Here is a 57,671-nt window from a genome sequence, read left to right as displayed (position 1 = left end):
TGTAACTATTTATTTTATTAGCGTTTGGCCAACGTCGATTTGTAAAAGCTTTGGGCAAGTTCCTGCAATGCCTTTATACGATTAGATGGGTAATGTTGGTATGCTTTAGATAGCTTGACCAGTGCTTTACCAAATATTTTTTTATTAAAATGATGTACTCCCTGATTATAGTACTGTAAACCAATCAATTGAGATAGGGTAATTTCCTGATTAAACTTATGTTGATTACCCTCAGTGTAATGACGCTCTCTTTTACGAACTACGTATGGATTGTACAAAAAACCGTGGTGTGGGTCAGTAGAATCAAATAGAATTTTGGGGTAATTTTGGGTATGCACTATCAGGTATACATGAAAAGCTGTTTCTCTGATAGAATACTGATAACCTAACTCTTGTAAGATAAGGGCATATAAAGTAGTACCTGATACACAGTTGTATTTTTGCTCTTCGCTAAAAATTTCTGAAAAATCTTGATACATTTCATATTTTTTCAGAAACTTTTTGTGCGTACTAAAAAACAAATACTTTAAAAACTTACGCTCATTTTTATAACGCTTACGCTTGGTTGTCAGGTATTTTATGTAACTCTCCAGCTGCTGGTGTATGTGATGGGTTGATACAACAGGGTTTTGAATGAGTTGAGTAATCCGACGCTTGAGGTATTGGTTGCTTTGAGTAAATCCGGTCATTCCTCCCAACAATCCCCAGGTAACAATAGTAATTATTATCTTTTTCATAATTCCGGGTATTTAATTAAGCATATTAATTTATATTAACATAAATTTAATAATAAATTAATACTAATACTAAATTATCATACGCAAGTCCCTTTAATGAAGTTTAACACATTCTAATATTATGTAATTGTTAAGCAAACAAATTACCCTTTCAGCTTGTTATTTATAGCAGGTCCCTGAAACTTACGCAGGGTTTCGTGCACACATAAACAGCCCTATTATTTCTAATAACGGTAATTACGAAAAAGTATCTATTATATTTTATATATTTGTAAAATACAACTTTCTACTTAAAGCTCGAAAATCAAAATAAAATGAATACAACTATTGATACTCTTCAAGCTCCTTCCACATTTGAGCACATCGACCAGGTTTTTGAGGCGCAGCAAAGAAACGCTCAAGCATTAAAAGCCACCACTGTCAGCCAACGCATTACTAAACTTAAAGCGTTGAAAAAAGCCATTCAAGACAATGCCACCGAACTACGGCAAGCCATTTATAACGACTTTCGTAAGTCGGCCGAAGAAGTAGATGTTACCGAAATATTTGTGGTGTATAAAGCTATAGATCATGTTTGTAGCAAGCTCAAAAAGTGGATGCGCCCCAAAAAAGTAGCTACCCCAAAAGCGCTGTTAGGTACCAGTTCACGCATTATAAAAGAGCCCAAAGGTGTAGCATTGATCATTGCCCCCTGGAACTACCCCTTTCAGTTAACCATTGATCCATTGGTATATGCTATAGCAGCAGGTAATGCCGCTATACTTAAACCCTCGGAGATGACACCACATACATCGGCTTTTATAAAAAAGCTGATAAGGCAGGTTTTCAATGAAAACGAAGTCGCTGTTTTTGAGGGAGACGCAAATGTGGCTCAACACCTGCTCAAGAAAAGGTTTGATCATATATTTTTTACAGGAAGCCCAGCCTTGGGCAAAATCATTATGAAGGCAGCATCAGAACACTTGACTCCGGTCACGCTCGAATTGGGGGGAAAATCACCTACCATTATAGACGATACTACCAATGTAGATGATGCCGCAGAAAAAATTGTATACGGAAAATTTATGAACTGTGGGCAAACCTGTATTGCTCCCGATTATGTATTGGTGCACGAGTCAGTAAGGGAAGCGCTGATAAGTAAAATGAAAGACAAAATTCACCAGTTTTATGGCGAAAACGTGAAAGAAAGCCCTGACCTCACCCGCATTGTCAACGAACGACATTTTACCCGAGTAAAACAATTGATAGATGACGCTGTAGCCAAAGGAGCACAAATAAGTGAAGGGGGCGATATGGACGCCAGTCAACACTATATAGCTCCTACCCTGCTCGAAAACGTTGCCCCTGAAATGGAGGTAATGCAAGAAGAGATCTTTGGGCCAGTACTACCAATTATACCCTTTGAAAATCTACAAGAAGCTACTGACCTGATTAATAGCAAAGCAAAACCGCTTGCTTTATACATTTTTAGCAAAAATAAGCGCAACCAACAGTTTATAATAAACAATACTACTGCTGGGGGAACTACCGTTAATGATACAATGCTACATATTGTCAACCCTCACCTGCCTTTTGGTGGTGTAAATAATAGTGGTATTGGCAAAACACATGGCTACTATGGTTTTGAAGCTTTCTCGAACGAAAGAGCACTACTCAAACAAAGGGTGGGGTTTACTGGCATCAAGCTAATTTACCCTCCTTATACCGACCGGGTACGCAAATTTATCAAGCTATTTATTAAGTGGGCTTAAAACCATAAATCCCCTGACAATTGACTTGTCAGGGGATTTATTATTAGTTTTTTTAAGCTGTTACGCGAGTGATGGCCGCGATAGCCTGACGCAAATCTTCTACCAGGTCGTCAGCATCTTCTATACCCACACTCAGGCGAATCAGGGTTTGTTTCAAACCACGGGCTTCACGCTCTTTTTCTGGAATACTGGCGTGGGTCATAGTAGCAGGGTGTGTACAAAGCGACTCTACTCCTCCCAAAGACTCGCCCAAAGCAAACACCTTGAGGCTTTCCATCAACTGTTTGGCTTCGTTCATGTGGTTGCCTTTTAGGGTAAACGACACCATCCCACCAAAACCACGCATTTGTTTTTTTACTATATCGTATCCTTTATGACTAGGCAAGCCAATCCAATATACTTTATCTACTTTATCGTGATTGTTTAAAAACTCTGCTACGGCTTTGGCATTCAGTTCATGGCGATCCATACGAATATGCAAGGTTTTGATACCACGCAACATTAAAAAGCAATCATTAGGACTGGGTACAGCACCACAAGAGTTTTGGATAAATGCCAGTTGTTCATACAATTCGTCCGAACCGGTCACTAACGCTCCCATCACTACATCAGAGTGCCCTCCTAAGTACTTGGTAGCCGAGTGCATCACCAAGTCAGCCCCTAGGTCAAGCGGGTTTTGTAAGTAAGGGGTAGCGAAAGTATTGTCTACACAAAGTAATACATTGTGTTTTTTAGCAACCTTAGCCAACTCCGCAATATCTATAATGCTCAATAGAGGATTTGTAGGTGTTTCTGCCCAAATAAGCTTGGTATTACTGGTAATAGCCGCTTCTACATTGGACAGATCGCCCATGTCTACAAACTTAGGCTTGATACCCAAAGGCGCATATACTTTAGTTATCAAACGGTAAGTACCTCCATATATATCGTTGCAGGCAATGATTTCATCCCCAGGCTTTAAAATTTTCATTACGGCATCGGTAGCCGACATGCCTGAAGCAAAGCAAAGCCCATGCTTGCCATTTTCGAGCGCTGCCAGATTAGCTTCTAAAGGAGCACGGGTAGGATTTTTGGTACGCGAATATTCATAACCTTGGCGGGGCTTACCTAAACCTTCCTGTACATAAGTAGAAGTTTGAAAAATAGGGGTCATAATGGCACCAGTGGTGGGTTCTGGCTCAACTCCTGCGTGTATGGCTTTAGTTCCAAATTTCATAAGCGTGTATTTATTTGTGTGTTCCCAGGAATAGCTCCAAGCCATTGGCCATAAGTTCCAAGTATTTAAGGGCAAAACTTAACCTAAGTTGTGGCTTTTTACCTAAAACCTGTAAGCTAACTAAAGACAAGTTAAAAGTAAAAACCGAAAAGCTAAAAGATTCGTTTCAGATTGATTATATTAGTTATGTTAAACATGTGCTTTAAGCATAAAATCGGAGCCATACACTATGCCATAGTCATTTAGTCTACCTGCTAATGTAAGACAATAGGCATCACAATTTAATTATCGACTATAAATAACAAGGAAATGCACACGACTATTCAAAATGAACTCGCCAAACTGGAAGAGTCACAAAACATAGAAATCCTCTATGCTTGTGAGTCGGGCAGCCGTGCCTGGGGTTTTCCATCTCCTGACAGTGATTATGATGTCCGTTTTTTTTATCGCCATTCACGCGATAAGTACTTGTCTATTCATCCCCCTGATGATAACATTAACCTGTTTGTTACCAAAGATCTTGATTTCAATGGGTGGGAAATACGCAAAGCTTTGCACTTGTTTGGTAAGTCAAATGTATCTCCTTATGAGTGGATGCAATCGGACACTTTGTACCTACAAAAAACCGATTTTATTGAGCGCTTGAGAGCCATTGCTCCTCAGTACTTTTCACCCAGGGCAGCCATCCATCATTACCTGGGTATTGCCCACAATACTTTTGAAAGTGCTTTAAAAGAGCCTGAAGTAAAGCTTAAAAAGTATTTTTATGCTTTGCGTACTGTATTATCAGCTTACTGGATTGCCCAATACCAAAGTATTCCGCCGCTACAGTTTTACAAACTGTTGCCACTCATAGAAGACGAACAACTGATCAGCATTATTCAGGATTTGCTAGAGCAAAAAGCCAAGGCCAAAGAAGGAGAAACGATCGCTCCAGAACTTTATGTACACGAGTTTATCAAAGAGGGGCTTAAAAAGTGTGAAATTGCGGCTCAGAAGTTCGAGAAACTCACCCCTAACTGGGAACCTTTGAATGCGTTATTTAGAGAAAGCATTGGTGATGGAATGCAGGTGTAAAACAAAAAACCCCATAGTTTTGAGCTATGGGGTTCAATGCTTTGTTATTTATTCAAAAATCTCGACACTTACGTGAAACAAGGCATCTCCCTTATTGACAATTGCTGCCATATTTATATTGAAAATATGACAATCAAATGGGGCAAACACTTTCTTTTCAAACTCACCATAAGGATCTGTAATTCTACCCAAAAGCGTTTTTTTGGTCACTTTGCTTCCGTTAGCAACCAAAGGTTGAAACATTCCAGAAAAGGGGGCACGTATCCATTTAGACTTTTTGATAATCACGGGATGCGCACTACTTGTGGGGGCATCGTCCCGCATTCCCAGATAAGTCATAATATTCAAAGCACCATTTACTCCATGGCTAATGATAAATTGATCGAGGTGTTTTGATTTACCTCCCTCATACAATATCACTGTTTTGCCCATTTTGGTCAAGGTCTCCCGCAACGACTTGGCAATACACCTCGAGTGCAAAATAAAAGGAGCACCAAACACTTTGGCAAGTTCAAACATTTTTTCGTTTCCTAAATCTCCCCTTACATTAGGAAAGTTTTCCCGTGCCGATCCTCCCGCGTGAAAGTCTATCACATAGTCAACCAACGGAGCAATGTCTTTGGTAAAACGATGGGCAAACTGGCTGGCAAGTGATCCACTAGACGACCCAGGAAAAACTCTATTTAAATCACGACCATCGGGAAACTCTCTGGTTTGGTTTAAATAACCAAAAACATTGAGTACAGGAATACATATAACAGTGCCTTTCATAGGCTTGTTATACTTTTTCCGAATAATATCGCGCACGATTGCTACGCCATTTACTTCGTCGCCATGCACACCTCCCATCAATAACAGTGTGGGACCATCTTGCTTGGCGCGTTCTACAATGATAGAAATTTTAAGACTACTTCGGGTATGTAGCTTGGCTACATCCAGCTCTAAAAAAGCACGCTCACCTTTTTTTACTTCTTTCCCCAGAATAACAAATGGTTTGTCAGACATTTCTTTCGATATACCTTATGATTTCTTTAGCAACGTCTTTACCTGTGGCTTCCTCTATGCCTTCTAGCCCTGGCGAAGAGTTAACCTCTAACACCAAAGGGCCACTACTTGCTTGTAACATATCTACTCCGGCCACCCCCAAGCCCATTGCTTTGGCGGCTTTTAATGCTGTGTTTTCTTCTTCGTCCGACAACTGAATCAAAGTTGCCGATCCACCCCGATGCAGGTTTGACCGAAACTCGCCCTCTTTACCTTGTCGCCGCATGGCACCTACCACTACACCGTCTACTACAAAAGCGCGAATGTCAGCACCTCCGGCTTCTTTGATAAACTCTTGAGCTATCACTCTTGCCTTCAAACCATTGAAAGCTTCTATTACCGAGGTTGCAGCATTCTTAGTTTCGGCAAGCACTACGCCCAACCCTTGAGTGCCTTCCAGTAGTTTCAATACCAAAGGTGCTCCTCCAACTGACTCTATCACATGGTGAACATCTTTGGTGTAGTTTGTAAATACTGTTCTGGGTAGCCCTACGCCTGCCCTTGCAAGCACCTGTAGACTGCGCAGTTTATCTCTTGAGCGCACCAAAGCTTGCGACTCTACTGCGGTAAATACTTTCATCATTTCAAACTGGCGTACTACTGAGGTACCATAAAAGGTAACTGAGGCTCCTATACGTGGAATGACTGCATCTATATCGTTCAGATAAGCTCCTTTGTAAAAGATTTTAGGGTTCTTTTTTTCTATCTCGATAATACATTTCAAATGATCTACCACCAGTACTTCATGTCCCCGTTTTTCGCCAACCTCTACCAGTCTTTGGGTAGAATACAGCTTTGGATTTCGTGATAATATTACTAATTTCATAGGTCTCTTTTGGTTGCTGTCTATATTAAAAGGCTTAATATCCTTCAGGATATGTTTAAAACCATAATTTAGAGGCTAATCTCACTATTTTTACTCCCAAAGACAAACTTTAAACATACGTTTACTCATTCCTTTTTCTTGGCGGTTTGTTGCTTTTGTTGAAAGGATACATTTTTCACCGAGGTATCTACCACAAACTTTTTATTAAGGAATTTTCTCCCTAACAAAACCGGGTATTTCATATTACTACGCTCACTCAGGGAAAGTTCTATAGGATACTCTTGCCCAAACATGATGATGATTGTAGAAATAATATAGCGCTCCTCTGATTCTCCAAAAGAGCTCTTAATTACCTTTCTCTCATACTGTTTGGTCTTAAACTTTTTATGTACATACTTAGGATGAGATGGGTCTAATAAGTAGAATTCAATATAAGCCTCCCCTTCTGCTTCTATTTCCTGAATGTCATGACAATGAATACTGGAAGTATAGGCTCCTGTGTCTGTTTTTACACTCAAGTTTTTAAGCATTAACTCTGGAAAGTCAGCCTTATCATATCGCCCTATAACTGTTTTCATGTATGTAGTATATTTATTAAAACATTGCTTACTTCTACCCCAGGTAGGTATCTGATCCAATCTATTATTATTCACCACCAAATCAAAACATTGAGAATGTTTGTTTACTGTCAAAGGCAAAGTTATGCAGGCAAACCTGGGCTCCTTCCCTCTTCTTAGCCATAAGGTCACTTGATGTTTTTTCAAAAAACGCTATAATTTCAACCACCTTTATAAATAACTGATAACAAAACACTTACAGTCAAAAAAACCAACCTTTTATCACCCTAATCATCAATTGATTAGTTTTGTTTTCTCCATTTTTTTCTCACATTTCCAGTATTACCCAATCAGAAACCAGCCACTTATACGTTGCCTGCTTTCACAAAGTTATAAGCAATTACACTTAGAAGTTTATCACCGTAGCGCTGCTATGCTTCAAAAAAAACGCTTTGTTAGCAAACAAAAGCAATCATTTTCATCAACACCCTAAAAGTCGAGATGGCTTCTTATTACTATTTTACAAACACTAGAGCAATGAAAAAAATAACCGTTTTTGTCTTCACCGTTTTACTCATCGCAGTTACCCAACTGGGCTCCGCACAAAGTTTGCAAGGGCAATCGTCTAACAGTCGCCCAGTATCTACTACCTTATCGTTTTTAAGTATTACCCCTGATGCCCGTGCAGCTGGCATGGGAGATGTAGGCGTGGCTACTTCGCCCACTTCTAATGATATATATTGGAACCCCGCCAAATTAGCATTTAATGATTCAAAAATTGGAGCTTCTCTTTCATTTACTCCATGGCTTAGCAAACTGGTCAATGATATGTCTATATCATATTTGGCAGGGCACTACAAACTAGACGACAAGCAAGCCATTGGTTTAGGTGTTCGTTATTTTAACCTGGGGGATATTACTTTTACCAATACTGAAGGAAATATTACAGGTAACTTTGTGCCACGCGAATTTTCTACTGCTTTGACCTATTCGCGTAAGTTATCAGAAAATTTAGGCGTAGCGGTTTCAGGGCGCTATATCCACTCTAATGTCACAGGGGGGATTACTCTAAGCAACCAAGAAGTAAGTAAACCAGTAAATACCGTAGCTGCCGACATTGCGGTGTTTTACACCAAGCCCATCTACATTGCAGGCAAAGAAGTTAAATGGAATTTAGGGGCAAACATCTCTAACATAGGCCCTAAGGTAAGTTATACCGATCAAAATAACCGCGATTTTATTCCTACCAATTTACGTTTTGGAACAGCTTTTACAGTAGACATTGACGAACACCAAAAAATTACCTGGGCTGTTGATTTCAACAAGCTAATGGTACCCACTCCTCCCCAAACTGATGCTCAAGGCAATATTATCAAAGGTACCAGCCCTCGCGACAAGACTTTATTAAGTGGAATGTTTGGTTCGTTTGGCGATGCCCCCGATGGGCTTTCAGAGGAGTTAAAAGAAGTAATTTGGTCTACTGGGGTAGAATATTGGTACCGCAATGCTTTTGTCGCTCGTGCTGGCTATTTTAGCGAAAGTGTAGATAAGGGGAACCGTAAGTATTTTTCGGTAGGAGCTGGAATTAAGTATACCCAATTTGGTTTAGACGTGGCTTATTTGCTTGCCACTGACCAAGCGAACCCCCTGGCTGAAACTTTACGTTTTTCGCTTACATTTGATTTGAGCGGAAAAAAGAAGAAATAAAAGATGTTGAGTAACAACAATCTAAATAAACAGGTGTAAAAGATTTTGTAATGTAAAATGTGTAATAAATTTTAAGGTTAAGCATTTGTGAAATAATACGCTGACTAAACTCCTGAGGCTATGCTTCAGGAGTTTTTTTAATTGAGTATTAGCAGTCGCCCCCACAAACTCCGGCACATACAATACGAATAATTTTAAAGGTACCATCTACTTTACTAAAAACCAATGTAACAGTTCCCTCTCCTTGTCGCTTACCATACACACGGTATTTCATATGAGCCTTGAACCTATAATACCCTTTTTTGTCTTGGGTGACCTTGGTAGGAAATCGGTTTTTGATAAACTGCTTACGCAAACAGCGTGAAAAAATTTTGTAATAACAACTTTTAAACTTCTCTTTTGAGCATTTGGGCAACTCATCGTCAGTTTTGGCTTCTATGTCATGGCATATCAGATTTTCTACCGGAAAATGAGTCATTTTCATTACTTCATGCCTGTTTTGCCCAACCACTGCTGTACGCAAGGCCTTCCAAAACTTACCAAAACCTTGATCTACTGCTGGGGCTTGTTGAGCAGAAGTTTTTGCCACTCCCACCAACATTACCATACAAACTAATAGTATCCATTTTCTCATCATAAATAATTTTGTTTCAGAAACTCAAACATAAGCTTTCCTTGTTTCAATATCAAAAAGCCCCTTAACATTGACTATGTCAAGGGGCTTTTATGCAGTCCAAAACTGTTACTTAGTATACAGGAGCTGCCCTTACCTTCCCACTTTTGTCTATTTCTATCACCCGAAAAGCATCAGTTACCGCATAAGCTTTTCCATTCTTGGCCACCGTTAATTCAGAGAAGTATTCTGGAAAACCAGGCAAGTTATCAAGTTCAAAAAACACACTTTTCATTGAACTTAGTTGAGTCACTGTCCCTTTTCTTAGCCCTCCCACTGCCAACATTTTTCCATCATCACTAAAACCTTTGCCGTAACAATAGCTATTAGGCAACATAAAAAACTCTGCCGAACCATCCTTGCTCACTTTCAAGTGTCCATTGGCATAACTTGTAATATACACTTCGTCTTTATCGCCTATGAATAACTCACCCGAAGAACCAAAGGGTCTGTACCACAATGTATGGCTTCTTTCCTGTTGATCACTCTTTATATTGTATACTATCAATTGGGTTTTACGCCCATCATGTTTTTGAGTAAACAAATAACGCTCTTTGCCTTTGAGGTCTCTTGGAGTACGTTCTTTTGGTTCAGATTCATCCTTGCTTGAGGCAGTCAACAGTGCCAGTTTAGAACCCTCTGCATTTAAACCCAAGCTTGAAATTCGTATTTTTTCTTTGAGCTCTATAGTTTTCAATACCTTACCATCGTCCAACGATACCAGATTAAATGAGGGCAAACTAAAGTTTCGCACCTGATATACTGCTACATTGGCAAGAGGTGCTGCTACTGTCAATCGGTACACGTTTTTCTCTATTTTATGTACAGGCTGCCAGGTTTTGGTGTCATACCACACCAATGCCCTTTCATCGGTCAACACCATCAGTCGATTGCCTTTTGTGTTAAACACAAGGCGCTTGATTCTGGCATTTGTCCATACGCGTTTAGTTACCTTTAAGCTACTTGTATTTATTATATACAAGGTTCGGTTTTCACCTCCGGTTACCAAATATTTTCCTTTGGGATGTACCGCTATTGCTTCCAGGTTTTTGGCAAACAAAGACGACTGGAATAATAATGTGACAAGAAAGGGAAGAAATAAATGTTGTTTCATAATTAATTCAACTTAGGTTCAATATACATCTGGTTCATACATAAAATGCACAAAAAGTTAACCTAATCTTAGGTAAATCCCAAATATTAAGCGTTGAACTAATTATTAAAAAATGGGTGGGGTTACTCTATAGTAATAATTTCAAATTCTACCCTGCGGTTTATCTTTTTATCTTCATCGGTTTTTTCACTTTTGATAATAGGTACCGTGTCACCATAACCAATGGCAGTGACTCGTTTGGGGTCAAACTTACCTTTATCCACTATGTATTTTTTTATCGCATCTGCCCGGTCTTGCGATAGTTTCAGGTTAGAATCAGAGTCACCAGACGAATCGGTATGCCCCGATATTTTAAGGCCTAATTTGGGGTGATCAGCAAGTAATATCACTAATTTGTCCAGGTCTGCCTCCATGTCAGGAATTACATCTGCTTTTCCTTCTTTAAACTCAATAGAGGTAAACTTCCACTTTCGGAACTTAATCGATGGCGTAGATATTTTGATGGCAGTATCGCCACGGAGCAAAAACTCTTTTTCTATTCGATAAAAATCCTCTCCAGTAATAACTACTAGGTAATTGTTGTTTTTAATCAATTCAAAATCATAAGAACCATCAGGACGTAAGCGTTTGGGCGCAATCTCTATCCCGTTGTCCAGGTCAATGATAGATACAATTCCTGAAAAAGCCTTGCCCGAAATAGAGTCTTTTACACTGCCCGAAAGCCTAATAGTAGCATTGGGGTGTGCCTCCATAGGCAAAGGGTAAGAGTGTATATTGAGGTCTTCTACCTTGACCGAATCCCGCTTAAGGTGGTCCCAACGTAAAATAGTATCGGCTTTGGCAAAAAACATAAAAGCAGACTTAGGGTCAATCGCAAAATAATATTCATTTTGATCATGATTGACCAAGGGCCCTACATTGCGTGGTTCTGTCCATCGCCCATACATTTTATAAGTTTTATATATGTCAAAGTTGCCAAAGTTCACCATTTGCCCATTAGAACTAAAATAGAGTATATCGAAACTAGGGTGAAAAAATGGGCTTACTTCACTTTGGCGAGTATTAATATTAGGTCCCATATTTTGGGCGGGTGCCCAGGTACCATCGCCCCGTTTACAGGTAAAGTAAAGGTCAGACATGCCAAAGCCCCCTATACGATCGGAAGCAAAAAACAAGGTATCGCCAGAGTGTGACAATGCCGGGTGAGAGTCCCAGCTAATGCTATTAATCTGAGGCCCCAGGTTTTGAATATTGCCATAGGAACCATCTTCCAGTTTTTCTGCCATAAAAATATCGCAATTGCCATAGCCATCCGGGCTTTCACAACGTACAAAAAACACCGTTTTTCCATCTGGACTCATCACTGCTGAACCTTCATTAAACTCATCTGTATTGATGCCTTTCAGAGGCTTTGCCAACGTCCAGGGAATCGTATCAATTCCCCCACTCTCTTTGTCAATATAAAAGGAGTCAGCCCTCACCGAAAAGTATAAATCTTCGTCAAAGGTGACCTTCCCAGAAGAAAATTCCTTACGTTTACGCTTAGAAGTAAAAACCATCATCGATTTTTTACCCTTTTTGGTAATACTTGGTCCGTAGTCGCTGTAAGGCGAGTTAATACTATCATTCATTTTGGTAGTATTCGCGTTTGCCACATCCATAGTATCCACAAATTTATTAGGAACTCCTACAAGGTTTTTGTAATATTCTATAGGTAAGTAATAATCTTTGTCAAGGGTATTTAAAGAGTCGTAATACAGTCGTATTTCTCTTTTTCGGGCACTGTGGTGGTGCTTTAATACCAAACGATATAAGCTTTTGGCTTCTTCTATATGCCCCAGTTGCTCTGACAACTTGCCCAAACGCCAAAGCAAATAGGTATCTTTATAAAAATTTTTGACCCCAAACTGCAACACATAGGCTTTTAGGGCAGTATACATTTTGCGCCAGTTTTTCCGCTTGTATAGCTTTTTGATTTTTAGAAGTTTATCTTTATCATAATAATAAGGAACTCGGTTGACATTTTTAAATTTGAAGTGATTGATACTAAAATATGACAATGTGTCCTTATTTCCGACTTTTACTAAACGTTGTCCGGGGGGTTGAGCTAGTATTTTAGGTGGGAAAATAAAAAGAAAAGCCAGAAGGCAAAATATATAAGAATAAGCTTTCATCAAACAAATAAGTCCTGTTAACTTTGTAATTATAACGATTACACCTGATTAAATGTGAACGTTAATGTATAATGTTATGGTATATTAATCAAAAATAAGTTTCTATACGAAAGTATATGCTTATCTGTCAAATGGTCGTAAATCAATAACTTGGTATAAGGCTTGTGTATGATGCAAGTATACATATAAAGAGACCACGCTATATGCTAGTAAATATTACTAAATTTGTGCCAACTTCATTAAACCTTTGATCAAAATTACTCTATGAGTCATAATAATGATTATTCATATATAGACATGATTCTTTCAGAATCTTCAGAAGAAAATAGTGTGGAAATGATCCCTTTACTTTCGATGGAGGAAGAAGCGGAAGATTTAAATAGTGAAGATATAATTATCGACGATCTCCCTATTTTACCAGTAAAAAACACCGTTTTGTTTCCAGGTGTAGTTATTCCGGTAACTGTAGGTAGACAAAAGTCTATTAAACTGGTAAAAAAAGCTTACAATAGTGATAAAACTATTGGGGTGATTGCACAGGATAACTCAGACATAGAAGACCCTACCACTGATGACTTATACCAAGTAGGTACAATAGCACACATTCTTAAAATGTTGGTATTGCCTGATGGCAACACTACTATTATTTTACAAGGGAAGAAACGGTTTAATGTTCTGAACTTTACCGAGGATGAACCTTTTATCAAAGCCCGTATAGAGACGATTAGTGAGAGCTTTCCAACAAAGGATGACCGAGAAACTACTGCTTTGATTTCATCTTTGAAAGAGGCTGCCTCCAAAATACTCAAACTCAACCCTGAAATACCTCAAGAAGCTCAAATTGCACTGGATAATATAGAAAGTGCCAGTTTTTTGACTCACTTCTTGTCTTCTAACATCAATGCCGACACTTTAGAAAAGCAACGTTTGCTTGAAACCAACGATGGTTTGAAAAGGGCAACCATGCTGCTGGAATTCATGCATAAAGATATTCAATTGCTTGAACTTAAACGGGAGATTCAAAGCAAAGTGCACTCTGACATTGACCAACAGCAACGAGACTACTTTTTGCGTCAGCAAATGAAGGTTTTACAAGATGAGTTGGGCAGTGAGACTGGTGACCAGGAACTGGATGGGCTAAAAATGCGCGCCAAGAAGAAAAAATGGCCAGCAGAGGTTGCCAAACAATTTGAAAAAGAAATTGTAAAAATATCGCGAATGAATCCAGCTTCGGCCGAATACCCCATTGCAGTAAATTACGCTGAATTATTGGTTGATTTGCCCTGGAATGATATTACCCGCGATTCGCTGGACTTAAGCAAAGCCCAAAAAATACTGGATAGCGACCACCACGGACTTGAAAAAGTAAAGGAGCGTATCATAGAATACCTTGCGGTGTTAAAGCTCAAAAACAATATGCGAGGACCTATTTTATGTTTTTATGGCCCTCCGGGAGTTGGTAAAACCTCCTTGGGTAAGTCTATTGCCAAGTCACTTAACCGTAAGTACATTCGTATGGCGTTGGGTGGTTTGCACGATGAGGCTGAAATAAGGGGTCATCGTAAAACTTATATTGGGGCAATGCCTGGTAAAATTATCCAGAATATAAAAAAAGCGGGGTCATCTAACCCTGTCATTATTTTGGACGAAATAGACAAGGTTTCTTCTGATTTCAGGGGTGATCCAGCTTCAGCTTTGTTGGAAGTGCTTGACCCAGAACAAAATAACACTTTTTCTGACAACTACCTGGAGTTGGCTTATGACTTGTCTAAAGTGTTGTTTATAGCAACCGCCAATTCATTAGATACTATCCACCCTGCTTTGCGTGATAGAATGGAGATTATTGAAATTACTGGTTATACCGAAGAAGAAAAGGTACAAATAGCCAAAAAACATTTGATCCCTAAACAACGCAAAGAACACGGTTTGTCTGCCAAAGAGGTGAAGTTTCAACCACTTGCCATCAACAAAATAATAGAAAACTATACCCGTGAGTCAGGGGTAAGAAACCTGGAGCGTCAAGTTGGGAAAGTAATACGCAAGGTTGCCAAATCGGTGGCAATGGAAGAAAAGTATAGTAAAACTATCCAACCCAAAGACATTACTCGTTTGCTAGGCATCGAGTTGTTTGATAAGGAAGAGTACCAAACCGAGGATGTGTCGGGGGTGGTCACCGGGCTTGCCTGGACTCAGGTAGGTGGAGAAATTTTATATATAGAATCGATATTAAGCCGAGGCAAAGGTAAGCTTACCCTTTCGGGACAATTGGGTGATGTAATGAAAGAATCGGCTTCAGCAGCATTATCTTATTTAAAAGCCACAGCGAGCCACTTAGACATAGATCACCGGGTTTTTGAACACTTTGACTTGCATGTGCACATTCCGGCTGGAGCTGTGCCCAAAGATGGACCTTCGGCAGGTATAGCTATGTTTACTTCGCTTGCATCGGTATATACACAACGTAAAGTAAAAGAAAAACTGGCAATGACTGGTGAAATTACACTTCGTGGACGTGTATTACCAGTGGGTGGCATCAAAGAAAAAATCTTAGCGGCTAAACGTGCGGGCATCAAAGAAGTGATTTTGTGCGAGAAGAACCGAAAAGATATAGATGAGATTCAAAGCAATTATATAGAAGATTTAACTTTTCACTTTGTAAATCATGTAGACCAGGTGCTGGATATAGCCCTGTTGCCCGAAAAGGTAAAGCGTCAATTTGATTTATCTATCAAAGAAGAAAACGAATCTAAATAATCATATGGGTCTTTGAACTTGTGAAGTTCAAAGGCTTTTTTTATGCAATAACCTTATGCAACGAATCATTGCTGTTGTTTTGCTTAGCTTGTTTTTTTTGAGCGCTCAAGCACAAATTGGCGGACGAAGAAATTTTGAGTTTCTTCAAGTGCCAGGCAATGCCCGCCTGGCTGGTGTGGGCAGAGTCAATGTATCGCTACATCAAGCAGACCCCAATGTACTCTGGCAAAACCCGGCTTTGATTGATTCGTCCAGCTCACGCAAACTAGGTTTTAATTACACTCCGTATTTTGCCGATATAAAAAACACCCATTTATCTTATGTACACCATGTGCCCAAAGTAGGTACATTTGGGGCAGGGCTACAGTACATGGCTTATGGCAGTTTTGAACAAACCAACCCTAATGGGCAAGTCATAGGTACTTTTGTTGCCAATGATTTTGCGTTTAATTTTGGGTATGCTCACCAGGTAAAGTATTTCAGGATGGGCGTCAGTCTCAAATTTATCGGTTCAAGTATAGAAACTTATCACTCTACTGCTATTGCGGCTGATATTGGTGGTGCTTTTCGTCACCCCAAATATGACTGGACAATTGGATTGGTATTTAAAAATATAGGAATAGTACTGAGCCATTACAATGAATTTACCCAAAGCCGTTTGCCGTTTGAAGTACAATTAGGTACATCGTTTAAACCTAAACACATGCCTTTTAGGTTTTCGCTTACACTACAACAAATGCAACAGTTTGATATCACCTACCTTGACCCATTACAAGATGTTACCTTTGACGCCAATGGCAATACCGTGCCTAAAGAAAAAAGTTTTGGAGACAACTTACTACGTCACTTTGTAATAGGTGGAGAGTTTTTACCTGAAAAAGTTTTCAGCATAAGGTTGGGGTATAATCATTTGATTAACCGTGAGCTACGCGAAACGGGTGCATCACGATTTAGTGGTTTTTCGTACGGATTTCGTATCAAAGTAAAAGCCCTGGAGCTTGCTTTTTCGCGGGCAACCTACCATGCCGCAGGTGGACGCAATTTTTTGTCTTTGTATTTAGACTTTAACAAAGTGCTAAAAAAACGTAGTATACAATAGGGGTTACCCCCATAACTCAGGCCTTAGACCCGAAACCACCCCATTGGCATAACTCATGGGGTATTGTCGGTCTTTGGTTAAAAACAACGCTCCATCTAAGTCTACAAAATCACAGAATTGTGCTACTACAAAGCCAGGTGCCATTGCCAGCGAAGTACCCACCATATTTCCTACCATCAATTGTACCCCTTTAGCTTTAGCTGCCTTTACTAGTTTTAATGCCTCAGTCAGTCCACCTGTCTTGTCTAGCTTTACATTGATCATTTGGTAATTTTTGGCAGCTTGCTCCAGCTCGCTGGTATCTAAACAAGACTCATCGCCACAAAGCACAATGGGTGAGTTATAATTGGCAAGCACATCGTCTTTTCCTCTGGGCAAAGGTTGTTCTATCATTTTTACCCCCAATGCTTTAAATTTAGGCGCTAAATCTTGCAATTGGTTAAAAGTCCACCCTTGATTTGCATCTACCACTATAGTAGCATCAGGGCGCGCTTCACACACTGCAGTAATACGCTCAAGTGGCATTTCATCATTAAGTTTTACCTTGATATGGGCAGTATCTGCTAGTTTGGCTTTAGCCGCCATGTAACCTGGCGTGTTGATGCTAATCGTGTTAACAGTATGTACTGGTTTGGGTGTAATGTTTAGCAGTTGCCATATTGTTTTACCTGTTTGTTTTGCTTCTAAATCCCACAAAGCACAATCAATGGCATTGCGTGCCCCACCTGAAGGTAGTAAGCCTTGTAGTTCCTGACGAGTAACGCCTTGTTCCAAGGCTGCTTTTACCGACATTGCCCGCTCTAGTATTATCCCCCCCCGATCATTGGTATAAAACACACCCACACTCTCGCCCCTACCTGTTATTCCGTTTTCAGTAATAGTTACATACAACAACTCGCTTTGGGTCATTGTGCGCCCTGTAAGCACAAAAGGCTCTTTGTATATCCAGGGGGTTAAGGTGATTTGTACTTGTCTCATAAATTTTAATGGCTACAAGCTCAAGATACAAGCGACAAGGAACAAATCCTAACGGTGAATGAACAACTCTCTCCTTGTGGTTTACTTGCTTGACTGCATTAACTTTGCTACCAGGTCATCGCACCCGGTAAGCATAGGGTCAACACAAGGTAGGTCAAACTCTTGGGACAAACGACTAAGGTAGGGCAATTGCTCGGCTTCGGGCAAACGAGCAGTGTTTACACTCATGCCTATACACCGAATGTTTGGATTGATGATACGCCCGTTCAATAAAGTATACTCTATGCACTGGGCTATATTAGGAGTGGCGGTATTTGGAAACCCTTCCATAGTAAGGCGAGTAGGCTCGTGGCATACTACGAAGGCATCGGGCTGAGAACCATGCAACAAACCCAGGCTTACTGCAGCATAACCTGGGTGTAAAATAGACCCTTGCCCTTCTATTACATCCCAATGGCTAGAGTCATTATCAGGCGATAAAGCTTCTGCTGCTCCTGAAACAAAATCGGTAATGACAGCATCAATGGGTATGCCACTACCTGCAATCATAATTCCGGTTTGTCCGGTAGCCCTAAAAGTAGTGTTTATTCCTTGCTCTTTTAATGCTTGAGTCATTGCCAACGCTGTATACTTTTTGCCCACAGCACAATCTGTACCCACCGTAAGCAAACGCTTACCTAGACGTTTTTTGCCTGTACCTACCGAAAAACTTGGAGCAGGTGTACGCACATTAATTAATTGAGCTCCTGATGTTTTGGCTGTTGCCACCAAAGAAGGGAAACGTTCTAAACGGTAATGCAAACCGCTCACCAAGTCCATTCCTAATGCCAACGCCTCTTCAAATATACGCAACCAATGATCTTTGATTTGCCCACCAATAGGGGCTACTCCCAATACCAGGCTTTTTGCTCCTGCTTTGGCGGCTTCCTGCACAGTCATATCTGGTACATTCAAGCTTAAATTATTTCCTGCAAAACGCAATTGCCCTTTTACTAGCTCAGGGCACCATTGAACAATCCCTGCACCAGTTTTGGCAAATACAAAGTTGTCTACATCTCCTAAAAAAATAAGGTAAGGAGTTTTCAGTTGAATGGTTGTGAGTGACATTGTCTTTTTTTGAGAACAAGGTAAACTACTCAAGGTACAAAAAGCAAGCAACAGGCTAATTTATCATAGTTTCACCGCAGGATAATTGACTATATTGCTGGCTCATTGACATAAGCAATCACAATTGATGGAAAACTTAGATTATTTTGACGATAACCTCAATTATTTGGGCACTGCCTCAAGAAAAGAAATACACGAGAAAGGGCTTTGGCACAAAACTATTCATTGTTGGATATTGCGTACAGACTCTACCAATAAACAATCTTATGTGGTGTTTCAACAACGAAGCGCCCAAAAAGAATATAACCCATTGACCTTAGATATTTCGGCAGCTGGGCACTATGGAGCTGGTGAAACTGATAAGGAAGCCACCCGCGAAATAGAGGAAGAACTGGGTATACAGGTACAATGGGAGAAGTTACGATTCTTAGGTATATTACAAGAAGCCAATATCGTTCAAGGACAACATGGGTCAATCGCTATCAATCGCGAATTTTGTTATACCTACTTTTTGGCTGACAACCGCCCTTTGAGTAGCTATAGAATTCAAGAGGCGGAGCTTGCCACTGTTGTACAAATTCCGGTAAACGAAGGGCTCAAGTTGTTTTCAGGTGAAACAAGCAACGTGCAAGGTCGAAATATACACGATGAACTTACCACCTATTCTATTGCCGATTTTTTACCCAGAGACAATACCTATTATCTCAAAATTTTTGTGATGGCAGAACGTTATTTTGAGGGTAAAAAACACTTGGTGATTTAAAGCAACAAAAGTTGTTTTAACACTCATTTAACAACCCAAAGGTATTTTAAGGGTTATATTTGAGAAGATTGCTATACATTGACCAAACGTTTATGAAAAAAATAATATTTACTTTATTGCTTATTGCCACTACTACTATAGTACAGGCACAAGAGATAAAAAAAATAAAACTGGCCACACTTGAAAAGCTAGTAAACCCTCAAGATGATATTACTTATGTAGTAAACTTTTGGGCTACCTGGTGCCGCCCTTGTGTCAAAGAGTTACCATATTTTGAACGACTCCAGGCAAAATATAGCCACCAAAAAGTAAAAGTAATATTGGTGGCAGTAGAGGACTCAGAACAAAAGGTAAAACTTTTTGTTAAGAAAAAAAAAATCAAGACCCAGGTACTATTGCTAGATGAAACCAAAAGTGATGTATGGATTCCTAAGGTGAATAAAAGCTGGGATGGAGCCATTCCGGTTACGTTGTTTATCAATGGTAAAGCTGGCAAACGTGGGTTTCATAAAGGAGACCTAACTGAGGCTGAACTAAACAAGAAAGTCGAATCAATTTTAAAACAAATTAAATAACCTATATTATCTATGAAAAAGATAACCACTCTATTTTCCCTTGCTCTAATGGCACTTTTGGCATTGAACGCTCAAGCTCAGGAAAGCATGCTAGGTAAAGAAATGAAAGACTTGCCTAAAATAAAGGATGCCAATAATAAAGGTAAAAAGACCTCTTTTGCTGATTTTAAAAATGCCAAAGGCTTTATTTTGGTTTTCACTTGCAATCACTGTCCTTTTTCGGTGGCTTATGAAGATCGCCTCGTTGCTTTAGACAAAAAATTTAAAAGCAAAGGGTATCCAGTAATTGCAGTAAATCCTAACGACCCTATCAAATACCCAAGTGATGGCTATAAGGCTATGGTCGGCCGTGCTAAAGACAAGGGTTTCACTTTTCCTTACTTGCTTGACCCTACCTCTAATGTAGCCCGGACGTACAAGGCAAGCCGTACTCCGCATGTATATATTTTACAAAAGCAGGGACAAAAATATAAAATAGTGTATGTAGGAGCCATTGACGATAGTGCTCGTGATGAAAGCAAAATCAGTGAAAAATATGTAGAAGCAGCCATTGCTGACTTACTCAAAGGCAAAAAGCCTTCTAAAAACTATACACGCGCTATAGGTTGCTCTATCAAAATGAGAAATCAATAAGCGAAAAAGTTTAATAAACTGCATCAAAAACGAGGTCTTTCAAAAGGTCTCGTTTTTTTATTTATACAATATCATACTATGTAATACTTTTAGCATAATACGCGAAACTTTTTCAAATTGTCTTAAAAAAATCAAGATCAAACTAAGTAAATTTCTACCCACAATAAAATGCTTTGTGTAAATAAAGTAGCAAAAAAGATCAAAACTTACTCCTTAAAAAAGCAAGCTATTCCATTAGCAATCTCATCCTTTCATTTCATCAAGCAAAAAACCTGCACATAAAGCACTTAAAATCAATTATTTATACCACACTCATAGGTAAAACACCTATATGACTGAAAAAAAATCTTAGTACGTTGTACAAATTTCCCCTTTACGCATGTATTTCAAGCATCAGACTAAAATGCTATTTTCAAACTTTTTGTAAGATTTACACACGTAAATATACCTTTGTAATATTTATAATCTCTCAATAAAAATTATCAGATAAATTATTATTAAAAGGTAAAATTTCTCAAGCTATTTAGTTAATAAGATTAACTAAATTAGGAATAATACCTATATTACCTTTACTTTGTAACCATAGAAAGTAAGATATGGCATTAAGGCATTAGCATTAATAACATACTTACAAACACCGTTTACTTTTAGATTTACTACAAAGCTTCATAACGTATATTCGTATTCCCGATGTAGTTCACCTGCTTATTCTTTTAAAAAAAAGAAGCTCCTAGTAAATTATCAAACAAAGTAATAACTAATAAGAGGTGTACTGCTATTTAGTATAGAAATAGTTTGTGAGTTTATAAATATTAGTTTAACTGGAATGCCTGCTAAAGTCATTCAAAAAAATGACTGTAACAGTTAAACTTTCAGTTACATCATAGTTCGTAATCCAAAGTGTGCTGGACGCATTGCTCCAGCTCACTTTTTTTTTGCCCTTTTCTGAAAAATAACTTTCCCTTTTGCACACAAAAAAAGCGTGTCCTAAGTAAGAACACGCTTTTAACATACAAGTATTATTCAACTATTTATTTTACTGCTATTGGATCAGCATTTCCATCTGGGTCACCATTTACGGTGCCATCAGTGCTTAGGTTAGTATTACCTTTTAATAGTAACAAACCAGCTACGTGAGGACTAGCCATAGAAGTACCACTGATTGATCTATATCCTCCATTGTTCCAAGTAGAGTTTACGCTTACACCTGGGGCACAATAATCTACCGCATTGCCATAGTTAGAAAATGAAGCAAAATTATCATTGCTATCCATAGCTGATACCGTTACTACGTTGGGGTGGTTGGTACGCGCAGGAGATACATTATTAGCATTTTGATTTTCGTTACCAGCTGCCAAAGCAACCAATACACCAGTGTTGCCCAAGTTTATTACAGCATTGTCAAGTGCGGTAGAAACACCTCCACCTAAACTCATATTAGCCACATCGCCTGGCGAAGCATTGGCTGCTACATAATCAATACCATCTACAATGTCAGAGGTAGAACCACTTCCACCAGAACCTAGCACTTTTACGCCTACTACTGTAGCACCATACGCTACCCCTACTACTCCATTGCCATCATTTTTAGCTGCAATTGTTCCAGCTACGTGAGTACCATGACCGTTGCCATCGTTCGGGTCAGTATCATCACCAATTCTCCATATCCAGAAGTAGAGTCCAGCAAACGATACACTTCGGTTTACGTCTACGTTCAAGTCAGGATGGTCTAAATCTACCCCAGTATCTATTACCCAAGCAGTTTTGCCTGCTCCGTTGGCACTACCTACACGATTGATACCCCAAGGAGTACTTTGAGCAAAGGCTTGGAAATACTTTTTCTCTTGTTTGTAGTTAATAGACAAAATACGATCTGGCTCTATAGCGGCAATACGTGGATCTTTTTTCAAAGCAGCTACTTGTTTCTCAGTAAGTTTTGCTGAGAAACCCTGAATAGCAGTACCATACGCTTTGTATATGTTTTTGGTAGGTACTTTAAAGTCCTCTTTCAAGAGTCTACTGGTATAGTTTCTTACTGTAGATTTTCTTGCCCTGAAATCTTTGCCTGCCAAGTTCATGCGGGCATTTTGGTTGTTGTAGGTTACTACATACATTCCAGGTATTATCTCTCCTGCCTTGAGTTTTGATATGTCAGTTTGCTCTACAGTTGTTTCATTGTTTGGTTTTACTTCTTCCTGGTTGTTATTACAAGCAGTAAAAAGAGTAAAAATGATTAGTGTAACGAACAGATGTTTTAGCTTTAGCATAAAATTAAAATGATTAGTAATAATATAATTTGGGTTGATTGTTTGAATAATAGAAATAGCTATTTTCTGATGTAACATTATCACTAAAAATCAACCAAAACAAATATTCGTAGTATACAAAAAGTAAACACAAGCCTATCTTATTACGCAGCACAAGTAAACTTCAGACATTTTTTTACTAACTAATAGTCACAAAAAAACTTGAGCTTAAAAAACTAGTAATCAGAATATTGAACACAAAATAAGGGCTAATTAACAAAAGAAAACATTAACAAATAAAAGTATACAAAGACTTCTCAATTAAAAAAACACCTTATAAAAAGTGTGAAAAAACTTTTCAAACAAAATTTAATATTACATCAAATACTTACCACCACATAAATATCTTTATTTAATATTTTTATCATATAAAATGTAATTATACACATTAGTGCTTTTTATAATGCCAATACACTCAAAAAAATCACGTGACCTTTAAGAATGTAATATAATTAACAAAAATTTCATATTTTTACAATCAATGCATACAAGGGTATGGCTATTTAAACTGAGAGCACTCTTTTTATTACCTTTACAACTCTGTCCAAATCTACCACCTGAAGACTAGCACCTGACGGCAAGCATAGCCCTTGCTGGAATAAACCCTCGGCAACAGCATGACCATAATAGGGACATTGCCGGAGCAGAGGTTGCAAATGCATCGGTTTCCACAGTGGGCGGGACTCTATGTTTTCAGCCTCCAAAGCTTTTTGCAACTGTAGTGGGGTTACAGAAGTTTTTTGCTGATTTAATACAATGCAAGTGAGCCAACGATTTGAGAAAGTACCAGCAAGTTCAGGTTGAAAACTCAATACATCGGTAGGTAAATTTTGTTGATAATAATCAAATACGCGTCGTCGGTGGGCTACTTTTTCTTCTAGTTGTTGCATTTGTCCTACCCCTATAGCTGCCAGCAGGTTACTTAAACGATAATTATAACCCACTTCGGAATGTTGGTAATGAGGCGCTTTATCTTTTGACTGGGTAGCCCAAAACATGGCTTTTTTAGCTTCATGTATATGCCTGGTAACCAATGCTCCACCTGCCGAAGTGGTCACAATTTTGTTTCCATTAAAAGAGATAACACCAAGGTGTCCCCAAGTACCTACCTTTTGCCCATTGTAACAGCTCCCAAGAGCTTCAGCAGCATCTTCTATTACTGGTATGTCATACTTTTGTGCTATGGCCAGCAATTGGGTAAGTTGGGCGGGTTGCCCATAAAGGTGCACGATAATAATGGCCTTGGGTTTTGGCTTGCCTTGTTTGAGCCTATCTTCAATGGCTCTCTCCAACTGTACTGGACACATATTCCAGGTATCAAGCTCGCTATCAATCAATATTGGGGTCGCTTTTTGATACATTACCGGATTAGTAGTAGCCACAAAAGTAAAAGTAGGGCATATCACCTCATCTTTTTCTGTTACTCCTAATAATCTTAACGCCAGATGAATAGCTGCTGTGCCTGAGTTAAGGGCAACTACGGGCAAACCATCAAGGTATTGGCTTAATAGTTCCTCAAATTTATCGAGATGATGTCCTATAGGGGCGATCCAGTTGCTCTGCAATGCAGCTTTTAGATGCTCCAACTCTTGCCCTTTGAGGTCGGGAGGGGATAAGTATATGCGTCTTGATTTCATAATTTTGCCCAAAATAGACAAAACTTATGACAGGTTAATTTTTGCCATTAAACTTTTCAGCAAGTTCATCGCCATCCCTTTTTCTGAATATATTCAAAAAGGTCAGCCAAAGTATTTTTAAGTCTAACCTAAAGGAGCGATTCTCTACATACCACAAATCAAGCTCAAACTTTTGCTGCCATGTAAGCGAGTTTCTCCCGTTTACTTGTGCCCATCCGGTAATGCCCGGTTTTACACTATGACGCTTGAGTTGTTGGGGAGTATATAAGGGTAAGTATTCGGGCAATAATGGACGTGGTCCTACCAAACACATATCACCTTTGAGTATATTAATCAATTGAGGGAGCTCATCCAAGGATGTTTTTCTCAAAAACCTGCCAATGATAGTAACTCTTTGTTTGTCAGGTAATAAGTTGCCTTCTTCATCCCGCAAATCGCGCATGGTTTTGAGCTTGATAATATAAAAGGGTTGGTTTTGATACCCTATCCTTTTTTGTAAAAAAATTATTCTGGATAACATGCTTTACAAAGAAGCAAAATGGTTGTTTAGTATTATAGGTAGTGGCAAAGTTTTTATTTATCAATTATCTGCGCATTATAAGTACGCGCCAATAATTGAAACGCCTGTTCTTTTTGCTTTCTAAACTTTATTTTATGTTGTTTAATCACCGCCTTTGCGTTAAAGTTCCGCTTTGAAAAAAAACGATACAAGTCTCTCTTGCTTTTTACTTGATACAAAACGCCTTTGTGAGCATAAAAATACGTTGTTTTTCGGATAAATTTATCATAGTTATTCCCCACATTGAGTGCTACATTGTAGTTTGACTTCAGAATATCTATTTTCACCCTTTTTACCAGTTGTACTTCTCCATCTTCTATCAATTGAACAAAGCCATGTAACTTAGTGCTTTTAAAAGAATAGTGATTTGCGTTGATAAATAACAGCCTTTTTCCTTCATGATAAAGGGCAAATTCGTTTAAGTCTACCCCTCGGATATAACGCTTTTTGTTTTCAAGTACGACTTCTATCTCATGGTTAAATGCATCATAGCGCATGTTGGCAAATGCATACTCTTTGTTGTAATGGTGCTTTATCTTAACCGCTCCTTTTTTGGTTTCTTGAAACAAAAAAGGATTTCCTTTCAGCGCTTCTTTTTGCTTGACACGGGTACGTACCAAACTGGAAGGAGTCATTCTGGAATTGAGTATGACCGCGTTTTTTTGCATTTCGGGATCATGAGCCTGCCCTTTAGCACCAAACAACGTACATGCCAGTAATACGGTAAAAAAATATTTCATTATTGACTTTTTATCATGAACACCATTTCTTGACTGTATTCATAATGACGGTTGCGCCCTACTACAGCCCCTATCATTAAACGATGATGTTTGGTCATAATTGTTGGCTCAAAAACAACTAAACAAGTAGTTAAAAAGCTTTTAATGTTTAACCAACTGATCGCTGATCACTTCACCTCCTTTGAGCTGAATAATGCGTTGAGTCTTTTGAGCAAGTTCGATGTCATGGGTAACCAAGACAAGTGTTGTTCCTGTTTCTTTGTTGAGGTTAAATAAGAGCTTTTCTACTTTCTGACTTGTTTCTTCGTCGAGGTTTCCGGTGGGTTCGTCAGCAAACAAAATTTTCGGATGATTAGAAAACGCCCTTGCCAATGATACACGCTGTTGTTCTCCACCCGACAGTTGAGAAGCATAATGGTGGTGCCGATTTGCCAGTCCTACTTTCTCTAAAAGCTGTAACGCTTTTTTTCTTGCATTTTTCTCCTTTCTTAACTCTAAGGGCACCATTACGTTTTCGAGAGCAGTAAGGGTAGGTATCAATTGAAAGTTTTGAAAGATAAAACCTACATTTTGGTTACGTACTGCGGCTCTTTCATCTTCATTTAGCTTATCTAGTATTATGCCATTGAGGGCAATACTACCAGTACTGGCACGGTCTAGCCCAGCACACAAACCCAACAAGGTGGTTTTGCCGCTACCCGAAGCACCTACAATGGACACAGTACTACCAGTATTTAAACTAAAACTGACATTTTTTAGTACTGTCAGGTCTTTTGTTCCACTGACATAAGATTTAGACAGGTTTTCTACTTGTAATATGGTAGACATCATGGTATATAATGAGATTTTGACTTAGACATTCAGGTCACTTTCTATAATGGTTTGCTAATAACCAAGTTACTGTTATTCATCAAAAATGGCTACTACCCTGGCAGGTGATGCTGAAGCTCCTTTTATTTTAAGGGGAAACACGGCTACTTTAAAACCTTTGGCAGGCAACACTGACAAGTTAGTAAGTTGTTCCATGTGGCAATACTCTTTGTCTTTGCCTACTAAGTGTGCCTGCCAAAACAAATCTGGATTGTTGGTTCGTTTGGCTTCGTTTACCAAATATCGCAAAGGTAAATCCCAACCCCATTGGTCTATCCCCATTACTTTAATGCCTTGGTCAATGAGCCATTCGGTAGCTTCTTTACTCATTCCAGTACCCTTGTCTACAAAGTCAGCCCCTTTGAATTTATCTCGGTCGGTACGAATCAATACTATATTTCCGGAGGTAAGCATTACACCATTTTTTTGTAAATCGGCTTTCAAGTCATCTACCGTAATCTCTTCAAAATCGGGTTTATGACTCATATCAATGACCACCCCATCGCCATAACACCAGTCCAGCGGTACCTGATCTATGGTTTTGGCGGGTTGCCCCGCTACTGTAGGGCTATAGTGCCAAGGGGCATCGATATGAGTAGAGGAATGAACCCCCATTTTCTTAATGGCATCGTCTGCCCAACCCACAAAATCTTTTGGAAATAGTTTTGTCGGTAATTTTAGAAAATACCGGATCAGCATAAATGCTTTACGGTGAGGTTTATGCTTCACTTTGATGCGCATAAACCAAGGATCTTCTTTTTTATATTCTATTGTTTTAGACAGGTCTACTATTCTAGCCATGTTCTTATAGTTTTTGAGTTTACAAGCAAGGCAAGATACTTCGTTTCGAGAGATTAAGCAATCAAACCAGTAGAGTTAATACACTTGATTACCTTTGCAACCATATACCTAAACCAATAAAAAACACATTCATGCAAATGGCTGAGTACAGGTTTAGACGCATGGTATTTTTAAAATTAGCTTGTCTGGGATTTTGGAGTGTTTGCCAAAACCACCAACCAAAAAACAGCACTACAGGCGAAAGAGTTGCCAAAAAAGCAAATGCTACCTGTATAGAAAAATACTGGCTAAAATACCACACATACCCCATAGTAGCCAAGGCAAATGCCCCACCTGTAAACAAAAATGTACCTCTAATGCCCAACATACGGCTAATGGTCAAGTCGCCTCGTCGGGCATCTTCGCTGTGTTGGTAGACTTGAGTCATAGGATAAGACCCCAACAACAATACAGTGCTTAACAAAGCTGCAAACAATATTTTGCCGTCCATTAATTGAGTCATACTTGCCAAGGCAACACCTTGGTATACTATCAGAAAAGTAAAACCTCCTTGAAAAAACCCCACTGTTAACCAACCCAATATGGGCATTTTTTTTAAGCGAATGGCGTCATTGCTATAGGCTTTAGATACCAAACCATATAGTAAAATACCTAGAGTAAACCACAGGCTCACCATCAGGCTTAATAAGAGGGCAATGCCATCTATCAACAATGATACATATAACAATTGTTTGCTGACGGGTGGGGGTTGTTCCAAGCCTCCTATGCTTTCTTCGTCTTTGTCATAATAAGAGTTATATCCATTGCTTGCAGGGTATACCATCAAGTGTAAAATGCCAAAAGTAAGCAACAACCTGAACCAATCGCCCGAAAAAGCAATGCCAGCAGCAAAGCAAAAAACCGGCATTAAGAAAAATGAAAATGGCAAACGGAGGTGTAACAGGGTAGATTTAGACAACATGAAATAGTGCTCAATTACGTTTTACTTAGACTCTTTCCAGAAAGGAATATAGGCATATATATCATCTTTCATCCCAAATTTCTTCAGTTCTTCTAATTCTTTTTTGGTACTTACATTCAGCTTTACCTCTACAGTATGTTCACTGGGGGTCAAGTGGTTGATAGGAACCAAACTAATAATACCTCTTTCGTTGGTATGTGGGTGTTGATAATAACGCCATTTTAAGTGAGGTATACGCTTATTGTCTATATAAATTCTGTAAAAATTTTGATAACAATGAAGCATTTTTCGTTGCCGGATTGCCTGAACTTTGTAATGTTTTTTTTGCTGACAGTCAACATCCATTAATCTTTCAATGGCTTTTTGATGTACAATAAACAGTTTAAGGTATTTGCTACCAATAATATCGGATTGGATAGACACATGCTGAACCAGGTCATTTTTTTTGCGCATGTTTTCGTATTGACGCGTATGAAATTGATAACGATTTGATTGAATGCCCAAGTAACTTTTTAGGTTGAGATTACCAAAGCTCAGGGCAGGCATTGGGCTTGACCCAGCAAAAGAAAACTGAGTAATGGCAAAAGCTACTACCATGTATACTACTACACCTATGACAAACCACCACTTTCGCCTGATATTGGTTACCAACGCATAGTAAGCACTGCGGTACAAAAAAGAAAGAGATAGTATAGAAAATACCCAGTAGATAGGGTAATATATTTTGGTAAGTTTTTGTTGCTTTTTGATAAGACCCAAGGTTAAGAAATCGATCAGGTATACTCCGCCTAACAATAACATGATTCCTGAGCCTATTTTTAAGAGTAGAAACCCTGTTTCGCCCCAGGTTTCGCGCAGGCCACTATGTGGAATAATGATGAGGAGGGCAAGCAAAACCCCTATAATAAGCGAGAACAAAAAAAATGAGAGGAAAAATATAGTGCTACTTGCCGACTCCATCCATACTACCAAATCTACAGAAGTGTCTGTTACTTTTTTTACCTTTTGTTTAAATGGTGGTGCATAATCGCCTACTTTATCAGCTTGTATGCCTTTAGGAAAAACGTAGCTCAAACACACGGCGGCTACCCAAAAACCCCTAAAAACCAAATGCAATCCAAAGCCAAATATAAGGGCATTGAGTGCTGCTATCAAAAAATTGGCAATGACCACGGTTTCATAATAACCATTGGTTTGCAGCAACAAAAAACTTTGATGTTGAATAAAGGTGGTGGTTTGAAGCAGTGTAAAGATGATACCACCAGAAATGAAGAGTTCAGGCTCCCAGCTATTGTTTTGAATATGCTCCAGCCATTTTGGTTTCGGGTTTTTGTTGCTCATGTATTTGCAAAACAAGTGATTGTACAATGACAACAAATATTACTAAAAATAAATTTCGGCGCTGGGTAATAGTTCTCTTATTTTTTCTTTTTCGCCTGATGAAAGCATATTATTTTGAGCATGTAAGTATTTGAGCTGACTTAGCTGCGCTATTTCTTCGGGTAAATGGGTTATTCGATTATTTTCTATGTACAATTCTTCTAAATTTTGCAGCAGTCCTATTTCTTCAGGCAGTCGCTTAAGCTGATTGTTTTGCAAGTACAACACTTCTAACTGAGCAAGTTCTCCTATGCGTATAGGTAAAGTAATCAAACGATTATAAGAAAGCACCAACTCTCGGAGGTTGGTCAAGTTGCCTATTTCAGATGGCAAAGTGAGTAACTCATTATTGTCTAAATATAGGCTACGTAAACTCACCAATTGTCCTACCTCCAAAGGCAAGCTCTCAAGTTGATTGTCGTACAAATAAAGGTTTTGTAAAGAGAACAGCTGCCCTATTTCGGGCGGAAGCCCTACCAACTGATTGGTACCCAGCCAAAGTTCACGCAAGTTGGTAAGCTCTATGACTTTGTCAGGCAATTCGGTTAGTTGATTGTTCCGAAGGTTGAGCTCTTCAAGGTCACGTAATTCGGTAACCTCTGCCGGAAGATTAGTCAATTGATTGTCGCTCAAGTTAAGCACTTTTAAGCCTTTTAGAAGACAAATCTCTTTGGGAAGTCGGGTAAGGTTAAAATGTTTGAGGAACAGTTGGTTGCCACGGTAATAGGGCTCTAAAATCACTTCTGGAGGCGCCGTTTTATTTTCAAGGCAAAAACGAATGCCACGCCCCAAGAGCTCAAGCACTGTATTACCCATTTCTACTTTATCGATGGGAGCATTTTCGCTGATCACGTCCAAAAAACCTGAAATTTCTTCTTCGTCTACGTGGCTATACAAATAGCGCCATTCGGGTTCGGTAGCCTGGTAAAACTCAGCAGGCGCTAAGTGTTTGTACATTTTCTTAGACTTTTCGCGAATGGTACGATCGCTATGGAACAGAGAGAGAGCAAAAATATGGGTCAATAATTTATTAGAAATATCTTGCCCTTGTAATAACTGAAAAGCCAACTCAAGATTTACTTCATTGTTGCTTTCCAGCAATTTTTTTATTTTAGGTAATGCCTGAAAATAGTCCCTAAAATTTGCCTGCTCATCCATAGTGTTAAAACTTAATGTGATTATGGTTAGAATCTAGGCAATAGATGTTCCAATTAGGGTGAGCAAAAGTTTTTTTTTTATGCATTTTGAACGTAAAAAGCACACAGTAGGATATGGTCAAAACTTAAGCAGTGAAAGCTAGTCAAGGAGATCATTACCAGTTGTCTGAAATGAACAATTCCTGCTCCATATCATCAGCGGCAGCCCCTACAATATCAATAATAGACTTTATGTTTTGAGGCGACTCATTGGCTGTTACCTTGGCATTAAACAATATATGATATTGAGCATCTTCGTAGATCAATTCCCAGGCTCCTAGTTTTTTACGGCTATTGTCAAACAGTACTTTTGCCAACATGTATTCAGGGGGGCGTTTGTCTGACTTATAAATGACAGAGTATATTTCACGTATTTCTAGTTGATCATACCAATCGGTTACCGACCTGATGTACAGGGTTTGAGATCGTTTATTTTTGCTAATGGGTAAAATAAACTTAATAGTACCATCGGGCTCTACTTCGTATTGATACTTTAATACAGTAAGGCGGTCTATCACTCGTTTGTCTATTTTAGCCGACGACTTGTAAATATCTTGTGCCCTACCAGGCGTAGTAAAAAAACTTAGTAAGATACTTATGCAGAGGGTTTGAATAAGTGAAATGCGTTGATACGCTAATATTTTGACTATAAATGTTCTCAATTTCAATGCAGTTTAGTATTGCTAAATTAACGCTATTTTTCCTTAAATCGTAAGCTTTTGGAAAGGGAAAGCAAACAACCCTCTTTTTTTGACCAAAACACTTGGCTTGTATACTTTGTTAATCGGGTGTTAAGGCGGTTTTTATGTTTGAAATGCCTCTGGATTTGGGTATATTGAACAAGAGGTACAATCTGCCCTGACTTACTTTTTCACTCCCTAATTTTACTGCCATGTATTCATTTTTTTTTAGCCTGATAGGGTTGTTCCTTTTCACTCATCAGGTGTTTGCCCAAGAGTTTCATACGATTGAAGATGCCGTGAAAATGGAGAATGGATGTATTATGCTCACCGCCGATAAACCTTACCAAAGAGGCATTGCTTATTGTAAAACCAAACTTGATTTGTCAAAGTATTTTGAGATTGAGTTTGATATATACCTGGGCAAGAAAAATGATAACGGAGCCGACGGAATCACTTTTGTGATTCATAATGATGCACGGGGCTTTAGGGCTATAGGCACTTGGGGCGAATGTATGGGTTATGGGCGTTGGAACCGTGGTTATTATGGAGGAAACTATATTGCTCCTTCAGTAGCAGTAGAGTTTGATACTTACCAAAACTATCGCCAAAACGACCCTACTTGCGACCATGTGGCTTATCTTGAAAATGGCACCAATTACCACACCAAATATTGGAATAATAAAGATATTCGATTTAACCTTGAAGATGGTGTATTACATAATTTCCGGTTTCGCTGGGAACCAACCATCCAACAGGTAACGGTATACTTAGACAATGTGGTGGTACATAGAGGCAAACGAGATTTGGTCAAGGATATTTTCAAAGGTAATACCAAAGCAATTTGGGGATTTACTGCTTCTACTGGCAACAAGCATAATCTACAGTTTTTTTGCTTGCGCAGATGGGCACAAGCACCCTCTAATAAAAACATAAAAACTTCTCCTACCCGACGCCGTTAAATTGCTACTCAAATAAACTGCGGCTGTAGCCTTGGGTAGCTAAGAATAATACTTACATTTATGTAAACAATACTACAACCACTTTTTCGGTTAGAGGGTTTCTTTGCTTGGTTATATAGTACTTCACTACAATTAAAATGTTTGTTTGAAGGCTTTTGGTACATGAAGCAAAAAAAACACTGCCCTTAAAAATACGTTGGTAAAGCATTGCTTAACGACATTAAACTCAGTTTTCAATATAATAACAAGTACTGGGTTGGTTAAAGCGGTTATGGACTAAACACTTCTAACTACGCTTTTTGTAAATAACTGAAAATCAGTACAATACAAAAGTATGGTTACTTATGGAACAGGGTGTAGCACCGATATTCATCGGTATCTAAGGACTTGCGACTTGTCGCACCGATATGCATCGGTATCCAAGGACTTGAAGCTTGCCCCTGTTGGGGCTGTGGACTATTGTGTAAACATATCTCTATAATTTTATGAAAAAAACATCCTTGTTTATAATGTTAGGGTTGGTATTTTTGATGAATGCCTGTGGTTCTAAAGACCCTATCCAACAAAAATGGAAGGTGAACGACGTAAAAGTACCCAATGTAAAGGCGTTGATGAAACTGGCACCTATGCTCTCTCAATCAAATAAGTTGTCACACCTAATTCCTAAGAGTGTACTTGACGGAGGAAGTAAGGCGCTCATCATAGAAATGCTCAAACAAACCACTTTTGAGTTTAAAGCGGATAACAAGTGTATTGTCAATATATTTGGCAAAAATGCTACTGGCACTTATCGCTTGAGCAAGGATAAAAAAACGCTTACCATCAATTCTGACGATATAAAAATGGGTAACAAAATGGATGTCAAGTCATTAAGTGCCAACCAATTGATTTTTGACATGCACCTCGAAGGGCAAGCAATTACTTTTGTGCTGGTTCCGGCATAAGTATTTGCACTTTTGCAAAATCAATTCATCTGGAGCCAATTTTCTGGCAGTCAACCACCCACTGTTCCAGATGAATTGCATCACTTATTTTTTGATATACCCTAAAAAAGCCCAAAACTTCCGTTTTTTTAGGTAGTTCATATCTTTTTCGTTGGCATAAGCCTCTCGCTCATAATACATTTGCCGATACGCTTCATAGTGCATCCCATACTTTATGTAGTTAACAGTATAGTTGACGATGTAGAGCAAGTAAAAAGGGATAATGAGCATTTCGACTTGTTGCCTAAAGTGAATGCGCTCATGGTTGAGCAATACAGGGTCAAACTCAAAGCGACGTTCGCGTACTAAAATAAAGGGAAACAATGCCATTCCTGCGGGCTTCATCCAGGGAACGTGTATAATCCATCCTTTCATAACAAAAAATTATTTAAACAAAACTAAATTTCTCAGTACACAGCACCGCCATTTCACAGGTTTACCTGCCTAATATCTGGCACTTGTTCTGACACCTCCTATTAACACAGTAAGGGGTAAAATGTCTCCTTGATTGTTTGTTTTAAAATGTTTACATTTACTATGTCTGCCAATTTGTATCTTCTTGATTTGAACCAGTTGGGTACGCTTGATAAAAAACTGGCAAGTATTTAGCTTTAAGTGACCACGTAAGTCAAAACAAGTGCTTATATCATAAGGTTTAAAACCTTGTTTTGCTGTGTTTATACAAAAGACACTGTTTAAATTGTTTATGCCAAAAACTTTGATACGCATATTAGGGTGTATTTTACTGGTAAGTTTTTCACTTACTACGCTTTGGGCACAATCGTCTAACCCGCGTAGATTTGATAAACTTATTCGAAAAGCTGATGCCTGGCTTCAGGCACACTATTATGACCAGGCACTATTGCTCTACAAAGAAATTCTGAAGAAAGACGCAAACAATCAAGAAGTGATCTTTAAGACTGGCATAGCCCACCTCGAAAAGCAACAAGAAATACAAGCGCTTACTTACTTTAGACAACTCTATAGATTGAATAAAAAATATCACCCTTTACTCGACTTTTTTATGGCAGAAGCCTATCATTATACAGGGTCGGTAGAGCGTGCATTGATGCATTATCAATTTACCAAACAAAATTTGGCGCAAAAGAAACAAGATCACATTGTACACATGGTGCATGACGAACTAAAACTGCCCGCTTTTATGGCATTGCTCAACAAAAGGGTAACAGAATGCAATTTTGCCGGGGAATATATCAGAGACTCCCTTGCCATTCCTGTAAAAAACCTGGGCATTGCCGTAAACTCTGACGAAGCAGACTATGCGCCTATTGTTTCGGTAAACGACACTACTTTATTATTTACCTCACGCCGGGCGGGTAATACAGGAGGCAAAAACGACCCTTACGATCATCACCCTTACGAAGATATTTATATTACCTATAGAAGCAATGGCAAATGGAGTGCTCCTAAACAACTGAGCCAATCAATCAATACTAAAACCCATGACGCAAGTCTGGGGTTTTCACCTGATGGCAAAATGCTGTTTTTGTACCGCAAAGGCAATATTTATGTATCAAGCTTAGCAAATGATGGAAACTGGAGTTCACCCAAACCACTAAAAGGCAAAATAAACAGCAAATACCAGGAAACCTCTTTTTCAATTGCTCAAGATGCCCAAACAATTTATTTTTCGAGCAACCGTCCTGGTGGATATGGAGGCTTTGATATTTACCGTTCGCAGTTACAGGCAGATAGTACCTGGGGTAGTCCTATAAACTTAGGCAGCACGATCAACACCCGATACAACGAAGAGTCTCCTTTTATAAGCGTAGATGGTAAAACATTGTACTTTAGTTCTACCGGACACTCTACTATGGGGAAACACGATATTTTTGAGAGCACTTGGGTAGATGCTTCCTGGACTCCTGCCCGCAATCTGGGGTACCCTATTAATTCTACTGGCGATGACATTTGCTTTATCTTGTCGGCTGACGGGCAAACTGCTTATTATGCTTCTGATCGTAAAGGAGGATTGGGCAAACTTGATTTGTATTCTGCTGCCAAACCTTTGCCTTATATGTTCAATGGCATTCCTCTTACCTTGGTGGGCATAGCCAAAGAAAACTATATGGCAGTAACCAAAGATACAGTAGAAGTGAAACTATACCAACGCCCAGTGCTAACCCTTAGGGGGATGATTCGCGATAAGGACAGCAAAAAACCACTGGATGGGGCAAAGATAGTACTGGTAGATGTAGAAACTAATCAGGAATTATCGCTTTTTGAAAACATGTCGGATGCAACCAACAGTAACTATATAGGCACCATAGACTCTACAGGAAGGTATATTTTGCATGTTACCCGTAAGGGGTATATGTACCATAATGAATATTTGCAGGTACCTAACTTGATACGCGCTAAAGAGGAGGTACTGAATATGACATTGAAAAAGCTGGAGCAGAGTCAACGCGTATATGTCGTGGTGTTTTTTGATTATAAGTCTGACAATATAAAAAAAGAGCACGAAAAAGACCTGGAAAAGCTGGTAAGCTACCTTATTTCTAACCCAGATGCTAACCTGGTGCTTAATGGGCATGCAGACCAAACGGGTACCGAAACCCGCAACAAACAGCTGTCGTCTGACAGGGCACGTAAAGTGATGGAGTATTTGATTGGCAGAGATATTAACCCCAACCGGGTAACCCTGAAGGCCTGGGGTGAGCAAAAACTGATTGATAAACGTGACAATGAAAAGGGCAGGGCAAGAAACCGCAGGGTTGAGTGTGAAATCATTAGTGGTGAGGCATCTACTGCTCGTTCAAACTAAGGGAGTAATCCAGGGTGAAGTATCACCCAGTAAATGCGTATACTATTTGTTGGTTGCTCCCTAAAACCTTTATTAATTGCATTCGCTATCTCAAAAGAATGTTTTAGTCTTCTACTACAATCATCATTATTTATTTTACCTTTGAAACAAAAAATATCAAGTAAGGCATTTTGAAATCAAATTAAAACCCCGCAGACTCTTGCGAATTTTGGCAAGGATTTAGTAACTTGTTGAGTCTATTATCAAGGTACTGGCAGATACTTACCTAAACAATGGTATTAAAGCATTTAAACATATTTTTTGGTGTATTCATTCTGTGCTTATTTTCGCATCAGGGGTTTGCTCAAGGCAACAAGTTATTTGTTACTGCACTTGATGAAAATGAACAGCCAATACCAAAAGTAGAGGTGTTGGTAGATAGTTTTTATGCGGCCGTTACCAAACCAGACGGCAAGTTGATTATTAGCATGAAAACCACCGATGACCCTAAATCACTGACAGCAGTAAAAAACGGGTTTGCTTTTAAAGACTGGGGGTACGATACTACTAGCCGAGAAATTACCATCCATATGGTTGCTACTGGGCTTATCAAAGGAAAAGTAACCAGTAAAAAAGGTAGCCTCCCTGTACCCAATGTAGAGGTATTGCTGATAGGCACCAGGGCAGCACCTGCTCACACCAACAAAAAAGGCGAATTTACCATTAAACTCCCCGCTGATATTTCGCCCAATTTACCTAAGAAATATGCTGTCTATAGTTTTGGACTTGAAAGCTCTGACTTTGAATTTTATGAACGCAACGGATTGTCTAACATACGTTTGCAGCAAATGCCTGCGCATAAGGTAAAAGTGGCTTATGTGATAGACAACATCACTAAAAAACCCATTGCCGACCTCCTGCTAACCGCAAATGGCAAAGAGTATACCTCTGACCAAAATGGTTATATCAAGTTTAGGTATGCTTTGAGCACCAAAAACGAATTTAAACTCCAGGGATACCAAGTAGTAAACCTGGCGTATGATGAAAGGAATGCAACCTTAAGGCTGAGGGTACAACAAGCACTGAGCAACGTAAGCGATACAGTAGTAGTAACCACTCGCTCTGGCGAACGCCTCATTGTAAAGGTAGATGAGTTTAACAACTTGCTTGCCGAACGCAACAAAAACCTAAGCACCGAAAGAAGCCAACTGGAAAAAGAGGCTGATGCAATCAAGAAAAAACTGGATAGTGGCGATGTAAGCGACGAAGAAAGGATAGAGTTGAAGAGAAAGCTGGATGCTATTTTTTCTAGCCTTGCTCGTAACCGAAAGGTGGGCGATAGTATAGAAAATATTCGCCAAAAGGTGTTGGAAGAAGTAAACAACAAGCTAAAGCTTGCTCAAATACAAAGCGACCTTGCCAAGAAAAACGCCCAAACACTTCAGCTAGAGCAAAAAGCCGCTAAAGCACGCAGCCAACGAAACAATCTTATATTTGGTTCTATAGCTACTATTTTGCTGCTGATAGCCATTGCCTTTTTTATGTTCAATCGTCGCAACCGTAAACAAAATAAGTTACTGGGCGAAAAGGTAACCGAGATTAACCGAAAGAACGAAATGCTGGAGGAGTCTAAAACTATTTTGGACAGAAAAAATGCCCAGTTGAGCCAACAACGCCATGAAATGGAAAGGCAACATACCAAAATTACGGATAGTATACGGTATGCCTTGACTATCCAAGAGGCCATATTGCCTGCTCAAGAGTTGATCACTGCCGCCTTTAAAGACCATTTTATATTATATAAACCCAAGGATATTGTAGGGGGTGACTTTTATTGGTTTGCCCAAAAAGGTGACAATTACATTATTTCGGCTATTGACTGCACCGGACATGGGGTGCCTGGGGGGTTTATGACTATGATTGGCAATACTTTGCTCAATCAAATTGTAAAAGAAGATAACATTACTGACCCTAAGGAGATATTGACCCAGTTGAACATAAAAGTAAAAGAGACTCTCAAAGAGCAAGTAAAAGACGAAGGACGCGATGGTGATGGAATGGATTTGGGGATATTAAACTTTGACATGGCAAACAAAACGGCTACTTTTTGTGGTGCCAAAACGCCCTTGTTTTATGTAAAAAATGGCGAAATTACCTACCTAAAAGGCACTAACATCTCGATAGGTAGTACACTTTCGCGGAAGAAAAAAGAGTTTAAATCGCATACCATTACTTTTGAAGAAGGCGACCAGTTTTACCTGGCTTCTGATGGTTTTCAAGACCAACTGGGTGGACCCAATAATGGAAAACAAAAGTTTTTGAAGAAAACTTTTATTGCACTCATTGAGGAGGTAAGTGTATACCCACCAACCGAGCAGATTCAAAGGTTTGAAGAAGCGCTTGCCAAGTGGCAAGGGGCAGGTGATCAAACCGATGACATTGTTATTTTAGGGCTAAAAGTATAAATAAGTCAATAGTTGATAGACAGTAGTTGAGAGCTACTACACTTCATCGACAAGTGCGCCTTGGTGTGCAAGCATTTACGCTTTAGCAGGATTTTTAGCAATTTATAAAACCTGCAGATGGAAGACTATAGTCGCTGGAGAGCATTCGTTGAATTGTGCTTTTTGAAAAATTTAACACTGATCAGCAGTGAGTGAAAAATCATAAACCTGACTTTGTAAAACCTGCCAAAACTACTAAAAATATATTCACTCCAACTTTACTCCTACCACCAATATATCATCAGTTTGCGGATAGCCCAACATCCACTCTTGAAGCATATCCTCTAACAAACTTTTTTGCACACTTACTGGTTTGGCTGCCAAATCTATCAACCTCTCTCTTAATCGTCGTTTCATCATTTTTTTACCTTCTTTGCCCCCAAACTGGTCTTGGTAACCGTCTGAGTACATATAAAACATAGTGGGCACTGAAATGTCTATAGTGTGTGCAGTGTACTTCACCATTGCTTTGGAACTACCAGACTCGGTATTGATTCCATAAATATCACCCCTGATTTCTGTCAGTTCACCGTTTTGCACCAGCACCAAAGAGTTTTTTGCTCCGGCAAAATGCAATTGTTGCTTTTGCCTGTCTAATACAGACACCACTACATCCATTCCATCATTTATCTGGGTGTCTTTTGTTTTGAGCAAATAAGGCAAAGTTTCGTTTAAAGCATTGAGAATTTCATCAGGCTTGGTTATTTTTCTTTGTACCACTATATTCGACAACGCCTGAGAACCCAGCATAGTCATGAAAGCACCAGGCACCCCGTGTCCGGTACAGTCACCTACAATCAATATTTGTAAATGATCTACCTCTTCGCACCAGTAAAAATCGCCTGAAACTATGTCACGAGGTTTATATAACACAAAGTGCTCAGGAAAAACTTTTTTCATACGCTCTTCAGACGGCAAAATGGCTTCCTGAATACGCTGAGCATAACTAATGCTGCTCATAATGTCGTCGCGTTGTATTTCTACTGTTTCGAGCGTATCCTGCAATCTTTCATTAATCGCATTGATCTCTTCACTGGCAGCACTTATTTCAGCGTTCGACTCTTGCACCTCTTGGTTGAGCAACATGAGCTCTTTGCGTTGCCTTTCAAGGTCATCTTTTTGTTTGGTGAGCGCCGAGTTCAATTGTTTTTGTCGCTGACGGCTTCTAAAAATAAATATAGTAAACAGTATAATGGCAACAAGTGCTGTTACAGCAAACCAACCTAAGTTTCGATACAATCGCTTTTTGAGTACTTCTTTCTCTCTTTTTGCTTTTTCGTTTTCCAACCTTGTATTAAGAATTGCCTTTTCTTTGTCTTGTACAAACCTGAGCGAATCTTTTTGCTTTTCAAAACCAAACTCTGCCTCCACACGGGTCAGTTTTTTTGTATTAGCTTCATTAAATAAACTATCTGACATTTGCTTAAACAATTGATAACTTTGGTAGGCATTGACAAAGTCACTAGTAGCAGCATATACTTTTGCCATTAGTTCGGCTCCTTCTTTTACAAACACCAGGCTTCCTTTTTGTTTTGCTATATTTACACCACTTTTTAGGTTTTTGAGTGCCTCCTGATAATCTTGTTGATGATAGTTTACCCTGCCCAACTCTACATAAGCTTGAGCTGTCCAGGCTTTTTCCCCTAGTTTTTTATGAATGGCCAATGCCTGGGTCAGGTACTCTTTGGCTTTGGCATATTGGCGCTGCTCCAGCCAAACTTTCCCCAAGTTGATATAAGAGTTGGCAATGCCACTTTGATTTTTATTTTTTTTCCTAATGTCCAACGCCAGTTGCAAATATTCAAGGGCTTTATTGTACTTCTTTTGCACCTGATACACTACCCCTATGTTGTTGTAACTATATGCCATTCCACGCTCGTTTTTAATTTCCTTTTTGATTTCAAGCGATTTAAAATAATAGTTCAAGGCTTTGGAGTAGTTGTTTTGGTTGCGGTGAATATCACCCACATTGTTATAGATAATGGCTTCGCCTGACTTATTACCTATTTCCTGCAATATTTTCAATGACTTAAGGTAGTGTTTCAGAGCTTGTGAGTAGTTCCCCTGCTCGTCGTATATAATTCCTATATTGCCATAGCCATAAGCCACTCCCATTTTATTATCCAGTTCTTCATCTATCTTTACCGATTTAAAATAGTAGTCTAATGCTTTAGGGTAGTTTCCTTTTGCCTCATAAACATTGCCCATATTGTTATACAATGCCGACACACTAATTTTGTCGTTCAACGACTGATCTATCACCAATGCTTTCTGGTAATACTCTAAGGCTTTGTCATAAGTACCTTGTTTTTGCTTAACCAAGCCCACTCTATTATACATCTTAGACAACTCCCTTTTTATCTGATGTTTTTTACTTAAAGCTATTCCTTTTTGGTACACTTCCAGCGCCTTGTGGTTATTACTTACCCGTTCGTATAATAAGCCAATATCATAATAAGTCCTCGCTCGATGGGCAGGTGTAATACCCTCAGTATTCAATGATTTTTGATAATATTCTAAGGCTTTTTTTTCCTCCTTTTTTGATCGAAATACATTGCCCAGTCCATTGTTTGCCCTTACTATTCCTTCTGTATATCCAGCTTTTTCTGATTTTACCAAAGCTTTCCCCAGATATTTGCTTGCTCTAGGCAAGTTACGTTTACCCTGGTATAAGCTGCTTAAATACAGGTAGCTATCTACTTCGCCTTTGACATAGTTATTTTTTTTAGCAAAATTCAATGCTTTTGCGGTGTACTTCAATACATTCACCGAGTCGGCATTAAGCGCATACTCTTTGGCAATGCCATTGTATATATCTGTTTTTTGGGTGTCTGATAAGTCTGTATTGAGTAATTGTTGGAGAGAGTCTATTGTAGCTTTATTTTGACAAACCACTTGAAAGCACGCCAAAAATAGGAGAAAAATAGTAAAGTATACTTTCATAAACACCTGTGTTTTCGTAATATTTCTTAATTACTTTTTTATCTTTCAAACATAGCATAAACCATTCGACATACTATAACAAATGAGATTTCGGATAAAATCTATTCTGCATCAATAACAGCTCTAGATTAAAAGGATATGCGTTATCAGCCCTTGTGGTTACTGTAAACCTTTAGATTTGTAGGAAATAAAAATACAAAAAAAGGCAGTCAAGAAGCAATATTGTACAACAAAGAGTCAGGAATAGATCACAAATAAAACCTTATTACTCTCAACTGTTACTTTTTGCTCCCCAAAAGCCTTCAAAGTCTGGTAGATCTGAGTAGATTATTTCAAAAATAACTGTGCTTTTCTTTTTTTCCAGACAAAGGCGATGGTTGTCTGGTTTTTGGTCGCATCATAACTAAGTTTGATGCTTTTCTTGTCAATCTTCTCTGCTTTCTTAATCGTGGTAAACTTTTTATGGTGAATCACAAGAGTCACTTTTCGGTGTTTGGGAGCATTAGGATAACGATGCTTGCTACGGTTGAACTCTATCTCATAATGTCTGGCTTCTTGTTCTGCTTCAAACTCTAGCAACTCGTATTTTTTACGCTTTAGCGCCTCCCCATCTTTTCCATCGTCTTCGTACATTTTCCCTTCCTGTTCCCCTTTTAGGTCTTTGTCAAAATAGTAGTGTATAATGAGGTTTTCGGAACTATAAGCACTGGTATTGCTCAAGTTGGCTACCATAGGCACAAAAGCTCCTCCACGTACAAATACTGGAATTTTATCAGAAGTTACAGCAATAGTAGCGGTTGTTCCACCTTTGTATACTTTGTTGCTCCAGAAGTCTGTCCAATTGTACCCTTTCGGGAAATATACCTGTACCTTGGTTTGGTCTTTTTGCAGTACTGGTGCTACCAAAAAATCGTTGCCCCACAAGTAATTTTTGTTCTCTTGGTATAGTTGAGCATTTTCGGGCTCTAAGAAAAACAAAGGACGCATCAATGGTGTGCCTTTGGTAGCATTTTCATAAGCCAGGGTATAGTTATACGGCAACATCTGGTAACGAAGCTTTATAAACTCACGCACGATTTTTTGGGTAGAATCGGCATAATATATTGGTTCAGAAGGTACTGCTTCTTGTGAATGCGGACGGTAAATGGGTTGAAAAACACCGTACTGTAACCAACGGGTATACAGCGCTGGGCTAAGTTTGCCTTCGGCAAAACCGCCCAAGTCAGAGTGCATATAGCCCAGCCCTGCCAACCCCATATTGAGGGTAAGTGGAATTTGTGACTGTAGACCTCCCCAGGTACGGCTCACATCGCCCGACCACGGAATCAATCCAAAGCGTTGTGAGCCGGCAAAGCCAGCTCTCATCAATATAAATGGTCGTATACGTGGGTATTCTTTTTGGTAACCTTCAGCAATGAGTTTAGCCCAATAGTGTCCATAAATATTGTGCACCTCATCTGCCTTGCCTTGAGTATGCCTCATGCCAGCCGGGTGCATTTCGGGTTCGCCCAGATCGCCCCACCACCCGTGTACTCCAGTATCGATATGTTTTTTGTATTTTGTCCAAAACCACTGTTGGGTAGCTGGTTGAAAAATGTCTAATAAGCCGGTTTTGCCAAAGTAAAAATCAGGGATAATAAAAGGCTTGCCTTGAGCGTCTTTTACCAGCAAGCCTGCCTTGGAAGTATACTCAAAGTTTTTGGAGTTGGTGAGCACAAAAGGTTGGGTAATCAATACAGTTTGAATATTTTGCTTTTGGAGATCGGTTACCAGTCCTGCACCACTTTGCCAGTGGGGGATATACCAGTCAAGGTCACCCATTGCCACCGACTGTTTAATTTCACCCTTGCCATACCAGTAATGATCTAAAATGACGGCATCGAGTGGAAAGTCTTTTGCCTGGTAAGCTTTTACTACTTTGCGTACCTGTGCTTCGTTGCGGTAGCCATAACGGGTAGCAATATTGCCCAATGCCCAACGTGGTGGCAAAGGCTGTCTTCCGGTAAGCGCAGTATAATGCTCTACCACTTGAGTAAGCGATGGTGCAGCAATAAAGTAGTAGGTCATTTTGCCACCAATACTCTCAAAAGTCAGCTGGTTTGGGCGGGTTTTACCCAAGTCAATAAACCCTTTAGGGGCATTGTCAAAATAAATGGCGTACTTTTTAGAAGATAACACCAAAGGAATATTATACCCCATTAGTTTCGATTGATTACTGTAAGCATAGTGGGCTTTATTGTATAGCTCCAGTCGATACCCTCGCCTATTCATTGGCAACGCCCGCTCTCCAGTACCAAATAACTGTTCGTTTTTGTCAAGATTAAAAGCAAACCCTTTGAGGTAATCTTGTTTGCCCTTGGTTTCGAAATATCCAGCAGATTCACTGGTTATTAATTGTTTACCTCGATAAAACTTTAATTGAAACGGTATTTTTTGAATAATTACTGTCAAAGCCGAGGTACTCCACTCAAGCGTTTGACTGGTAGTTTTCAGGCTTATTTTAGTATTTTGGGGCTGTAGTACAACTGCGTGCGAAGAATCGGGGTTTTGAAAACCTTTTTTCTCAAAAGACACTTCTATAATATAAGGGGTAAATGTCCGGAGGCTAAGTGCACCATCATTGGTTTGTATATTCAAGGTGTTTTGAGTGCTATAATGGCTTTTGTATTGTCGTTGAGGGTTTTGAGCGTACACATATTGCCCCAACAACAACAAACTCCACAGCAAAACCACTGCAGTTTTAGTATGCTTAGTCATTGTTCTATAAAAGTTGTGATTTTTCTAATTAAGGATTAAATGTACAGAAAAAGTTTAAAACCTCCTCAATATTGATCAAATCAGATGATTTTTTGCTTGTATTTGTAAATAGAAAGATATTCAAAGCTCTTTGCATTCAACCTTTTATCTCGTTCAGAAATTCACTATATTCTCACCAAAAGCAAACCACCCAACAACTACCTAATGATTATTTATAACCGCACGTATATAGAACAACATAAAAATACCCATGAGTTTAAATCAGTCAAAAAAGCCTTCGACTGGTTTATCAAACACACCTACCCTACGCTGAACACCCAACAAAAAAAGAAGCTAAAGAAAGCAAAACGTGCCCACAAAAAAGGGCGTAGCTTGTCGATTAAACGAATGAAAAAAATCTTGCAAACCTATGGTGAATTTGAAGTAATTTACCGTTTTAAAGCCCCTGGTTAAGTAATTACCATCGTTTTTTTGACACAATGAAGGAGAAAATAAAACTGGCTTTTGAAGCTAAAAAAGGCTATATTTACCTTAGATTTCAGAAGAAATTAAGCCCAAGAGGTTCTGTTTGACGACACACCTCAAGGGCTATTGTTAAATTAAAAAATATAACAATGCAAGATAATCAAAATTTACAGGTACAACCAAACCAGACCCCCGAACAGAAAGCAATTTCTCTGCGGATAGAGCACTTACTTATTTTTCAGCTGAGTCTACGTCATCGGCTTGAGAAATTTGCCTTTGATGCTGACGATATTCTGGAGTTGATGCCCCGCACCACTCAACCGTACAACAGACAATTGGTACAACAAGCAAGCAGTCAACTACAAGCCATGCGCAAAGAACTGGACTACCTCATCAATGAAGTAAACCTCTGTGCTGGCTTGATTCCTCTGGACGACCTTGATTGACACCAATAGCAAAATATAAAAAGTAGCACATAAACTCTACGCTGCAATTAAAAACAGCCGACAGTTGAACACTGTCGGCTGTTTTTAACTTTGCTTGATGACAGAAGTAAAAACTATGCTTCTACCTGATCCACCACTATTTTTTCCATCACATCACCCTCACGAATAGTGTCTATCACTTCAAGCCCTTCTATCACTTTACCAAACACTGTATGTACACGGTCGAGGTGCTGTGTGTTTTGGCGATTGTGGCAAATAAAGAATTGTGAACCACCAGTATCTCTTCCACGGTGCGCCATAGACAACACCCCTTTATCGTGGTATTGGTTGTCGCCATCCAACTCACAAGCAATGCTATAGCCTGGTCCTCCGGCACCTGTACCATCTGGACAACCACCTTGTACTACAAAGTTTGGGATCACACGATGAAACGCTAAACCATCGTAATAGCCTTCATTGGCAAGTTTTATAAAGTTAGCTACTGTTCCGGGAGCGTCTTTTTCAAAAAACTCTACTTTCATTACTCCCTTATTTGTATGAATTTCTGCTGTTTTCATATCAATTTTTTGTTTGTAATTTATTGGCAAGGTAGGAGATTCGAAAGATAGATAAAAACTTTACCCGCATCTTAAGGGGTGGTAACCAAATAAATACGCATTTTTAATCTTAGGAATGGTACCAAAATAAATACGCATTCTTAATCTCATCTTTTGAGGCTATACTTTGTTAAAAAATAGCCGAATAGCGTTGCTATTAGTCGGCCATCCCTCAAGCTCGCTCAATATCCACTAGGAGCCACAACTGGTATTTAATAATTATAAAGTGATTTTTCTATTAAAAAGTTGTCAATCATTAAACACACTTGTGTAATGATTGATTAGAATATCGGTGAGCCGTTACTTTTTTCTACAGGTAAAAAAGTAACCAAAAAACCCGCAGCTGTAGTTTGTTTTGCCTAAATCTGCTCCACTACGCCGAAACTGCTCAAACTCGCTTCGCTCAAACAGTGATCAGTTTTTACGGCTTCGTTTCACAGATTCTTAACGGCAACAAACTAAGGCTGAGTCCAGCTGACGCAACCGCTATTACTCGATTATTAAAAAACAAATGCCTGTCCTACTGGATATTGCCGTGCCTCGTCTAGCAACAAAATATTTTAGCGTTACTATAGAAATTTATTTTTACACCATTCCTTAGGAATTGTTCAAAAATAAATTTACACTCTGAGGGGTGATTTTTCGCCTTGATACTTCGTTATTTTTATTGCCCGTAGCGCTGCTATGGGCGCAAAAAATAGCCTCGTCTCAAAACAAAACCTCTACCTCAAGAATGGTAATTTAATTTCTCACCATTCCTTAGCTTTACCAGACACACTTTGTAAAAACTTATTTTGTAAGAAACTGGCATAGTGCCATACAGTTCGTTGCCTTGACCAACCAAAGTACCTTTTACTATAGCACTTTTTTTATAGACTATTCACCCCTTAACACTAGTTTAACAGGGATTTTCTCCCCTAAAAGAATTCTTATTGCCGATATATTGTTTACTTTACCACAAGAACTCCTCTCGGCTTTTAATAGTGCGCTACAAACTGTTCATTTTGTCTATTGACTTAAAGATTTTTTAACTAAAGTAGGGAGCACTTCATAGCAAAGCTTCCCGAAAATATCGGATTTGCAACGCTGCTTCTTTTTGCTAAATCCCGGTCTGCCAGAAAATCTTTTCGTCACTCAACAAAAGCAATTATTTTTGCAAACATTCAAAAAATAGAGGTGAGTTTTAAGGTTCAGTACTCAATCATTCATTATGAAAAAGATATTACCACAATTTTTACTGACGTTGTACACGTTTTTACTCCTGTTTTTTGTGAGTGCCTGCAAACAACCGACTTCAGAAAACAAACAAACTCAAAAAATGCCTCTACTTGCCTCTGGTATGTGGCGTGCTACTATACAAACTCCGGGGGGCAAATTGCCCTTCCAGCTAGACGTCAAAAAAAACGAGGAAAACCAACAATATACTGCCCATATCATCAATGGCGAAGAACGCATTTTGCTTGATGAATTTGAGTTTGTCAAACCTGATTCGGTCAAGGTTACTTTGCACGTGTTTGATGCTTACCTTACGGGTAAAATCATTGATGGAAAGTACATCAAGGGTTTATGGATAAAAAACGGACTCAAAAAGCCTTATGAAGTAGCATTTGAAGCTGAACACGGTAAAAACTACCGTTTTGCTCCTGTGACTGATGCCAATCAACCATTAGTTGACTTTAATGGTAGGTGGCAGGTAGAGTTTACCAAAAAAGATGGGAGCACATATCCAGCTATAGGTATTTTCAAACAACAAAAACGCAAGGTAACGGGTACTTTTATGACTACTACTGGTGACTACCGTTATCTTGAGGGGCAAGTAAACCAAGCTGGTATGCTACAAATTAGTGCCTTTGATGGCAATCATGCGTTTTTGTTTCAAGCCACCCAACAAGGCGACAGCCTCAAGGGGCAGTTTTGGCACGGTAAAAGTGTATACGAAAGTTGGACAGGGATAAAAAACGCCCAAGCTAAATTGCCTGACGCCAACAAGCTTACTTATCTAAAACCTGGTCACGACAAGCTTGCGTTTAGTTTTCCTGATATGTCGGGCAAAAAAGTATCGTTAAATGACCCAAAATTTAAAAATAAGGTGGTGTTGGTGCAAGTATTTGGCACTTGGTGCCCCAATTGTTTGGATGAAACGGCTTTTTTAGCTCCCTGGTACGACAAAAATAAAAGTCGTGGAGTAGAAATTATTGGTTTGGCTTATGAACGCAGCCCTGAGTTTGCGAAAGCTAAAAAACGCATTGAGAAGATGATTAAGCGGTATAATATAGGGTATGACTTTTTATTTGCGGGGCATAATGATAAAAAAGAAGCAGCGAAAACATTGCCAATGCTCAATCATATTTTATCTTTTCCTACCACCATCTTTATTGATCGTCAGGGCAAGGTGCGTAAAATACACACAGGGTTTAACGGCCCCGGAACAGGCAAATATTATGAGGATTTTAAAAGAGATTTTAAACAAACAATGGATGAGTTAATCGCTGAAGGGAAAAGTCAATAATTATTATACTAAGGAACGGTGTCAAAATAAATACGCATTCTTAACCTCATCTTTTGTTGCTATACTTTGTTAAAAAATAGCCGAATAGCGCTGCTATTAGCCGACCATCCCTCAAGCTCGCTCAACATCCACTGGATATTGCCGTGCCGCGTCTAGCTTCAAAATATTTTGTAAACTATAGAAATTTATTTTTTCACCATTCCTAAGTAACTGACTAAAAAGCACCTACAAAAAAAACACACCCCAAAAACAATGATTTTTGGGGTGTGCAGGTGCTTGCTTTTTATGGAAAAATTAAACTTTTTAGAATGTCTAATTTTATTTATAAGGTAAATCAACTATGCTCTTGTCTATGTATACCGTGTATGTGAGTATAAGGTCAATCAGTTTAGACTAAACAACTTGATATTTCGATAAGTAGCACTATTTCAAGGTTAAACATAACGCCTATATTATGACTACTTTGTCATAAATCTCCTTGATAAAAATGAAAACTTTAGAATATAGTAGGGTTTTTGTATATTAACTTTTAAGAATAAGCTAAAGCAAGTCATATCAATGTATGCTTATTCAACTAATATTGAGATTTACTACTTTTTAGGGCTTTTGCCATGGCTAATAATCAACATCTGGACAACTCGTCTGAAGAGCACTTTCAGACCATACTTGACTTACTCGAAACACTGGACAAAAGCAATATCATTGGTGCGTTTCAACTCTCCGAAAACACCCCTAATCTTTCCATTGATATCCTTTCTTACCTTTTTGCTATCTCACTTTTTTTTCCTGACGATTTTGTGAATGAACAGTCCAGATTAATTGTTGAAAACAGCCTGGCTTCAAGCTCTGATGTGTATGCGCTTAGCTATAACTTTGACCTGGAGTACCATTTGGACAATGAGTCAAAGCTTTCTGATTTTTTGACTGAACTACACTTTGAGTTTAACCTTAACTCTTCTATTGTAGGCAATACTGCCTTGCGGTTATTGAATACAGGTTGGATGTTTTGCCTCCAGCAACAAACCGCCAGTGCCGACCAACTACAGGATTGGATTCATAATCGGGAGCTTTCGCTTGACAACCTCGACATTGAGGAAGTACCTGCTGCAGTGGGTGGACTTACTAATTTAAATTTTCTATTTCTTGAGCTCAATCAATTAAGAGCCTTGCCAGACGAGATTAGCAACCTTAAATATTTAAAACGTTTGTACCTCAATGATAATTTTTTCAGTGAGTTTCCTGAGTGTATATGCCAACTAGAATATTTGCGCGAATTGCGATTAGAGCATAACAAGATAGAAACCGTTACTCCTTTGATAGGTCTCATGACCAATCTTGAGGTGCTGCATCTGAGCTACAATCGTTTGACAACCTTGCCTCCCGAAATTGGTCAATTAAAAAAACTACGACGGGTATGGCTGGTAGGAAACCATTTTTCAGGGGCTGAAAAGGTAAAAGTAAGAAAATTGTTTTCTTCCTCTACAATGATAGAAATTTAAACTACTGCTTCTATGAACAATTTTAAGTCAATTACAGGTTTGATCGTTGCCACTCTTTTGTATACCTTGCCACTACAAGCACAACGCGCTACCCAAGCTATACAAGAAGTAACCCAAGCCATCGAAGTGTTTAACCAAGCATTTTTAACTGCTGATGTAATTTTCTTAGACCAGCACCTTACTGAAGAGTACATTCACTCAAACAGTGGCAGTGCCTTGATTGACAAAAAAGGGTGGCTCAATTACATCAAAAAACGACATACCCAACTCAAATCAGGAAAACTAAAGGTGCATACTTACCACATGACCGAACTCACAGTGAAAGCATACGGTAATAGTGCCATTGCCAATTGCTTGATTACTTCGAGTGGTGTTTTTCGCGCTAAAAAATTTAAATCTATCATCCGTGTAACGCAAATGTGGGTCAAAGAAAAAAACGTGTGGAAACGTGCCGCTTTTCATGACTCGAAGCTCAGTAAATAGTCTGGTCAAAACTTTAATATGATGCCAGCAAACTGTCTGGTGAGTTTCTCTTGATGAAGGGGTGCTATGGGGTTGTTCTTCAGATGAATTGCTTTTAAGCTAGGCATTCGCCGGATTATTTTAGGTAAACTGGTTAGCTGATTGCTGTGCAAATACAAATACTGCAGTTTGGTCAACTGCACAATTTCTTCTGGTATTTCGCTCAGTTGGTTATCATACAAATTAAGCTCGGTTAAATTCGTTAGTGCCAACAACTGCTTGGGGAAAACCTTGAACTGATTGCCTCCTAAATACAATTTTTCAATTTTTTTTAAGTTTTCAAAACCATCTGGTAAACCCTGCAATTGGTTATGAAACAAGCTCACCCTTTGTAACAACCCAAGTTCACTTATTTCTGGCGGTAGGCGGTGCAATTTATTGTACTTCAGGTTCAACGATTTGAGTTTTTGCCATTGGGCTATTTGTGGGGGCAACTCGGTCAAACGACAATAAGTAATAGATATTTCGATGAGGTTGCGCAACTGCCCTATTTCTTTGGGTAGCTCAAACAATTGTGAAGTAAGTACAGCCAACGCCTTAAGTTGGGTCAATAAACCTATTTCGGGAGGCAGTGTCAATACCTCGTTACGGTATTGGTTGATCATGAGGCGCTCAAGGCTCGCAAAATGCTGTAAACCAATAAAACTTTCTCTTAAGGGTAGGTTATAATGTTTTAGATAAGGGTTAAAATTCCATTCGCGTAAATGAGGAAAAGCCTCCACCAAGCCATACCGCACGCACATAGCTTTTTTTCGAAGGGTATCACTCTCTATTTGCATAAAGTACTCAAGCGCCTTGGGCAAGCCTCTGCCTTGGATAATTTGCTCGGCAAGTACTTGATTTTCTGGTTGCCCATTGCAAATGAGTTTTACAAGATTAAGCACTTCTTCGGGCGTATAGTGACCAGGCATTTGTGATTGTTTATGCTATTAAAACTAAAAAAGGACTGTCTCATAATAATTTCAACTAAAATATTATTTTGAATATTAACCCATATCTGCCAGGTATAATACACCTTGAGTTATGAGACAGCCCCTTAAAATTTCATTACTTTTAGTTACTTACTTTCGATCAAACCAGCACGACGCAACAAAGCTTCTGGTGAAGGCTCTTTGCCTCTGAAACGTTTGTACAACACCATAGGATGCTCGCTGCCACCTTTTGCTAAAATATTGTCTTTGAAAGACTGGGCAGTTTTGGAGTCAAAAATTCCGTTTTCCTGAAAATACTCATAAGCATCAGCGTCTAATACTTCTGCCCATTTGTAACTATAGTAACCCGCCGAATAGCCTCCGGCAAAAATATGACTAAAACCACAGCTCATGCTATTGTTTTCTTTGCTTTCGGGAAACAAACGTGTCTCCTCTCCTACCTCACGCTCAAACGCTGCTATATCACCCACATTGCGGGGATCTTGAGCATGCCACGCCATATCTAACCTGCCAAAACTAATCTGGCGAACGGTTTGGTATCCTTGCATGTAGTTTGCACTGTCTTTGATGCGTTGAATCAGGTCAGCAGGAATACTTTCCCCGGTTTTGTAATGACGGGCAAAAATGTCCAAGGTTTCTTTTTCAAACACCCAGTTTTCCATAATCTGCGAAGGTAGCTCCACAAAATCCCAATACACATGGGTGCCACTCAGACTTTCATAATTACCACTTGCCAACATCCCATGCAAAGCGTGCCCAAACTCATGGAAAAAGGTCAGTACCTCGTTGAAAGTAAGTAAAGATGGGCGGGTTTCGGTGGGTTTGGTAAAGTTGCACACAATAGACACGTGGGGGCGTTGTTCTACCCCATTGACTACTTTTTGCCCTCTAAAGCTGGTCATCCAGGCACCATTGCGTTTACCTTCTCTTGGAAAAAAATCAGCATAAAATACAGATACATGGCGCCCCTCCTCATCTTCTACCTCATACGCCTTTACCTCTGAATGATACACTGGAATGTCGGCATTGGCTTTAAAGTTTAAGCCATATAGTTTTTTTGCTACCGCAAAAATGCCCTCAATCACCTTATCCAACTCAAAATAAGGTTTGAGCATTTCGTCGTCAATGTTAAACTTCTCTTTCTTGAGTTTCTCAGAATAGTAGGCATAATCCCAACGCTGCATTTCCTCTATGCCATCCAGTTTTTTGGCATAAGCCGCCAACTCTTGCATTTCTTTGTCAGCTGCGGGTTTGGCATGCTTGAGCAAGTCATTCAAGAAGTTTTCTACCGCCTTGGGAGTACTTGCCATGCGTTGCTCCAGCACAAAATCGGCGTGGGTAGCATACCCCAATAAGTTGGCTCTTTCATAGCGTAGGAGCGCAAAGTCTTTTACTATTTTTTGGTTATCATTGTCATTGCCCTGGCACCCTCTTTTGGCGTAAGCCTTGGCAAGTTTTTCACGCAATTCACGCTTGCTGGCATAGGTCATAAAGGGCACATAACTTGGGTATTGTAAGGTAAATACCCATCCTTCTTTTTCCATTTGCTTCGCTGTCATTGCAGCCGCCTCACGCACTTGGTCTGGCAAACCTTCAAGGTCGTCCTCATTGGTCAGGTGCATGGTATACGCATTGGTATCTGCCAACACATTTTGCCCAAACTGTACTGAAAGCTTCGACAACGCTACATCTATTTCTCTTAGCTTTTGCTTATCTGTATCGTTTAAGTTTGCTCCATTACGCACAAAGCTCTTGTAAGTTTTGTCTAACAAAGTAGCTTGCTCTGCCGATAGGCTCAAGGTTTCTTTTTGTTCGTATACTGCTTTGATTCGGGCAAACAGAGTCTCATCCAACAAGATGTCGTTGCCATACTCAGTAATCATTGGAAAAATATCTTTTGCCAACTCCTGAATCTCTGGGCTGGTTTCGGCGCTATTGAGGTTCGACAACACTCCTGCTACAATATTCACTTTAGCCCCGGCACGCTCCAGGGCTTCTATAGTATTAGCAAAAGTGGGAGCCTCTGCGTTGCCAGTAATGGCTTTTACTTCGGCTTTGCCTTCTGCCATGGCTGCTTCTATGGCAGGTTTAAAATGCGCTGTTTTGATTTTATCAAAAGGCACCGTTTCAAAAGGTGTATCAAATTTCTCTAAAAAAGGATTCATAGACATCTATAATATCAATTTATGTTTTTGTCAGTGTTATAAAATTCAAGATAAGAATTTCTTGTAAGCTAGTCAAAAGTTGTAGTAATGCTATACAGCAGGTAAAACCTCCTTCTCAATATTGAAGATAAGTGTATTGGCAAGCTACATTTTTATCTTTTTAATACGCTCAAATGCTATCAGAATTAGGATATAGTAATGTATACCTAGCACCGAAGGCTAATAAAGCATAAACCAAGGCGATGATATTGTTTTTATTACTTATTGCTTGAAACTAATAATTTGCAACTACGGTTTTTATAAGTTGCTAAAAATCAACTTGATATAAAAGTGTAGTTACCTGTAGAACAGGATGTAACTTGCGACTTGTCGCTTGAAGCTTGCCCCTATGGGGCTTTCAACTACTTATTATCCCACTTTCTTTTTGTAGAAAACCACCAGCCAACCATCGTTGATGGTGTGTTTTTCCATCGTATAAAAGCTTAGAAAATTAGGCACGAAAAAATTGCGTCGTTGGTTGCCTAATTGTATGATAAGCTCTTGTCCTACGCTGGTTACGCTCAAATCTTCGCTGTCTTCTTCTACAAAAGGTAAGTGGATTTTTAACAAGTAACGACTGCCATTTTCAATGATTTGAAAAGGAGACTCATTGTACAATGGCTTGGAAGGATCGCTGTCTGGATAAAGCAATGTAGCAATGGTTTTGAGCAAATCAATTCCAAAAACTTCTTCCCCCAAATGTTTTACCTGGGCAATAGGCAACGGGTCAAAGCTTTCTTCTATAGTTTGTAAATACTTCTTTTGGCTCTGGATGTATTTATGAAAAACCGAATTGGCTTCCATTTCTGGAAAGATACGATTAATCACCACTGAGTCTACCGGATACCCATACATTTGCAAATAAGTATAAGCACGCTTGGCTTCTTTGATGACCATTCGTTCGGGGTTTACCACCAAACGAATAGAGCATATTTCTGGGTTACTCATAAGCTTTTGAACCTTTTGCAACTTATTAAAAAGCTCATCCAGTTCTTCATAGCCCTTGTCTAGTGGAATCCCTGTAAACCCACGTACCATAGATCCTACCGCCTTAACAGCATACTTCTGAAAAGGAAACGCCTTGCTCAACCACCACTGGCTTACCTGCGGAATGGTAAGTAAAGTAAGGGTTTCGCCAGTAGGCGCACTGTCAATAATTACCACATCGAAGGCCTTTTCTTCGTAATACTTGTCTATCCACAAAAAAGCAGAGGCTTCTTCCATACCAGGCAATGCCGACATTTCTTCTGCCACTACCCGGTTTACCCCTTGTAGCTTAAAAATAGCCAACAACATCTCGCGCATTTGCCCCCAGTATTTTTTCATAGAGTAATATACATCTAGCTCCTGCCCATAGAGGTTTTCTCGAATAAGGGTAGGCTCAGGCTGTAGTTTTACATCCAGGGCATCGGAAAGGCTGTGCGCCGGATCGGTAGAGATTACCAGGGTTTTATAGCCCATTTCGGCAGTTTTTACGGCAGTGGCGGCGGCTATAGTTGTTTTGCCTACCCCACCTTTTCCAGTATAAAGTAGTATGCGCATATTATTCTCATATTTGCAAGTAAGATATCACCTGTTTAACATTCTTCGCACCCTATTTGTTTGTCAGTCGCTCATTCGTCTATCTACCCAATCTATGATTGTATCAATTTTTTGGGGCGAAAACCAATGGATTTCTTCGTCTCGCCTAAACCACGTCATTTGCCGCTTGGCATATCTACGACTGTTGCGCTTAAGCAAACGCACCGCCTCCTCCCAATCGTGCTTGCCATCCATATAGTCAAATACCTCTTTATACCCCACTGTTTGTAATGCATTGTGGTTTTTGTAAGGGTACAAAGCTTTTACCTCCTCTAACAGCCCTTGCTCCAGCATCAAATCCATGCGCAAATTAATGCGCTCGTACAGCTCTTCCCGGTCACGCTCCAACCCTATTTTTAAAATATTAAAAGGCCGCTGTACTTTGTTTTTTTTACGAAACGAAGAATAAGGTTGCCCTGTGCTCAAACACACCTCCAAAGCACGTACCACCCTATGGGGGTTGGCTTGGTCTACTTGTTGGTAATACACCGGATCTAGCTGTTCCAATTGCTGCAACAAAGGCTCAAGCCCTCCTTGCTGGAGTCTCTCCATCAACTGGGCACGAATTTCGGGAGCTACTTCAGGCATTTCGTCTATTCCATCGCACGCTGCCTGTATATACAAGCCCGACCCACCTGTAAGGATAGCTACCTGCTTACGGGCAAAAATATCCTCCAGGCAAACCAAGGCATCTTTCTCATAATCTCCCACATTATAATCATCCATAATAGACTGAGAATCGATCAGGTGATGAGGAGCTTGCGCTAGTTCTTCGGGGGTTGGCTTGGCGGTTCCTATAGCCATTTCACGGTAAAATTGTCGAGAGTCGGCAGATACTATCTCAGTGTCGAAATGTTGTGCTAAACGAATACACAAGGTTGTTTTGCCCACTGCCGTAGGTCCTACCACTACCAGCAAGTATTTGTTGAGATTGGTCAATTGTAGCTTATTTTGTAATGATTTAACTATATTTGAGTAATATCAAAAGTCCATAGCAATAACAGGTTCAAGCTTTAAGCAACAAGCTTCGAGTTAGTCCCTGCTCCACAGGCAACTAACAAGTTGATAACTTAAAGTATTTTAAGTATTTATAATTTTGTTAATTAAAAGTCCCTGACAAGGGTAGGCTTCAAACTTACACCTACCAACACTATGGGCTACTGTAATATCAAAGATTAAAGAATAGAAGGCAATCAATTCGCCGTATTTTTTCTGTGAACTTATCTTGGATTTTATCGGGTACACAGCATTGTAATGCTTTTGCCTCTACAAGACGAGTTCTGTTTGTGTGTCTCTATCTATACCCCAAACTCTGATGAATCAAGATAATAAACCAGTCACCGAAGGTTTGATGCAGGAAATTGCACAACTTCGTCAGGAGCTCAACCAACTTAAACGCAATGGAACTCCATCGCCCGATCATAGTTTTTACAAGGAAATGTTTAACTCAACCATTGACAGCATTTTTATTTGTGATGACGACGGGATGATTATTGACGTAAACGAAACTACCCTGCATACCCACCAATGCCAACGCGAAGATATTGTAAATAAGAGTGTCAAGGCATTTTGCGATCGTTACCAATACGATTTTGAGGCGATTCAGCAGGGCATTCAAGACGCTTGGGAACAAGGTACGGGTAAAGTAGACTTACAGGTTTTGAACCGACACAACCAATTGATTTTGCGTGAATTGGTGCTCAAAAAAATGATGTATGTATCTCAACAAGAGGTAGTAGTGGCTTTTGGCAAAGCTTTGTATCAATCACAAATCTCTCAAAAAATTATCAGTGAAAGTGAGTCTCAGTTTCGCACCATCGCCAACCACGCCCCAGTGTTGTTGCGTATGTCGAACCCCCAACACCAGTTTTATTTTTTCAGCAAACAATGGCTTGAGTTTACAGGCAAAACCGTAGAAGAAGAAATCAACGAAGGTTGGCTCAAAAATGTGCACCCTACTGACTATGAGGGGGTAAAAAATCATTTGTTGAAGTCGTTTGAAAAACAAAAAAAATACGAGGTAGTATATCGTTTGCTCCGCCACACCGGACAATACCGCTGGATTGTAGAAAAGGGGGTGCCTTAC

The 57,671-nt window shown here is 39.3% G+C and carries 46 protein-coding genes (1 of these 46 only partly in view); 18 read left to right on the top strand and 28 right to left on the bottom strand.

What is annotated here, in order from left to right; translation table 11 throughout:
• Window positions 1-17: 17 nt before the first annotated feature.
• The gene (locus Q0954_RS01310; protein ID WP_299452601.1) at window positions 18-737 is read right to left on the bottom strand and encodes a hypothetical protein; all 720 of its coding nucleotides are present in this window, start codon (window positions 735-737) and stop codon (window positions 18-20) included.
• Window positions 738-1,051: 314 nt separating this feature from the next.
• Between Q0954_RS01310 and Q0954_RS01305 the strand changes: the two genes are divergently transcribed.
• The gene (locus Q0954_RS01305; protein ID WP_299452598.1) at window positions 1,052-2,488 is read left to right on the top strand and encodes an aldehyde dehydrogenase family protein; all 1,437 of its coding nucleotides are present in this window, start codon (window positions 1,052-1,054) and stop codon (window positions 2,486-2,488) included.
• Window positions 2,489-2,540: 52 nt separating this feature from the next.
• On the opposite strand, the gene Q0954_RS01300 is transcribed toward Q0954_RS01305, so the two are convergent.
• Window positions 2,541-3,749, bottom strand: a complete 1,209-nt coding sequence (locus Q0954_RS01300) for a cystathionine gamma-synthase (RefSeq protein ID WP_299452596.1) — start codon at window positions 3,747-3,749, stop codon at window positions 2,541-2,543.
• Between the two features lie 264 nt (window positions 3,750-4,013).
• On the opposite strand from Q0954_RS01300, the gene Q0954_RS01295 reads away from it, so the two are divergent.
• Entirely contained in the window at window positions 4,014-4,781 is a 768-nt protein-coding gene (locus Q0954_RS01295) for a nucleotidyltransferase domain-containing protein (protein WP_299452593.1), read from the top strand.
• A gap of 48 nt (window positions 4,782-4,829) precedes the next feature.
• On the opposite strand, the gene Q0954_RS01290 is transcribed toward Q0954_RS01295, so the two are convergent.
• The 3 genes from Q0954_RS01290 to Q0954_RS01280 all read right to left on the bottom strand — a co-directional run bounded on the left by Q0954_RS01290 (window position 4,830) and on the right by Q0954_RS01280 (window position 7,229).
• Entirely contained in the window at window positions 4,830-5,786 is a 957-nt protein-coding gene (locus Q0954_RS01290; RefSeq protein ID WP_299452590.1) for a succinylglutamate desuccinylase/aspartoacylase family protein, read from the bottom strand.
• The gene (rimK, locus tag Q0954_RS01285) at window positions 5,779-6,651 is read right to left on the bottom strand and encodes a 30S ribosomal protein S6--L-glutamate ligase (protein WP_299452588.1); all 873 of its coding nucleotides are present in this window, start codon (window positions 6,649-6,651) and stop codon (window positions 5,779-5,781) included. The genes Q0954_RS01290 and rimK overlap by 8 nt, the downstream gene beginning before the upstream one ends.
• A gap of 125 nt (window positions 6,652-6,776) precedes the next feature.
• Entirely contained in the window at window positions 6,777-7,229 is a 453-nt protein-coding gene (locus Q0954_RS01280) for a RimK/LysX family protein (protein ID WP_299452586.1), read from the bottom strand.
• Window positions 7,230-7,745: 516 nt separating this feature from the next.
• On the opposite strand from Q0954_RS01280, the gene porV reads away from it, so the two are divergent.
• Window positions 7,746-8,915, top strand: a complete 1,170-nt coding sequence (gene porV, locus Q0954_RS01275) for a type IX secretion system outer membrane channel protein PorV (RefSeq protein WP_299452584.1) — start codon at window positions 7,746-7,748, stop codon at window positions 8,913-8,915.
• Window positions 8,916-9,063: 148 nt separating this feature from the next.
• Here porV and Q0954_RS01270 read toward each other — a convergent pair whose 3' ends face one another.
• The 3 genes from Q0954_RS01270 to Q0954_RS01260 form a co-directional block, all read right to left on the bottom strand.
• A complete protein-coding gene (locus tag Q0954_RS01270; RefSeq protein ID WP_299452582.1) occupies window positions 9,064-9,552 on the bottom strand; it encodes a hypothetical protein in 489 nt (162 codons plus the stop codon).
• 109 nt (window positions 9,553-9,661) lie between these two features.
• Entirely contained in the window at window positions 9,662-10,702 is a 1,041-nt protein-coding gene (locus tag Q0954_RS01265; RefSeq protein WP_299452580.1) for a hypothetical protein, read from the bottom strand.
• Window positions 10,703-10,824: 122 nt separating this feature from the next.
• Entirely contained in the window at window positions 10,825-12,642 is a 1,818-nt protein-coding gene (locus Q0954_RS01260) for an OmpA family protein (RefSeq protein ID WP_299452579.1), read from the bottom strand.
• A gap of 498 nt (window positions 12,643-13,140) precedes the next feature.
• On the opposite strand from Q0954_RS01260, the gene lon reads away from it, so the two are divergent.
• Together lon and porQ are read left to right on the top strand one after the other, a co-directional pair.
• A complete protein-coding gene (lon, locus tag Q0954_RS01255) occupies window positions 13,141-15,630 on the top strand; it encodes an endopeptidase La (RefSeq protein WP_299452578.1) in 2,490 nt (829 codons plus the stop codon).
• Between the two features lie 55 nt (window positions 15,631-15,685).
• Entirely contained in the window at window positions 15,686-16,729 is a 1,044-nt protein-coding gene (gene porQ, locus Q0954_RS01250) for a type IX secretion system protein PorQ (RefSeq protein ID WP_299452576.1), read from the top strand.
• A 3-nt stretch (window positions 16,730-16,732) separates the two neighbouring features.
• Here the strand turns inward: porQ and Q0954_RS01245 are convergent, their stop codons facing one another.
• Both Q0954_RS01245 and Q0954_RS01240 read right to left on the bottom strand, forming a co-directional pair.
• A complete protein-coding gene (locus tag Q0954_RS01245; RefSeq protein ID WP_299452573.1) occupies window positions 16,733-17,707 on the bottom strand; it encodes a dipeptide epimerase in 975 nt (324 codons plus the stop codon).
• A gap of 81 nt (window positions 17,708-17,788) precedes the next feature.
• On the bottom strand, window positions 17,789-18,814 hold the full coding sequence (locus Q0954_RS01240) for a DUF1611 domain-containing protein (protein WP_299452571.1): 1,026 nt from the start codon (window positions 18,812-18,814) through the stop codon (window positions 17,789-17,791).
• 127 nt (window positions 18,815-18,941) lie between these two features.
• Here Q0954_RS01240 and Q0954_RS01235 point away from each other — a divergent pair, with 127 nt between their 5' ends.
• The 3 genes from Q0954_RS01235 to Q0954_RS01225 all read left to right on the top strand — a co-directional run bounded on the left by Q0954_RS01235 (window position 18,942) and on the right by Q0954_RS01225 (window position 20,785).
• Complete coding sequence (locus Q0954_RS01235; RefSeq protein ID WP_299452570.1) at window positions 18,942-19,577, top strand: NUDIX domain-containing protein; 636 nt, start codon at window positions 18,942-18,944, stop codon at window positions 19,575-19,577.
• 92 nt (window positions 19,578-19,669) lie between these two features.
• Window positions 19,670-20,152, top strand: coding sequence for a TlpA disulfide reductase family protein (locus Q0954_RS01230; protein ID WP_299452569.1), 483 nt, complete (start codon window positions 19,670-19,672; stop codon window positions 20,150-20,152).
• A 12-nt stretch (window positions 20,153-20,164) separates the two neighbouring features.
• Window positions 20,165-20,785 (top strand): thioredoxin family protein, encoded by a 621-nt coding sequence (locus Q0954_RS01225; RefSeq protein WP_299452568.1) that lies wholly within the window; start codon window positions 20,165-20,167, stop codon window positions 20,783-20,785.
• Window positions 20,786-21,816: 1,031 nt separating this feature from the next.
• Here Q0954_RS01225 and Q0954_RS01220 read toward each other — a convergent pair.
• The 10 genes from Q0954_RS01220 to Q0954_RS01175 all read right to left on the bottom strand — a co-directional run bounded on the left by Q0954_RS01220 (window position 21,817) and on the right by Q0954_RS01175 (window position 31,897).
• Window positions 21,817-23,052 carry a S8 family peptidase gene (locus Q0954_RS01220; protein ID WP_299452567.1) on the bottom strand — a complete coding sequence of 412 codons (1,236 nt, stop codon included), beginning with the start codon at window positions 23,050-23,052 and terminating at the stop codon, window positions 21,817-21,819.
• A gap of 542 nt (window positions 23,053-23,594) precedes the next feature.
• Window positions 23,595-24,728: an aminotransferase class I/II-fold pyridoxal phosphate-dependent enzyme gene (locus Q0954_RS01215; RefSeq protein ID WP_299452565.1), complete on the bottom strand. Its 1,134-nt coding sequence runs from the start codon at window positions 24,726-24,728 to the stop codon at window positions 23,595-23,597.
• Window positions 24,729-24,762: 34 nt separating this feature from the next.
• Window positions 24,763-25,248 (bottom strand): sugar transferase, encoded by a 486-nt coding sequence (locus Q0954_RS01210; RefSeq protein WP_299452564.1) that lies wholly within the window; start codon window positions 25,246-25,248, stop codon window positions 24,763-24,765.
• Window positions 25,249-25,301: 53 nt separating this feature from the next.
• The gene (locus tag Q0954_RS01205; protein WP_299452563.1) at window positions 25,302-26,027 is read right to left on the bottom strand and encodes a hypothetical protein; all 726 of its coding nucleotides are present in this window, start codon (window positions 26,025-26,027) and stop codon (window positions 25,302-25,304) included.
• 141 nt (window positions 26,028-26,168) lie between these two features.
• Window positions 26,169-26,855: an ABC transporter ATP-binding protein gene (locus Q0954_RS01200; RefSeq protein WP_299452721.1), complete on the bottom strand. Its 687-nt coding sequence runs from the start codon at window positions 26,853-26,855 to the stop codon at window positions 26,169-26,171.
• A 75-nt stretch (window positions 26,856-26,930) separates the two neighbouring features.
• Window positions 26,931-27,698: a cyclase family protein gene (locus Q0954_RS01195; RefSeq protein WP_299452561.1), complete on the bottom strand. Its 768-nt coding sequence runs from the start codon at window positions 27,696-27,698 to the stop codon at window positions 26,931-26,933.
• An 88-nt stretch (window positions 27,699-27,786) separates the two neighbouring features.
• Window positions 27,787-28,659 (bottom strand): UbiA family prenyltransferase, encoded by an 873-nt coding sequence (locus Q0954_RS01190; RefSeq protein ID WP_299452558.1) that lies wholly within the window; start codon window positions 28,657-28,659, stop codon window positions 27,787-27,789.
• Between the two features lie 21 nt (window positions 28,660-28,680).
• Entirely contained in the window at window positions 28,681-30,000 is a 1,320-nt protein-coding gene (locus tag Q0954_RS01185) for a hypothetical protein (RefSeq protein WP_299452556.1), read from the bottom strand.
• Window positions 30,001-30,042: 42 nt separating this feature from the next.
• Complete coding sequence (locus Q0954_RS01180; RefSeq protein ID WP_299452555.1) at window positions 30,043-31,197, bottom strand: leucine-rich repeat domain-containing protein; 1,155 nt, start codon at window positions 31,195-31,197, stop codon at window positions 30,043-30,045.
• A gap of 154 nt (window positions 31,198-31,351) precedes the next feature.
• Window positions 31,352-31,897, bottom strand: a complete 546-nt coding sequence (locus Q0954_RS01175; protein ID WP_299452553.1) for a hypothetical protein — start codon at window positions 31,895-31,897, stop codon at window positions 31,352-31,354.
• A 230-nt stretch (window positions 31,898-32,127) separates the two neighbouring features.
• Here Q0954_RS01175 and Q0954_RS01170 point away from each other — a divergent pair, with 230 nt between their 5' ends.
• Together Q0954_RS01170 and Q0954_RS01165 are read left to right on the top strand one after the other, a co-directional pair.
• Window positions 32,128-32,877: an L-type lectin-domain containing protein gene (locus tag Q0954_RS01170; RefSeq protein ID WP_299452551.1), complete on the top strand. Its 750-nt coding sequence runs from the start codon at window positions 32,128-32,130 to the stop codon at window positions 32,875-32,877.
• 485 nt (window positions 32,878-33,362) lie between these two features.
• Window positions 33,363-33,821 carry a hypothetical protein gene (locus tag Q0954_RS01165; RefSeq protein WP_299452549.1) on the top strand — a complete coding sequence of 153 codons (459 nt, stop codon included), beginning with the start codon at window positions 33,363-33,365 and terminating at the stop codon, window positions 33,819-33,821.
• An 84-nt stretch (window positions 33,822-33,905) separates the two neighbouring features.
• Here Q0954_RS01165 and Q0954_RS01160 read toward each other — a convergent pair whose 3' ends face one another.
• Window positions 33,906-34,235, bottom strand: a complete 330-nt coding sequence (locus tag Q0954_RS01160; protein WP_299452547.1) for a hypothetical protein — start codon at window positions 34,233-34,235, stop codon at window positions 33,906-33,908.
• A gap of 343 nt (window positions 34,236-34,578) precedes the next feature.
• Between Q0954_RS01160 and Q0954_RS01155 the strand changes: the two genes are divergently transcribed.
• Both Q0954_RS01155 and Q0954_RS01150 read left to right on the top strand, forming a co-directional pair.
• Window positions 34,579-36,648, top strand: a complete 2,070-nt coding sequence (locus tag Q0954_RS01155; protein ID WP_299452545.1) for an OmpA family protein — start codon at window positions 34,579-34,581, stop codon at window positions 36,646-36,648.
• Window positions 36,649-36,920: 272 nt separating this feature from the next.
• Window positions 36,921-39,092: a SpoIIE family protein phosphatase gene (locus tag Q0954_RS01150; RefSeq protein WP_299452544.1), complete on the top strand. Its 2,172-nt coding sequence runs from the start codon at window positions 36,921-36,923 to the stop codon at window positions 39,090-39,092.
• 246 nt (window positions 39,093-39,338) lie between these two features.
• Here the strand turns inward: Q0954_RS01150 and Q0954_RS01145 are convergent, their stop codons facing one another.
• Window positions 39,339-42,074 (bottom strand): tetratricopeptide repeat protein, encoded by a 2,736-nt coding sequence (locus Q0954_RS01145; RefSeq protein ID WP_299452543.1) that lies wholly within the window; start codon window positions 42,072-42,074, stop codon window positions 39,339-39,341.
• Between the two features lie 327 nt (window positions 42,075-42,401).
• Complete coding sequence (locus tag Q0954_RS01140; RefSeq protein WP_299452541.1) at window positions 42,402-44,831, bottom strand: TIM-barrel domain-containing protein; 2,430 nt, start codon at window positions 44,829-44,831, stop codon at window positions 42,402-42,404.
• A 204-nt stretch (window positions 44,832-45,035) separates the two neighbouring features.
• Here Q0954_RS01140 and Q0954_RS01135 point away from each other — a divergent pair, with 204 nt between their 5' ends.
• Complete coding sequence (locus tag Q0954_RS01135) at window positions 45,036-45,284, top strand: hypothetical protein (RefSeq protein WP_299452540.1); 249 nt, start codon at window positions 45,036-45,038, stop codon at window positions 45,282-45,284.
• 161 nt (window positions 45,285-45,445) lie between these two features.
• Window positions 45,446-45,742, top strand: a complete 297-nt coding sequence (locus Q0954_RS01130) for a hypothetical protein (RefSeq protein WP_299452539.1) — start codon at window positions 45,446-45,448, stop codon at window positions 45,740-45,742.
• Between the two features lie 113 nt (window positions 45,743-45,855).
• Here Q0954_RS01130 and Q0954_RS01125 read toward each other — a convergent pair whose 3' ends face one another.
• Entirely contained in the window at window positions 45,856-46,299 is a 444-nt protein-coding gene (locus Q0954_RS01125) for a peptidylprolyl isomerase (RefSeq protein WP_299452538.1), read from the bottom strand.
• Window positions 46,300-47,656: 1,357 nt separating this feature from the next.
• Here Q0954_RS01125 and Q0954_RS01120 point away from each other — a divergent pair.
• The 3 genes from Q0954_RS01120 (at window position 47,657) to Q0954_RS01110 (ending at window position 50,829) form a co-directional block, all read left to right on the top strand.
• Window positions 47,657-48,847: a TlpA disulfide reductase family protein gene (locus Q0954_RS01120; protein WP_299452537.1), complete on the top strand. Its 1,191-nt coding sequence runs from the start codon at window positions 47,657-47,659 to the stop codon at window positions 48,845-48,847.
• Window positions 48,848-49,458: 611 nt separating this feature from the next.
• Window positions 49,459-50,346: a leucine-rich repeat domain-containing protein gene (locus tag Q0954_RS01115; RefSeq protein ID WP_299452533.1), complete on the top strand. Its 888-nt coding sequence runs from the start codon at window positions 49,459-49,461 to the stop codon at window positions 50,344-50,346.
• A gap of 12 nt (window positions 50,347-50,358) precedes the next feature.
• A complete protein-coding gene (locus Q0954_RS01110; RefSeq protein WP_299452531.1) occupies window positions 50,359-50,829 on the top strand; it encodes a nuclear transport factor 2 family protein in 471 nt (156 codons plus the stop codon).
• A gap of 5 nt (window positions 50,830-50,834) precedes the next feature.
• Here the strand turns inward: Q0954_RS01110 and Q0954_RS01105 are convergent, their stop codons facing one another.
• From Q0954_RS01105 to miaA, 4 genes are all read right to left on the bottom strand, one after another.
• The gene (locus Q0954_RS01105; RefSeq protein ID WP_299452529.1) at window positions 50,835-51,779 is read right to left on the bottom strand and encodes a leucine-rich repeat domain-containing protein; all 945 of its coding nucleotides are present in this window, start codon (window positions 51,777-51,779) and stop codon (window positions 50,835-50,837) included.
• Between the two features lie 146 nt (window positions 51,780-51,925).
• The gene (locus Q0954_RS01100) at window positions 51,926-53,965 is read right to left on the bottom strand and encodes a M3 family metallopeptidase (protein WP_299452718.1); all 2,040 of its coding nucleotides are present in this window, start codon (window positions 53,963-53,965) and stop codon (window positions 51,926-51,928) included.
• A 408-nt stretch (window positions 53,966-54,373) separates the two neighbouring features.
• Window positions 54,374-55,546 (bottom strand): ArsA family ATPase, encoded by a 1,173-nt coding sequence (locus Q0954_RS01095; RefSeq protein WP_299452528.1) that lies wholly within the window; start codon window positions 55,544-55,546, stop codon window positions 54,374-54,376.
• 63 nt (window positions 55,547-55,609) lie between these two features.
• Complete coding sequence (gene miaA, locus Q0954_RS01090; RefSeq protein ID WP_299452527.1) at window positions 55,610-56,524, bottom strand: tRNA (adenosine(37)-N6)-dimethylallyltransferase MiaA; 915 nt, start codon at window positions 56,522-56,524, stop codon at window positions 55,610-55,612.
• Window positions 56,525-56,900: 376 nt separating this feature from the next.
• Between miaA and Q0954_RS01085 the strand changes: the two genes are divergently transcribed.
• Window positions 56,901-57,671 carry the 5' end (the start) of a PAS domain S-box protein gene (locus Q0954_RS01085; RefSeq protein ID WP_299452526.1) on the top strand. It continues 3,339 nt past the right edge of the window, so 771 of the gene's 4,110 nt are visible here — the first part of the coding sequence; it begins with the start codon at window positions 56,901-56,903; the stop codon falls past the right edge of the window.

The sequence above is a fragment of the uncultured Microscilla sp. genome (genome assembly GCF_947493425.1).
GTDB lineage: Bacteria > Bacteroidota > Bacteroidia > Cytophagales > Microscillaceae > Microscilla.
Note: the sequence above shows the minus strand (reverse complement) of the source record. Positions and strands in the feature narration are given on the sequence as shown.

Coding starts and splice junctions, on each gene's coding strand:
- Q0954_RS01310 (WP_299452601.1), bottom strand. CDS start 737: ATGAAAAAGATAATAATTACTATTGTTACCTGGGGATTGTTGGGAGGA.
- Q0954_RS01305 (WP_299452598.1), top strand. CDS start 1,052: ATGAATACAACTATTGATACTCTTCAAGCTCCTTCCACATTTGAGCAC.
- Q0954_RS01300 (WP_299452596.1), bottom strand. CDS start 3,749: ATGGCTTGGAGCTATTCCTGGGAACACACAAATAAATACACGCTTATG.
- Q0954_RS01295 (WP_299452593.1), top strand. CDS start 4,014: ATGCACACGACTATTCAAAATGAACTCGCCAAACTGGAAGAGTCACAA.
- Q0954_RS01290 (WP_299452590.1), bottom strand. CDS start 5,786: ATGTCTGACAAACCATTTGTTATTCTGGGGAAAGAAGTAAAAAAAGGT.
- rimK (WP_299452588.1), bottom strand. CDS start 6,651: ATGAAATTAGTAATATTATCACGAAATCCAAAGCTGTATTCTACCCAA.
- Q0954_RS01280 (WP_299452586.1), bottom strand. CDS start 7,229: ATGAAAACAGTTATAGGGCGATATGATAAGGCTGACTTTCCAGAGTTA.
- porV (WP_299452584.1), top strand. CDS start 7,746: ATGAAAAAAATAACCGTTTTTGTCTTCACCGTTTTACTCATCGCAGTT.
- Q0954_RS01270 (WP_299452582.1), bottom strand. CDS start 9,552: ATGATGAGAAAATGGATACTATTAGTTTGTATGGTAATGTTGGTGGGA.
- Q0954_RS01265 (WP_299452580.1), bottom strand. CDS start 10,702: ATGAAACAACATTTATTTCTTCCCTTTCTTGTCACATTATTATTCCAG.
- Q0954_RS01260 (WP_299452579.1), bottom strand. CDS start 12,642: ATGTATACTGCCCTAAAAGCCTATGTGTTGCAGTTTGGGGTCAAAAAT.
- lon (WP_299452578.1), top strand. CDS start 13,141: ATGAGTCATAATAATGATTATTCATATATAGACATGATTCTTTCAGAA.
- porQ (WP_299452576.1), top strand. CDS start 15,686: ATGCAACGAATCATTGCTGTTGTTTTGCTTAGCTTGTTTTTTTTGAGC.
- Q0954_RS01245 (WP_299452573.1), bottom strand. CDS start 17,707: ATGAGACAAGTACAAATCACCTTAACCCCCTGGATATACAAAGAGCCT.
- Q0954_RS01240 (WP_299452571.1), bottom strand. CDS start 18,814: ATGTCACTCACAACCATTCAACTGAAAACTCCTTACCTTATTTTTTTA.
- Q0954_RS01235 (WP_299452570.1), top strand. CDS start 18,942: ATGGAAAACTTAGATTATTTTGACGATAACCTCAATTATTTGGGCACT.
- Q0954_RS01230 (WP_299452569.1), top strand. CDS start 19,670: ATGAAAAAAATAATATTTACTTTATTGCTTATTGCCACTACTACTATA.
- Q0954_RS01225 (WP_299452568.1), top strand. CDS start 20,165: ATGAAAAAGATAACCACTCTATTTTCCCTTGCTCTAATGGCACTTTTG.
- Q0954_RS01220 (WP_299452567.1), bottom strand. CDS start 23,052: ATGCTAAAGCTAAAACATCTGTTCGTTACACTAATCATTTTTACTCTT.
- Q0954_RS01215 (WP_299452565.1), bottom strand. CDS start 24,728: ATGAAATCAAGACGCATATACTTATCCCCTCCCGACCTCAAAGGGCAA.
- Q0954_RS01210 (WP_299452564.1), bottom strand. CDS start 25,248: ATGTTATCCAGAATAATTTTTTTACAAAAAAGGATAGGGTATCAAAAC.
- Q0954_RS01205 (WP_299452563.1), bottom strand. CDS start 26,027: ATGAAATATTTTTTTACCGTATTACTGGCATGTACGTTGTTTGGTGCT.
- Q0954_RS01200 (WP_299452721.1), bottom strand. CDS start 26,855: ATGTCTACCATATTACAAGTAGAAAACCTGTCTAAATCTTATGTCAGT.
- Q0954_RS01195 (WP_299452561.1), bottom strand. CDS start 27,698: ATGGCTAGAATAGTAGACCTGTCTAAAACAATAGAATATAAAAAAGAA.
- Q0954_RS01190 (WP_299452558.1), bottom strand. CDS start 28,659: ATGTTGTCTAAATCTACCCTGTTACACCTCCGTTTGCCATTTTCATTT.
- Q0954_RS01185 (WP_299452556.1), bottom strand. CDS start 30,000: ATGAGCAACAAAAACCCGAAACCAAAATGGCTGGAGCATATTCAAAAC.
- Q0954_RS01180 (WP_299452555.1), bottom strand. CDS start 31,197: ATGGATGAGCAGGCAAATTTTAGGGACTATTTTCAGGCATTACCTAAA.
- Q0954_RS01170 (WP_299452551.1), top strand. CDS start 32,128: ATGTATTCATTTTTTTTTAGCCTGATAGGGTTGTTCCTTTTCACTCAT.
- Q0954_RS01165 (WP_299452549.1), top strand. CDS start 33,363: ATGAAAAAAACATCCTTGTTTATAATGTTAGGGTTGGTATTTTTGATG.
- Q0954_RS01160 (WP_299452547.1), bottom strand. CDS start 34,235: ATGAAAGGATGGATTATACACGTTCCCTGGATGAAGCCCGCAGGAATG.
- Q0954_RS01150 (WP_299452544.1), top strand. CDS start 36,921: ATGGTATTAAAGCATTTAAACATATTTTTTGGTGTATTCATTCTGTGC.
- Q0954_RS01145 (WP_299452543.1), bottom strand. CDS start 42,074: ATGAAAGTATACTTTACTATTTTTCTCCTATTTTTGGCGTGCTTTCAA.
- Q0954_RS01140 (WP_299452541.1), bottom strand. CDS start 44,831: ATGACTAAGCATACTAAAACTGCAGTGGTTTTGCTGTGGAGTTTGTTG.
- Q0954_RS01135 (WP_299452540.1), top strand. CDS start 45,036: ATGATTATTTATAACCGCACGTATATAGAACAACATAAAAATACCCAT.
- Q0954_RS01130 (WP_299452539.1), top strand. CDS start 45,446: ATGCAAGATAATCAAAATTTACAGGTACAACCAAACCAGACCCCCGAA.
- Q0954_RS01125 (WP_299452538.1), bottom strand. CDS start 46,299: ATGAAAACAGCAGAAATTCATACAAATAAGGGAGTAATGAAAGTAGAG.
- Q0954_RS01120 (WP_299452537.1), top strand. CDS start 47,657: ATGCCTCTACTTGCCTCTGGTATGTGGCGTGCTACTATACAAACTCCG.
- Q0954_RS01115 (WP_299452533.1), top strand. CDS start 49,459: ATGGCTAATAATCAACATCTGGACAACTCGTCTGAAGAGCACTTTCAG.
- Q0954_RS01110 (WP_299452531.1), top strand. CDS start 50,359: ATGAACAATTTTAAGTCAATTACAGGTTTGATCGTTGCCACTCTTTTG.
- Q0954_RS01105 (WP_299452529.1), bottom strand. CDS start 51,779: ATGCCTGGTCACTATACGCCCGAAGAAGTGCTTAATCTTGTAAAACTC.
- Q0954_RS01100 (WP_299452718.1), bottom strand. CDS start 53,965: ATGAATCCTTTTTTAGAGAAATTTGATACACCTTTTGAAACGGTGCCT.
- Q0954_RS01095 (WP_299452528.1), bottom strand. CDS start 55,546: ATGCGCATACTACTTTATACTGGAAAAGGTGGGGTAGGCAAAACAACT.